Source organism: Sphingomonas sp. CARO-RG-8B-R24-01 (genome assembly GCF_022662295.1).
Classification (GTDB): domain Bacteria; phylum Pseudomonadota; class Alphaproteobacteria; order Sphingomonadales; family Sphingomonadaceae; genus Sphingomonas.
Genome location: NZ_JAKNQI010000001.1, coordinates 845610 through 901783 on the forward strand (window position 1 = coordinate 845610; position 56174 = coordinate 901783).

General features: G+C 66.6%; 56 protein-coding genes and 1 tRNA gene (2 of these 57 cut by a window edge). 23 read left to right on the forward strand and 34 right to left on the reverse strand.

Annotated features, from left to right (window positions below):
- Positions 1-150, reverse strand: the 5' end (the start) of a protein-coding gene (locus L8G49_RS04070) for a glycosyltransferase (RefSeq protein WP_242182600.1). It extends 3234 nt beyond the left edge of the window; 150 of the gene's 3384 nt are visible here — the first part of the coding sequence; it begins with the start codon at positions 148-150; its stop codon lies beyond the left edge, outside the window.
- A 185-nt stretch (positions 151-335) separates the two neighbouring features.
- Here L8G49_RS04070 and L8G49_RS04075 point away from each other — a divergent pair, with 185 nt between their 5' ends.
- On the forward strand, positions 336-1631 hold the full coding sequence (locus tag L8G49_RS04075) for an FAD-dependent oxidoreductase (protein ID WP_242182602.1): 1296 nt from the start codon (positions 336-338) through the stop codon (positions 1629-1631).
- Between the two features lie 86 nt (positions 1632-1717).
- Positions 1718-1794: transfer RNA gene (locus L8G49_RS04080), tRNA-Pro, on the forward strand.
- Between the two features lie 189 nt (positions 1795-1983).
- Here the strand turns inward: L8G49_RS04080 and L8G49_RS04085 are convergent.
- Positions 1984-2538 carry a peroxiredoxin gene (locus tag L8G49_RS04085; RefSeq protein ID WP_242182604.1) on the reverse strand — a complete coding sequence of 185 codons (555 nt, stop codon included), beginning with the start codon at positions 2536-2538 and terminating at the stop codon, positions 1984-1986.
- A 108-nt stretch (positions 2539-2646) separates the two neighbouring features.
- Between L8G49_RS04085 and lepA the strand changes: the two genes are divergently transcribed.
- Positions 2647-4470 (forward strand): translation elongation factor 4, encoded by a 1824-nt coding sequence (gene lepA, locus L8G49_RS04090; protein ID WP_242182606.1) that lies wholly within the window; start codon positions 2647-2649, stop codon positions 4468-4470.
- 365 nt (positions 4471-4835) lie between these two features.
- Here lepA and L8G49_RS04095 read toward each other — a convergent pair whose 3' ends face one another.
- Both L8G49_RS04095 and rpsU read right to left on the reverse strand, forming a co-directional pair.
- Entirely contained in the window at positions 4836-5474 is a 639-nt protein-coding gene (locus L8G49_RS04095) for an FKBP-type peptidyl-prolyl cis-trans isomerase (protein ID WP_242137734.1), read from the reverse strand.
- Between the two features lie 83 nt (positions 5475-5557).
- Positions 5558-5764: a 30S ribosomal protein S21 gene (gene rpsU / locus L8G49_RS04100; protein WP_010162663.1), complete on the reverse strand. Its 207-nt coding sequence runs from the start codon at positions 5762-5764 to the stop codon at positions 5558-5560.
- 153 nt (positions 5765-5917) lie between these two features.
- On the opposite strand from rpsU, the gene cysS reads away from it, so the two are divergent.
- From cysS to xylA, 4 genes are all read left to right on the forward strand, one after another.
- Positions 5918-7360, forward strand: a complete 1443-nt coding sequence (gene cysS, locus L8G49_RS04105; protein ID WP_242182608.1) for a cysteine--tRNA ligase — start codon at positions 5918-5920, stop codon at positions 7358-7360.
- A gap of 221 nt (positions 7361-7581) precedes the next feature.
- On the forward strand, positions 7582-8679 hold the full coding sequence (locus tag L8G49_RS04110; RefSeq protein ID WP_242182610.1) for a glycoside hydrolase family 43 protein: 1098 nt from the start codon (positions 7582-7584) through the stop codon (positions 8677-8679).
- An 8-nt stretch (positions 8680-8687) separates the two neighbouring features.
- Complete coding sequence (xylB, locus tag L8G49_RS04115) at positions 8688-10142, forward strand: xylulokinase (protein WP_242182612.1); 1455 nt, start codon at positions 8688-8690, stop codon at positions 10140-10142.
- A gap of 20 nt (positions 10143-10162) precedes the next feature.
- Positions 10163-11473 carry a xylose isomerase gene (gene xylA / locus L8G49_RS04120; RefSeq protein ID WP_242182614.1) on the forward strand — a complete coding sequence of 437 codons (1311 nt, stop codon included), beginning with the start codon at positions 10163-10165 and terminating at the stop codon, positions 11471-11473.
- Between the two features lie 97 nt (positions 11474-11570).
- On the opposite strand, the gene L8G49_RS04125 is transcribed toward xylA, so the two are convergent.
- Together L8G49_RS04125 and L8G49_RS04130 are read right to left on the reverse strand one after the other, a co-directional pair.
- Complete coding sequence (locus tag L8G49_RS04125; RefSeq protein ID WP_242182616.1) at positions 11571-12956, reverse strand: DUF2142 domain-containing protein; 1386 nt, start codon at positions 12954-12956, stop codon at positions 11571-11573.
- A 116-nt stretch (positions 12957-13072) separates the two neighbouring features.
- A complete protein-coding gene (locus L8G49_RS04130) occupies positions 13073-14776 on the reverse strand; it encodes a glycoside hydrolase family 43 protein (RefSeq protein ID WP_242182618.1) in 1704 nt (567 codons plus the stop codon).
- Between the two features lie 63 nt (positions 14777-14839).
- On the opposite strand from L8G49_RS04130, the gene L8G49_RS04135 reads away from it, so the two are divergent.
- The 3 genes from L8G49_RS04135 (at position 14840) to L8G49_RS04145 (ending at position 18184) form a co-directional block, all read left to right on the forward strand.
- The gene (locus tag L8G49_RS04135; RefSeq protein ID WP_242182620.1) at positions 14840-16435 is read left to right on the forward strand and encodes an aldehyde dehydrogenase (NADP(+)); all 1596 of its coding nucleotides are present in this window, start codon (positions 14840-14842) and stop codon (positions 16433-16435) included.
- Positions 16432-17403 (forward strand): AraD1 family protein, encoded by a 972-nt coding sequence (gene araD1 / locus L8G49_RS04140; RefSeq protein WP_242182622.1) that lies wholly within the window; start codon positions 16432-16434, stop codon positions 17401-17403. The genes L8G49_RS04135 and araD1 overlap by 4 nt, the downstream gene beginning before the upstream one ends.
- Positions 17404-17467: 64 nt before the next feature.
- Positions 17468-18184: a FadR/GntR family transcriptional regulator gene (locus L8G49_RS04145; protein WP_242182624.1), complete on the forward strand. Its 717-nt coding sequence runs from the start codon at positions 17468-17470 to the stop codon at positions 18182-18184.
- A gap of 215 nt (positions 18185-18399) precedes the next feature.
- On the opposite strand, the gene L8G49_RS04150 is transcribed toward L8G49_RS04145, so the two are convergent.
- Entirely contained in the window at positions 18400-20196 is a 1797-nt protein-coding gene (locus tag L8G49_RS04150; RefSeq protein ID WP_242182626.1) for an IlvD/Edd family dehydratase, read from the reverse strand.
- Positions 20197-20274: 78 nt separating this feature from the next.
- Here L8G49_RS04150 and L8G49_RS04155 point away from each other — a divergent pair, with 78 nt between their 5' ends.
- Positions 20275-21576: a sugar MFS transporter gene (locus L8G49_RS04155; RefSeq protein WP_242182628.1), complete on the forward strand. Its 1302-nt coding sequence runs from the start codon at positions 20275-20277 to the stop codon at positions 21574-21576.
- Positions 21577-21595: 19 nt separating this feature from the next.
- Here the strand turns inward: L8G49_RS04155 and L8G49_RS04160 are convergent, their stop codons facing one another.
- Both L8G49_RS04160 and L8G49_RS04165 read right to left on the reverse strand, forming a co-directional pair.
- Complete coding sequence (locus L8G49_RS04160) at positions 21596-22300, reverse strand: alpha/beta fold hydrolase (protein ID WP_242182630.1); 705 nt, start codon at positions 22298-22300, stop codon at positions 21596-21598.
- Complete coding sequence (locus L8G49_RS04165; RefSeq protein WP_242137746.1) at positions 22297-22959, reverse strand: TIGR02117 family protein; 663 nt, start codon at positions 22957-22959, stop codon at positions 22297-22299. The genes L8G49_RS04160 and L8G49_RS04165 overlap by 4 nt, the downstream gene beginning before the upstream one ends.
- A gap of 46 nt (positions 22960-23005) precedes the next feature.
- Between L8G49_RS04165 and phhA the strand changes: the two genes are divergently transcribed.
- From phhA to L8G49_RS04175, 3 genes are read left to right on the forward strand one after another with little or no spacing between them, the layout of a single operon-like run.
- Entirely contained in the window at positions 23006-23872 is an 867-nt protein-coding gene (phhA, locus tag L8G49_RS04170) for a phenylalanine 4-monooxygenase (protein ID WP_242182632.1), read from the forward strand.
- 22 nt (positions 23873-23894) lie between these two features.
- Entirely contained in the window at positions 23895-24020 is a 126-nt protein-coding gene (locus L8G49_RS20955; RefSeq protein ID WP_277923027.1) for a hypothetical protein, read from the forward strand.
- A gap of 3 nt (positions 24021-24023) precedes the next feature.
- Complete coding sequence (locus tag L8G49_RS04175) at positions 24024-24200, forward strand: EthD family reductase (protein WP_242182634.1); 177 nt, start codon at positions 24024-24026, stop codon at positions 24198-24200.
- 3 nt (positions 24201-24203) lie between these two features.
- On the opposite strand, the gene L8G49_RS04180 is transcribed toward L8G49_RS04175, so the two are convergent.
- The 16 genes from L8G49_RS04180 to hisG all read right to left on the reverse strand — a co-directional run bounded on the left by L8G49_RS04180 (position 24204) and on the right by hisG (position 43993).
- The gene (locus L8G49_RS04180; protein ID WP_242182637.1) at positions 24204-25136 is read right to left on the reverse strand and encodes a 50S ribosomal protein L11 methyltransferase; all 933 of its coding nucleotides are present in this window, start codon (positions 25134-25136) and stop codon (positions 24204-24206) included.
- A 174-nt stretch (positions 25137-25310) separates the two neighbouring features.
- Positions 25311-26519, reverse strand: a complete 1209-nt coding sequence (locus tag L8G49_RS04185; RefSeq protein WP_242137750.1) for an ABC transporter permease — start codon at positions 26517-26519, stop codon at positions 25311-25313.
- A 189-nt stretch (positions 26520-26708) separates the two neighbouring features.
- Positions 26709-27425, reverse strand: a complete 717-nt coding sequence (locus tag L8G49_RS04190) for an ABC transporter ATP-binding protein (protein ID WP_242137899.1) — start codon at positions 27423-27425, stop codon at positions 26709-26711.
- Positions 27426-27453: 28 nt separating this feature from the next.
- Entirely contained in the window at positions 27454-28869 is a 1416-nt protein-coding gene (locus L8G49_RS04195) for an efflux RND transporter periplasmic adaptor subunit (protein WP_242182639.1), read from the reverse strand.
- Positions 28870-30351 (reverse strand): efflux transporter outer membrane subunit, encoded by a 1482-nt coding sequence (locus tag L8G49_RS04200; RefSeq protein WP_242182641.1) that lies wholly within the window; start codon positions 30349-30351, stop codon positions 28870-28872.
- 77 nt (positions 30352-30428) lie between these two features.
- Positions 30429-32606, reverse strand: a complete 2178-nt coding sequence (locus L8G49_RS04205) for an acetyl/propionyl/methylcrotonyl-CoA carboxylase subunit alpha (protein ID WP_242182643.1) — start codon at positions 32604-32606, stop codon at positions 30429-30431.
- A 55-nt stretch (positions 32607-32661) separates the two neighbouring features.
- Complete coding sequence (locus L8G49_RS04210) at positions 32662-33024, reverse strand: lysozyme inhibitor LprI family protein (RefSeq protein ID WP_242182645.1); 363 nt, start codon at positions 33022-33024, stop codon at positions 32662-32664.
- The gene (gene bioB, locus L8G49_RS04215; protein ID WP_242182647.1) at positions 33015-34142 is read right to left on the reverse strand and encodes a biotin synthase BioB; all 1128 of its coding nucleotides are present in this window, start codon (positions 34140-34142) and stop codon (positions 33015-33017) included. Before bioB ends, L8G49_RS04210 begins: the two co-directional genes overlap by 10 nt.
- The gene (scpA, locus tag L8G49_RS04220; RefSeq protein WP_242182649.1) at positions 34139-36496 is read right to left on the reverse strand and encodes a methylmalonyl-CoA mutase; all 2358 of its coding nucleotides are present in this window, start codon (positions 36494-36496) and stop codon (positions 34139-34141) included. The genes bioB and scpA overlap by 4 nt, the downstream gene beginning before the upstream one ends.
- A complete protein-coding gene (locus tag L8G49_RS04225; protein WP_242182651.1) occupies positions 36496-37278 on the reverse strand; it encodes an enoyl-CoA hydratase-related protein in 783 nt (260 codons plus the stop codon). The genes scpA and L8G49_RS04225 overlap by 1 nt, the downstream gene beginning before the upstream one ends.
- Before the next feature lie 429 nt (positions 37279-37707).
- Complete coding sequence (locus L8G49_RS04230; protein ID WP_242182653.1) at positions 37708-39858, reverse strand: sodium-translocating pyrophosphatase; 2151 nt, start codon at positions 39856-39858, stop codon at positions 37708-37710.
- 105 nt (positions 39859-39963) lie between these two features.
- Entirely contained in the window at positions 39964-41022 is a 1059-nt protein-coding gene (locus L8G49_RS04235; protein WP_242182655.1) for a thiamine-phosphate kinase, read from the reverse strand.
- 43 nt (positions 41023-41065) lie between these two features.
- On the reverse strand, positions 41066-41242 hold the full coding sequence (locus L8G49_RS04240) for a DUF4169 family protein (protein ID WP_242182657.1): 177 nt from the start codon (positions 41240-41242) through the stop codon (positions 41066-41068).
- Between the two features lie 2 nt (positions 41243-41244).
- Positions 41245-41715 carry a transcription antitermination factor NusB gene (gene nusB / locus L8G49_RS04245; protein WP_242182659.1) on the reverse strand — a complete coding sequence of 157 codons (471 nt, stop codon included), beginning with the start codon at positions 41713-41715 and terminating at the stop codon, positions 41245-41247.
- Between the two features lie 201 nt (positions 41716-41916).
- Positions 41917-43200, reverse strand: a complete 1284-nt coding sequence (gene hisD / locus L8G49_RS04250) for a histidinol dehydrogenase (RefSeq protein WP_242182661.1) — start codon at positions 43198-43200, stop codon at positions 41917-41919.
- Between the two features lie 130 nt (positions 43201-43330).
- Positions 43331-43993 (reverse strand): ATP phosphoribosyltransferase, encoded by a 663-nt coding sequence (gene hisG, locus L8G49_RS04255; RefSeq protein WP_242182663.1) that lies wholly within the window; start codon positions 43991-43993, stop codon positions 43331-43333.
- Positions 43994-44078: 85 nt separating this feature from the next.
- Here hisG and L8G49_RS04260 point away from each other — a divergent pair, with 85 nt between their 5' ends.
- On the forward strand, positions 44079-45179 hold the full coding sequence (locus L8G49_RS04260) for a DUF2332 domain-containing protein (RefSeq protein WP_242182665.1): 1101 nt from the start codon (positions 44079-44081) through the stop codon (positions 45177-45179).
- Between the two features lie 176 nt (positions 45180-45355).
- On the opposite strand, the gene L8G49_RS04265 is transcribed toward L8G49_RS04260, so the two are convergent.
- The 5 genes from L8G49_RS04265 to L8G49_RS04285 all read right to left on the reverse strand — a co-directional run bounded on the left by L8G49_RS04265 (position 45356) and on the right by L8G49_RS04285 (position 48753).
- Positions 45356-46243, reverse strand: a complete 888-nt coding sequence (locus tag L8G49_RS04265) for an alpha/beta hydrolase (RefSeq protein ID WP_242182667.1) — start codon at positions 46241-46243, stop codon at positions 45356-45358.
- Positions 46244-46386: 143 nt separating this feature from the next.
- Positions 46387-47289: a pirin family protein gene (locus L8G49_RS04270; protein ID WP_242182668.1), complete on the reverse strand. Its 903-nt coding sequence runs from the start codon at positions 47287-47289 to the stop codon at positions 46387-46389.
- Positions 47286-47744: an NUDIX domain-containing protein gene (locus L8G49_RS04275; protein ID WP_242182671.1), complete on the reverse strand. Its 459-nt coding sequence runs from the start codon at positions 47742-47744 to the stop codon at positions 47286-47288. The genes L8G49_RS04270 and L8G49_RS04275 overlap by 4 nt, the downstream gene beginning before the upstream one ends.
- On the reverse strand, positions 47741-48457 hold the full coding sequence (locus tag L8G49_RS04280) for a glutathione S-transferase (RefSeq protein ID WP_242182673.1): 717 nt from the start codon (positions 48455-48457) through the stop codon (positions 47741-47743). The genes L8G49_RS04275 and L8G49_RS04280 overlap by 4 nt, the downstream gene beginning before the upstream one ends.
- A complete protein-coding gene (locus L8G49_RS04285) occupies positions 48454-48753 on the reverse strand; it encodes a BolA family protein (protein ID WP_242182675.1) in 300 nt (99 codons plus the stop codon). Before L8G49_RS04285 ends, L8G49_RS04280 begins: the two co-directional genes overlap by 4 nt.
- A 41-nt stretch (positions 48754-48794) precedes the next feature.
- Here L8G49_RS04285 and L8G49_RS04290 point away from each other — a divergent pair, with 41 nt between their 5' ends.
- Positions 48795-49403 (forward strand): J domain-containing protein, encoded by a 609-nt coding sequence (locus tag L8G49_RS04290; RefSeq protein ID WP_242182677.1) that lies wholly within the window; start codon positions 48795-48797, stop codon positions 49401-49403.
- A gap of 196 nt (positions 49404-49599) precedes the next feature.
- Here L8G49_RS04290 and L8G49_RS04295 read toward each other — a convergent pair whose 3' ends face one another.
- Genes L8G49_RS04295 through L8G49_RS04310 form a run of 4 tightly spaced genes read right to left on the reverse strand, consistent with a single transcriptional unit; the run spans position 49600 to position 51879 of the window.
- A complete protein-coding gene (locus L8G49_RS04295; protein WP_242182679.1) occupies positions 49600-50364 on the reverse strand; it encodes a VOC family protein in 765 nt (254 codons plus the stop codon).
- A 43-nt stretch (positions 50365-50407) separates the two neighbouring features.
- Positions 50408-50764 (reverse strand): DUF1428 domain-containing protein, encoded by a 357-nt coding sequence (locus L8G49_RS04300; RefSeq protein WP_242182680.1) that lies wholly within the window; start codon positions 50762-50764, stop codon positions 50408-50410.
- Positions 50761-51420 carry a glutathione S-transferase family protein gene (locus L8G49_RS04305; protein ID WP_242182682.1) on the reverse strand — a complete coding sequence of 220 codons (660 nt, stop codon included), beginning with the start codon at positions 51418-51420 and terminating at the stop codon, positions 50761-50763. The genes L8G49_RS04300 and L8G49_RS04305 overlap by 4 nt, the downstream gene beginning before the upstream one ends.
- A gap of 27 nt (positions 51421-51447) precedes the next feature.
- A complete protein-coding gene (locus L8G49_RS04310; protein ID WP_242182684.1) occupies positions 51448-51879 on the reverse strand; it encodes a VOC family protein in 432 nt (143 codons plus the stop codon).
- Between the two features lie 66 nt (positions 51880-51945).
- Between L8G49_RS04310 and L8G49_RS04315 the strand changes: the two genes are divergently transcribed.
- The 7 genes from L8G49_RS04315 to L8G49_RS04345 form a co-directional block, all read left to right on the forward strand.
- Positions 51946-52626: a helix-turn-helix domain-containing protein gene (locus tag L8G49_RS04315; protein WP_242182686.1), complete on the forward strand. Its 681-nt coding sequence runs from the start codon at positions 51946-51948 to the stop codon at positions 52624-52626.
- A gap of 64 nt (positions 52627-52690) precedes the next feature.
- A complete protein-coding gene (gene cobS, locus L8G49_RS04320; protein WP_131526712.1) occupies positions 52691-53701 on the forward strand; it encodes a cobaltochelatase subunit CobS in 1011 nt (336 codons plus the stop codon).
- The gene (locus L8G49_RS04325; protein ID WP_242182688.1) at positions 53702-54232 is read left to right on the forward strand and encodes a hypothetical protein; all 531 of its coding nucleotides are present in this window, start codon (positions 53702-53704) and stop codon (positions 54230-54232) included. It begins immediately after the preceding gene.
- Positions 54233-54235: 3 nt separating this feature from the next.
- Positions 54236-54658: a methylmalonyl-CoA epimerase gene (mce, locus tag L8G49_RS04330; RefSeq protein WP_242182690.1), complete on the forward strand. Its 423-nt coding sequence runs from the start codon at positions 54236-54238 to the stop codon at positions 54656-54658.
- A 321-nt stretch (positions 54659-54979) separates the two neighbouring features.
- Positions 54980-55198, forward strand: coding sequence for a translation initiation factor IF-1 (infA, locus tag L8G49_RS04335; protein ID WP_010162480.1), 219 nt, complete (start codon positions 54980-54982; stop codon positions 55196-55198).
- 60 nt (positions 55199-55258) lie between these two features.
- On the forward strand, positions 55259-55828 hold the full coding sequence (locus tag L8G49_RS04340) for a nucleoside triphosphate pyrophosphatase (RefSeq protein WP_242182692.1): 570 nt from the start codon (positions 55259-55261) through the stop codon (positions 55826-55828).
- Positions 55821-56174, forward strand: partial view of a ribonuclease gene (locus tag L8G49_RS04345; RefSeq protein WP_242182694.1) — the 5' portion only. Its footprint extends 615 nt past the window's final position; only the first 354 of its 969 coding nucleotides appear in the window; it begins with the start codon at positions 55821-55823; the stop codon falls past the right edge of the window. Before L8G49_RS04340 ends, L8G49_RS04345 begins: the two co-directional genes overlap by 8 nt.

Below are 56174 nucleotides of genomic sequence, written 5' to 3' on the forward strand. Positions count from 1 at the left end.
GGGCAGCAACGGGGGCGCCGGCACCGCACCGATCGACACCCCGAGCGCGGCGATCGACAGCAGCAGCAGCAATATGAAAGCTGCCACGGCCATGGCAAAGCGACGACGCCGGCGACCCGAGGCATCATAGAAAACGGGCGCACGGCTCATCGGCGAGACTTCCTTTGTAACAGCCTGACACAATCGCATCGGTCCCTTCGCATGGCCATAGCCCGACGCCAAGATGACATTGAATTCATTCGGCCCTTCGCGGTCGGCAGATCGCTGCGGCCGGGCTTCATCGCTTGCCCCGCTGCGGCATGCGGCTACGATCGACCGACAGGAGAACGAACGACATGCGCCACATCGCGATCATCGGTTCGGGACCGGCCGGATATTATACCGCCGAGGCGTGCCAGAAGGCGTTCGGCAGCGACTGCCGGGTCGACATCCTGGATCGGCTGCCGGTGCCTTATGGCCTGATCCGCACCGGCGTCGCCCCGGATCATCAATCGATCAAGGGCGTCGCGCGGCGCTACGAAGCGGTCGCGTTGAGCGATACCGTGCGGTTCGTCGGCAATGTATCGGTCGGCGACGATGTCGCGATCCCGGAACTGCTCGACCTTTACGATGCGGTCGTGCTTGCGACCGGCGCGCCGGCGGACAAGCCGCTCGGGGTGCCGGGGGACGACCTGCCGGGCGTGATCGGCTCGGCGGCGTTCGTCGGCTGGTACAACGGCCACCCTGATTTCGCGCAGCTCGATCCCCCCGTCCACGGACTGGACGCCGTTGTCGTCGGCGCGGGCAACGTCGCGCTCGACGTCGCGCGGATCCTCGCCAAGACCGAGGCCGAATTCGGTGGGTCGGATATCGTCGGCCATGCGCTCGACCGGCTGCGGGCGGCCGAACATGCGACCGTGACCTTGCTTGCGCGGCGCGGCCCGCACCAGATCGCGATGACACCCAAGGAACTCGGCGAGCTGGCGCATCTGACCCGGGCCGTCCCGCTGGTCGACCCTGCCGACCTTCCACCGATCGCGGCGGATGCCGAGCTCGAACCAGGGCTGCGCAAATCCGTCGCCTATTTGCGCGACTTCGCAGCCGTGCACGATGACAAGCCGGTGCGGATCGTGTTCGATTTCTTCGCCCGCCCGGTCCGGATCGAAGGCGACGCCAGCGCAGAGCGGGTCATCGTCGCCCGCACGCGAATCGATCCGACGGGTCGCGTTGTCGATACCGGCGAGGAATATGCCATCCCCGCAACGCTGGTGGTGAGCTGCATCGGTTATCGCACCCCCCCGATCGCGGGCGTGCCCTATGACGATGCGCTCGGCCGCTTCGCCAATGTCGACGGACGCATCGCGCCAGGGCTCTATGCGGTCGGCTGGGCACGGCGCGGCCCCACGGGTACGATCGGGACCAACCGCCCGGACGGCTTCGCGATCGCCGAGTTCATCGCGGCGGACATCGCAGCCGGTAGCGGCAAGCCGGGTCGTGCCGGGCTCGATGCGCTGCTCGATCAGCGCGGCGTCGATATCGTCACCTTCCGCGACTGGCAGAAGATCGAAGCCGCCGAAATCACCCGGGCGAGAACGGGCGCGCCGCGCGAGAAATTCGCGACGATCGCCGAGATGCTCGCCGCGCGTGCCTAGCGTTCGGCGCAGCGATCATCGCCAACCGCCACTTTTCGCTTGATCGCAGCCCGCCGCCCGGCTAACCGCTCGCCCCTGCAATGTGTCGGGGCGTGGCGCAGTCTGGTAGCGCACTGGTCTCGGGGTCCAGGGGTCGTAGGTTCGAATCCTATCGCCCCGACCATTGCAGCGATAGCTTCGCCCTGGCGGCTCGAGGCGTGATCCCCGAAAGTCTTTTCTTCCTTTTACACCTTCCCGGCGAAGGCCGGGGCCCAGTAGCGGGCGTTTGCCAACGGGCGCTGCGCTACCTTACCTCGACCTTCGCTACTGGGCCCCGGCCTTCGCCGGGGTGGTAGAACTTTGCTGTGAAACCTCAGCCCTTGTGCTTCGCGCGCCAGTCGCGAACCGCCTGGAGCGTCCCCTCGACATGGCCGACCGGGTTGTTCTGGGTGAGCTCGTAGATCACCTCGCCGGTCGGCGCGATGACATAGGACGTGCGGCTCGTGATCTTCGAGCCCGCCGCATAGGACACGTCATAGTTGGTGATCATCGGCGGGGTCGCGGCAGCGACCGGGAAGGCGCTGCGGCATTCTTCCTTCGAGAAGGCATCGATCTTGTCGATCCCACCCGCGGTCAGCCCGACCAGCGTCGCGCCCGCCTTCTTGAAGTCAGCCGCGGCCTCGGCGAACTTGTGCGCCTCGATCGTGCACCCCGCGGTAAAGGCCGCCGGGAAGAAGTATACCACGACCGGCCCCTTCTTGAGCGCCGACGCGAGCGAGAAGGTGAACGGCTTGCCGCCGAGCGCGCCCTGGGTGGTGAAGTCGGGGGCCTTCGCGCCGACCTTGAGCGCGGCTTGGGCGGGCATGGCGAAGGCGACGGTCGCCGTCAGGGCGAGGGCGACTGCGGCATACGGACGGGCGAGCTTCATGCGACTTCTCCTGATGAACTTTTGCGAAGCCTAGCCTGCCCCCTTTTGTTCCGCCAGCGACGAATCGCTGATGTTGCGTTGGGGCCCGTGCATGCTATCGCCACGAGCATGACCACCCCGCTCGACCGCATCCGCAACTTTTCGATCATCGCGCATATCGACCACGGCAAGTCGACGCTCGCCGACCGCCTGATCCAGCAGACCGGCGGCCTCACCGCGCGCGAAATGTCCGAGCAGGTGCTCGACAACATGGACATCGAGAAAGAGCGCGGGATCACGATCAAGGCGCAGACCGTGCGCCTCGCCTACAAGGCCAAGGACGGTCTCGATTACGTCCTCAACCTGATGGACACGCCGGGGCATGTCGACTTCGCCTATGAGGTGAGCCGCAGCCTCGCCGCGTGCGAGGGCGCGCTGCTCGTGGTCGATGCGGCGCAGGGCGTCGAGGCGCAGACGCTGGCCAACGTCTACCAGTCGATCGAGCATGACCACGAGATCGTGCCGGTCATCAACAAGATCGATCTCCCCGCCGCCGAACCTGAAAAGGTCCGCAAGGAAATCGAGGACGTGATCGGCATCGACGCGTCCGGCGCGGTGCTCGCGTCGGCGAAGTCGGGGATCGGCATCGAGGACATCCTCGAGGCGATCGTCACGAAGATTCCGCCGCCCAAGGGCGATCCCGAGGCACCGCTGAAGGCGATGCTGGTCGACAGCTGGTACGATCCGTATCTCGGCGTCGTCATCCTTGTCCGCGTGATCGACGGCGTCCTGAAGAAGGGCCAGCAGATCAAGTTCATGCAGACCGGCACGATGCATCTGGTCGACCGGGTCGGGTGTTTCCGCCCCAAGATCGAGCAGTTGACCGAACTCGGCACGGGCGAGATGGGCTTCATCACCGCGCAGATCAAAGAGGTCGCGCAGACTCGCGTCGGCGACACGATCACCGATGCGAAGCGCCCCGCGCTCGAAGCGTTGGCGGGCTTCAAGGAAGTCCAGCCGGTGGTGTTCTGCGGCCTCTTCCCGGTCGACGCCGCCGAGTTCGAGAAGCTGCGCGAGAGCATCAGCAAGCTGCGGCTGAACGATGCGAGCTTCTCGTTCGAGATGGAGACCTCGGCGGCGCTCGGCTTCGGCTTCCGCTGCGGGTTCCTGGGGCTGCTGCATCTGGAGATCATCCAGGAGCGCCTGACGCGCGAATACGACCTCGACCTGATCACGACTGCGCCGTCGGTGGTGTACGAGATCGAGCTGACTCACCCCGATCCTGCGGGCACGACGCAAATCGAGTTGCACAACCCCGCCGACATGCCCGAGCCCAACAAGATCGCGACGATCAGCGAGCCGTGGATCGAGGCGACGATCTACGTCCCCGACGAATATCTCGGCAGCGTGCTCAAGCTGTGCCAGGATCGCCGCGGCATCCAGAAGAACCTGACCTATGTCGGCGGCCGCGCGCAGGCGACCTACGAACTGCCGCTCAACGAAGTGGTGTTCGATTTCTACGACCGGCTGAAGTCGATGTCGAAGGGTTATGCCAGCTTCGATTATCATCAGATCGGCTATCGCGAAGGCGACCTCGTCAAGATGAGCATCCTCGTCAACGAGGAGCCGGTCGATGCACTGTCGATGATCGTCCACCGCGGCACCGCCGAAGTGCGCGGGCGCGGGATGGTCGAGCGGTTGAAGGACCTCATCCCGCGGCATCTGTTCAAGATTCCGATCCAGGCGGCGATCGGCGGCAAGGTGATCGCGCGCGAGACGATCAGCGCGATGCGCAAGGACGTGACCGCGAAATGCTATGGCGGCGACGCCAGCCGCAAGCGCAAGCTGCTCGACAAGCAAAAGAAGGGCAAGCTCAAGATGCGCGAATATGGCTCGGTCAGCATCCCGCAGGAGGCGTTCATCGCCGCGCTGCGGATGGGCGACGAGAACTGAACGGCCTTCCCAGACGATCGGAAGGTTAGGGGAAAGTTAGGCGGAATCGCGCGGCATCCGGGCGCTGTTCCGCTGTGCCGTCGCTATGTGTTCCAGGGCTGTCAAAGAGCCCGGGGACCCTATCAGAGAGGCGCGGTGTAGGACACCGGCGCAAGCGGGCTGCGTGCCGGTAGAGCTCTTGCAGCAAACCGGCCCCTTGCGCTCGACTGCTTCATTTTAGCTGCGTCGGCCTTTGACCCCGCTCGAAACGGACGGATAGGACGTCCCGGGCAAGGGTCATTTCGCTCCAAGGGCACCAGCCCCGAAACGCCAAGACCCCGACGCATCGCGCCGGGGTCCTGGGTATTCTTACATCTGCGAAGCGATCAGTTGCCCTGCGGCGGTGCTCCGTTCGGGCCGCCCGCAGGCGCTCCACCGGGGACGCCGCCCGGCGGCATCCCGCCCGGCGCGCCGCCGCCCTGCATCATCTGCTGCTGCATCTGCTGCTGTTGCTGGAGCTGCTGGACCGCCGCCTTCGACAGGAAATCGAGCATCTCGATATCGAAGACGAGCGTCGAGTGCGCCGGCATCCCCGGACGCGCGGTATCGCCATAAGCAAGGCTAGGCTTGATCCAAACCCGATACTTGCCGCCCTTGGGGATCAGCGACAGCGCTTCCTCGAAACCGGGAACGACCGCATGCTCGCCGAGCGGCACCGGGAACGGACGCTGGCTCTTGTCGAAGGTCGTGCCGTCGACGAACTTGCCCTCGTAATTGACGAGCGCGACGTCCTGGTCGGTCGGCGGCGTACCCGTGCCCGGTGTCAGCACCTGATATTGCAGGCCCGACGGAGTCTGCTTGACGCCCTTGTTCTGCGCATTGTGCGCAAGGAACGTCGCCGACGGATCGACCGGAGTCTGCATCGCCAGCGCCCCAGCGCCGACCGCGGCCACCGCGATGCCGGCCCACAGATACACCAAGACACGCCGCTTGACGGGCTTCAGCGGAACGGCGGTGATCGACATGGGAGCTCCCGGGTGGGCGGTCGGTTCAGGATCGGCAAGTCAGGATAGCAGCGGGCCAGACTGGCCCGCCCGGAACACGGATCTTACCGTGCGCCGTCACGCTCCATGCGCTTGCGCTCGAGCTTGCGCGCGCGGCGAACGGCAGCAGCGCGCTCGCGCGCACGCTTCTCGCTCGGCTTCTCGTAATGACGGCGCAACTTCATTTCGCGATACACGCCTTCGCGCTGCAGCTTCTTCTTGAGCGCGCGCAGCGCCTGGTCGACATTGTTGTCGCGAACGATGATTTGCATAAACCCGAACAGCTCCGAATCGATAGAAAAGCGCCGCCGCGGACATCAGGTCCGCGTCGCAAGGCGTGCGCCCTACACGGGTGGGTTGTAAGTTTCAACCCGTGGCGCAGCTTTTACGTGACTTGCCGGCCCTGCGCTCGCTAAGCGAACACCATGACCGGAACACCCCTTACGCTCTATAACAGCCTGACGCGAACGCTAGAGCCGTTCGCGCCGATCGACCCGCGCGTGGTGCGGATCTACACCTGCGGCCCGACCGTCTATAACTATCAGCACATCGGCAACATGCGCGCGTTCCTCTTCGCGGACACGCTGGGGCGGGTGATTCGGTGGAAGGGCTGGCCGACCAAGCACGTCATCAACATCACCGACGTCGGCCACCTGACCAGCGACGCGGATGCGGGCGACGACAAGATGGAAAAGGCCGCCGCCGCGCAGGCCAAGTCGATCTGGGACATCGCCGCGCATTATACGGCGGCGTTCAAGGACGATGTCGCACGGCTCAACATCGAGCCGCCGGCCGAATGGACCGTCGCGACCGACCATATCCCGCAGATGATCGACTTCGCCAGAACGATCGAGAAGGACTGCTACCTGATCGAAGGCGGCCTGTATTTCGACACCAGCAAAGTGCCGCATTATGGCGCGCTCGCGCGGGCGACGACGGATCTCGATGAAAGCCGGGGCGAAAGCCGGATCGACCCGGTGTCGGGCAAGCGCAACGCCGCCGATTTCGCGATCTGGCGGCGGTCGCCACCGGGCGAGCAGCGCCAGATGGAATGGGATTCGCCATGGGGCAAGGGCGCGCCCGGCTGGCATCTCGAATGTTCGGTGATGAGCCTCCAGCACCTCGGGCATCCGTTCGACATCCATACCGGCGGGATCGACCACCGCGAGATCCACCACCCCAATGAGATCGCGCAGAACCAGGCGTTCTGTTCGTGCGAGGATACCGGTGCGCGAATCTGGATGCACAACAACTTCCTCGTGGATCGCGGGGGCAAGATGTCGAAGTCGAGTGGCGAATTCCTCCGCTTGCAGACGTTGGTCGATGCAGGCTTCCACCCCCTCGCCTACCGGCTGATGTGCCTGCAGGCGCACTATCGCAGCGAGCTCGAGTTCACCTGGGAGAACCTCGCCGCCGCCCTCACCCGGCTGAAGCGGCTGGTGATCGCGCTCGACGCCCTGCGCGCGCGCGACGACGGAACACTCAAGGGCAACGCCGAACCCTATCTCGCGCGGCTCGAGGAAGCGGTGGCGGACGATCTCAACACGCCGCGCGCGCTGACGGTGCTCGACGAGATGATCGCGGACAAGAAGCTGTCGCCGGCGGTGCGGACTGGCGCGATCGGGGATTTCGATGCCGTGCTGGGGCTGCGGCTGGCGGACCTGACCCGGTCCGAGATGCGAGTGCGCCCGGTGGAAGCGACGATCGACGCGGCAACGATCGAAGCGCGGATCGCGGAACGCAAGCAGGCGCGGGTCGACAAGGATTTCGCGGCGTCGGATGCGATCCGCGATGCGCTTGCGGCGGCCGGCGTTGAGGTGATGGACGGCGATGCGCTGGGGTGGGACTGGAAGCTGGGGGCGGCATAAGGCGTCTGCCGCCGGCTCGCCTACCACGAACCCTCGTTCCGGGATGAACCAGCGGCTCGGCCATTCTCCGTTCCGCGGGGTGCAGGACCGTCGGCACCACACCAGCCGAACCTGCACCAACCCCGTCGGATCCCCCCACGAATGCACTTGTGGAACACGTCTGGTAGCGCTAACTTTGCCTGGAACACGCGACAACGAGCGCGGGATTCGGGAGAAGCAGGATGACGAAGGGCATGTATATCGCCGCACTATGCGGCATGGCGGGCATTGGCCTCGCCGCGACGACCGCGCTGGTCGCGCAAGACAAACCCGCGGACGCCAAGCGCTTCCTGTCGCAACCGCTGGTGAAGTCGATCTACACGGCCGACCCGTCGGCCCACGTCTTCGCCGGCAAGATCTACGTCTACCCCAGCCACGACGTCCCGACCGCAATTGCTGACGACGACCTCGGCAACGAATATGCCATGCACGACTATCGCGTCCTGAAGATGGACCGGATCGGCGCACCCGTCACGGTCGGCCCGGTCGCGCTCGACGTGAAGCAGGTTCCCTGGGCGTCGCAGCAGATGTGGGCCCCCGACGCCGCGTACAAGAACGGCACCTACTATCTGTACTTCCCGGCGCGCGACAAGACCAAGGACAAGAACGGCCTCGGCAAGTTCATGATCGGCGTGGCGACCTCGAAGAACCCGATGGGCCCGTTCAAGGCCGACCCCAAGCCGATCGCCGGCGCGTTCTCGATGGATCCGGCGGTATTCACCGACGCAGACGGCAAGAGCTACATGTATTTCGGCGGGATCTGGGGCGGGCAGCTTCAGCGCTGGAAGAACGGGACGTTCGATCCGAACGGCAGCGACACCGATCTGCTGCAGGACGGGCAGCCCGCGCTGACCGGCAAGGTCGCGCGGATGAACCCCGACATGAAAAGCCTCGCCGAGACGCCGCGCGACGCGGTGATCCTCGACGCAAACGGCAAGCCGATCCTCGGCGGCGATCATGAGAAGCGCTTCTTCGAGGCGTCGTGGATGTTCAAGCGCGGCGGGCAATATTATTACACCTACTCGACCGGCGACACGCATTTCCTCAACTATGCGACCGGGACCAACCCCTATGGCCCATTCACCTATCGCGGGCATTTCCTGCTGCCGGTGCAGGGTTGGACGACGCATCATTCGATCATCCAGACCGGCGGCAAATGGTGGCTGTTCTATGCGGACACGCAGTTGAGCAACAAGAATCACCTGCGCAACGTCAAGGTGACCGAACTCCATTTCAACAATGACGGGACGATCCAGACGATCGATCCGTTGGTCAAATAAGGCAGCCGATGTTCTTGGGAATCGATATCGGCACGTCGGGCGTCAAGGCCGTCGTCCTCGACACGCATGGCGTGGTCGTCGGCCAGGGCGTCGCCGCGCTCTCCGTCCAGCGGCCCCAGCCTTTGTGGTCCGAGCAGGACCCCGAGGACTGGTGGAAGGCGACGACCGCCGCGGTCCTCGCGATCGACCCGGAGGTTCGCCGTGCGGTGCGCGGGATCGGGCTTGCCGGGCAGATGCACGGCGCGACCCTGCTCGGCGCGGACGACAAACCCTTGCGCCCCGCGATCCTGTGGAACGACGGACGTTCCTTCGCCGAATGCGCCGCGCTGGAAGCGACGACGGGCGATTTCCGCACGGTTGGCGGCAACATTGTGATGCCGGGCTTCACCGCGCCCAAGCTCGAATGGGTCCGTCGGCACGAGCCCGAGATCTTCGCGCAGGTCGCGACCGTGCTGTTGCCCAAGGACTATGTCCGGCTCCGGATGACCGGCGAGAAGGCGTCCGACATGTCGGATTCGGCGGGCACTTTGTGGCTCGACGTCGCAGGCCGCCGCTGGAGCGAGACGTTGCTCGCGGCTTGCGGGCTGACCGAGGCGCAGATGCCGCGGCTGGTCGAGGGCACCGACGTCGCGGGAACGCTCCGCGCCGATATCGCCGAGGCATGGGGCATGGCGCAGGTTCCGGTCGCGGGTGGCGCTGGCGACAATGCCGGCGGTGCTGCAGGCGTCGGCGTCGTCACCGACGGCAAGGCGTTGCTGTCGCTCGGCACCTCGGGCGTGATCTTCGTCGCCAATGACGCATTCCGGCCCAACCCGGCGCGCGCGGTCCATGCGTTCGCGCATTGCCTGCCCGACATGTGGCATCAGATGGCGGTCCACCTCAGCGCCGCCTCGTGCATCGATTGGGTCGCCCGCCTGACCGGCGCGAGCGGCGCCTCCGAGCTGTTCCAGCGCGCCGAAGCGGCGGGGCCTGCGAACGGTCCCGAGATTTTCCTCCCCTATCTCTCGGGCGAACGCACGCCGCACAATGACGCGCAGGTCCGCGGCGCGTTCTTCGGGCTAGACAATGACACCGACCCCAACCGGCTCGCGCAGGCGGTGCTCGAAGGCGTCGCCTTCGCGCTCGCGGACGGGCTCGACGTGCTGCGCGAAGCCGGAACGCAAGTCGCCGAACTCGCGGTCATCGGTGGCGGCGCACGCTCGCGCTATTGGGGCGAGACGCTTGCCGCCGCGATGGAGGTGCCGCTGGTGTATCTCCAGGGTGGCGAAGTCGGCCCCGCCCTCGGCGCGGCCCGGCTTGCGCAGATTGCGGTCGACGGCGGGACCCCGGCTGAAGTCTGCGTCGCCCCACCCGTTTCGCACCGGATTGCGCCCGATGCGGAATTGACCGCACGGCTTGCGCCCAAGAAGGCTGCGTTCCGCGCCGCCTACACCCGCATCGCCCCCCTCACCGCATCCAACTGACTTTTCGAAGGAGCGCCCCAATGGCCAATGATTTCTTTGCCGACATCCCCCAGATCGCCTTCAAGGGCCCCGAGACCGACGACGAGCTCGCCTATCGCTATTACGACAAGGACCGGGTCGTCATGGGCAAGCGGATGGAAGACCATCTGCGCTTCGCCGCCTGCTTCTGGCACACCTTCTGCTGGCCGGGGTCGGACGTGTTCGGTGGCGGCACGTTCAACCGCCCGTGGCATGCCGGTGCCAACGATGCAGCCGCCGCCGCGCAGAAGCGCGAAGTCGCATTCGACTTCTTCACCAAGCTCGACATCCCCTTCTATGCGTTCCACGATGTCGACGTGATGGCGGATGCCGCCAACATCACCGAGCATCGCCGCAACTTCGCCGAGGCGGTCGATCATCTCGAGAAGCTGCAGGCTTCGTCGGGCCGCAAGCTGTTGTGGGGCACCGCCAACCTGTTCAGCCATCCGCGCTTCGCCGCCGGTGGTGCTACCAATCCGAACCCGGAAGTGTTCGCGTTCGGCGCGATGCAGGTCCGCGACGCGCTCGAGGCGACGCATCGCCTGGGTGGCGCGAACTACGTGCTGTGGGGCGGTCGCGAGGGCTATGAGACGCTGCTCAACACCGACATGAAGCGCGAGCTCGACAATCTCGGGCGCTTCCTGTCGCTCGTCGTCGAGCATAAGCACAAGATCGGCTTCACCGGCACGATCCTGATCGAGCCGAAGCCGTTCGAGCCGACCAAGCACCAATATGATTTCGACACCGCGACGGTGTACGGCTTCCTCAAGCGCTACGGCCTCGAGAATGAAGTGAAGGTCAACATCGAGGCGAACCACGCGACCCTCGCCAGCCACACCTTCGAGCATGAGATCGCGACCGCTGCGGCGCTCGGCATCTTCGGCTCGATCGACGCGAACCGCGGCGATCCGCAGAATGGCTGGGATACCGACCAGTTCCCCAATTCGGTCGAGGAACTGACGCTCGCCAATCTCGAAATCATCCGCGCGGGCGGCTTCACCACCGGCGGGTTCAACTTCGACGCTAAGGTCCGCCGCCAGTCGATGGACGCGGTCGACCTGTTCCACGGCCATGTCGGCGCGATCGACGTCGTCGCCAAGGGCCTGCTCAATGCAGCGGCGCTGATCGAGGACGGTCGTCTCGATGCAGTCAAGACCGAGCGGTACGCCGGTTGGGATGCCGAGTTCGGCCAGAAGGTCGGGTCGCTCGACCTGGCGGGGATCGCGGATCTCGCGGTCGAGCAGAATATCGACCCGCAGCCGCGTTCAGGCCGTCAGGAGCGGATCGAGAATCTGATCAACCGCTTCCTCTGATCGCAACGATCCCGTGATGGATACTGGGGCGCAGGCACATCGTGCCGCGCCCCTTTTTTTGCCTGCGTTTCAGATGCAGCGCGCTGCCACGCCTGTTCTAGCCCCAGGTTCGCAACGCGAGAAACACTGTGATCGCCCAAACGGACACAACACCGCAAACGGCAGTCAAAGCCCTCGCGGGCGGCTCAGCTACCATGATAGAAACCCGGTTATACGGTATGATGAGCGCAACGAAGGGAAGTATCGGCAGCAGATACCGTCCTTGATACCCTGCGACGTCAACCCCTGCGACCGGGCTGTTCTGGATGTACAGAAAGAGAAATGTCGCCGTGGCACAGCCAGTCACCACGATCCCGACGAAAGCGCGAAACAGCATCGGCAAACGATAGGCCCCAAACGACAAGACAGCACTGGCGAGCGCCACCATCGACGCCAGCAAATACCAGAAGGGGACATGCACTTTGAGGTCGGAGAGGCTGTTCCCGAGCATGGTCTTGAGCGCGTAGGGCGCGACATGGAACATCGATTTACCCATCACCGCAAGTGTTGCCAGAGGATGGTGCCGGATGAATGCGATCTGCATTTTGGGAATGACATCCGGATCCTGCGAGATCGGAAAGACATAGTCGTTTATCGTCAGGGACCAGGCAAGCGTTGCGGCGATCGCCACTGCTGCAATGGCGAGCGTCGCAACGATGAACATCGTGCTTCGGCGTGCCGCCAACGCCGACCCGACGGGAATGAAGGCCAGTGGCAGGTAAGCCAGCTTCGCCGCCGCGGCCGCTGAAACCGCGAAGACGAGCAACGGCCAAAGCCACCAGTGCCAACGCCGATCGTCAAACATCCGGACACACAGCGCTAACAACAGAAAACTGCCGCTCAGGACGGCCGCGTCGGCACTGAGCGTCGGCATCACGGAAACAACCATCGGCACGGTAGCTACGGCAAAGACCACAAGCGTCGCTCGGTTTCCGCCCAGCAGGCCCAGTGCCAACCACGTGATACCGACCGCCAACGCCCCGTTGGCGATCCGCCCGGCGTAGAGCCAGGCCATCGGCGAAAAACCAAAGGAGCGCGCGGCGGCGATGCCCAACGCCGGTGCCAGATGCGCGATCGGCAAATACACGACGGTATTGCTGAAAGACGTTAGCTGACGAGCATTGCGCATCGCCGAGCGCTTCAGCAGGTCGGACAGGCTTGGCCGGACCATGATCGGACAGCGCCAGTTCGGGAAAGCGCAGTAGGTTTTGACCAGGGCCACGGCGTCCGCGTCCACGAGCCCGCCTGCCCCTTGGCGATAGATATTATCCACCAGTACCGGTCTGATGTCCCCATGGGACAACTGGATCGATCGGTAGAAATGGGCGGCCTCATCCGGCGCCTGGAAGGGAGGCAATATGTAGGCCAGCGCGAGAATGACGGGAATGCAGCACAGCAGGTAAATCCGATCGAGCCCCCAGGCCGATTTCTCCGTTAAACGCATCTGTCCCCCGACGTCCCATCCGCAAGATGGGCGATGGGTAGCACAACCAACGCATTATAAAACTCGGTCAAAATGTTCCTGGGGGGGAGCCCGTTTGGATCCGATGCCCTCGGCTGCTACCGCGCCCCTTGCGCGAACGGGCCGATCATCGTGCCCACGAACCCGCCCGCCTTGTCGGTGCTGAGGTTGGTCGCGTCGACGTCCGGTGCCAACGTCACCCATGTTTTTCCGGTCGCATAGGCCAAGTCGTACTGTCCGCCGCGCGCCGAAATGCGGAACCGCACCGGCCCGCTGACCGCGACCGCACGCTCCGCCACGGTCATGCCGGTCCGCGGATCGCTCTTGCCCGCGCGGCGGGCGGCGCGGACGAAGGTCTTGCCGTCGTGCCGGGTCAACGCAATCGTCAGGAAATAAGCGTCGTTCTGCACTGCGGCGAGCCCCGCCATCTCGCCCTCGCCTGGCGTGAAGCGGACTTCGGTCGAAACGCGCGCGATCGCATGTTCCTGCCGCCGCGCGACGAACGCGGGCTTGCCGAAATCGCCGATCCCATCCGCCAGCGGATCGAGCAACAGATCGCCACCCCCGAGCCGATACGGCGCGCCGCGCATCGTCATCCACTCGCGATCCAGCTGTGGCCCGGTGAAGTCGGTGCGGACCGAATAGCTCCCGGTCAGCGGGGTCGACGCCCTCGGCATCGAGGGCAACGGCGCGCGCGCCACGCGCGGAACGCCTTGGCCCTTGGGCAGGATCACCGGCCACCCCGAAGACCAGTCGACCGGCAGCAGGAAGGTCTCGCGCCCGATATTGTAATAGTCCCGCGTGTATGGCCGCGTGCCGAGGAACACCGCCCACCAGTGCCCGTCGGGTAGCTGGACCAGATCGGCATGGCCCGTCGCACTGACGGGATTGGGCCGGCCGGCCGGCTGATCGCGCTGGGTCAGCACCGGGTTGATGTCCCGCGGCGCGGGGACATACGGCCCCTCGACCGACTTTGCGCGGAACACGACCTCGCTGTGGTTGACGCTGGTGCCCCCTTCCGCCGCGAGCAGATAATAAGCGCCCTCGATGCGATAGATATGCGGTCCCTCGATCCACACCGGCTTGGCCGCGAGATCGACCCCGCCGTCGACGATCATCCTGGGATGCCCGAGCATCCTGAGCGCGACCGGATCGAACTGTTCGATCCACAGCGCGCGGTGACCGTCGTATTTGGATCCGCCGACCGGCGCGCGGTTGTTGACCAGCCACGCCTTGCCATCGGTATCGAAGTATAGCGACGGATCGATCCCCTCCACGCTCGGCAGGAACACGGGATCGGACCATGGTCCCGCCGGGTTGGTCGCGGTAATCACGAAGTTGCCGCCGCATTTGACGCAGGTATTGACGATGAAGAAGCGCCCGGCGTGGTAATTGATCGCGGGGGCAAACACCCCCTCCGACATCGCACGCCCGGTGAAGTCGAGCTGACCGGGCCGGTCGATCGCATTGCCGATCTGGCGCCAGTGGACGAGATCGCGGCTGTGGAAAACCGGGATGCCGGGGAACCAGGAGAAGGTCGAATTGACGAGGTAATAATCGGCACCCACCCGGACGATGCTCGGGTCGGGATGATAGCCTGCGAGAATCGGATTGCGATAGCTTCCAGCAGGAACCGTCGCGCCATCGCTGCCGCTGTAGGACACCCAGGCGAACCGTGCCGGGCCCGCCGCCTGCGCCGCGCCCGTGACCAGCGCCAGTGCGCCGACTGCCATGGCGCTGTAACGACCTGCCGCTAGCATCATCCGGACGATGCGGGCCGTCGTCGAAATCGGTCGGGACATGGCGCGCATCCTCAGTCTCGCCTTGCAGTTGGCGTCCGTAAACCCTATTATGTCTGAGTTATTATGGAAGGGCTTTTCGTGATCGATGGAGCAATTTTGATCGGTGCTGACGTTCGTCAGGCCGATACGCGGTTCACCGCAATCAACCCCGCGACCGGCGAAACGCTCGAGCCGAACTTCTCGGCCGCCGGGCCCGAAGCCGTCGCCGAAGCGGCCGCGCTCGCCGAAGCAGCGTTCCCGGTCTATTCGACGACCGACCTCACCACGCGCGCCGCATTCCTCGAGGCGATCGCCGAGGCGATCCTCGCGATCGGCGACGACCTGATCGTTCGCGCGATGAGCGAGAGCGGTCTCCCCCGCCCGCGTCTCGAAGGCGAGCGCGGTCGTACCGTCGGCCAGCTTCGCATGTTTGCGCAGATGGTCCGCCAGGGCGATTTCCTGGACGCGACGATCGACCCGGCGCTCCCCGACCGTGCACCCCTGCCGCGCCCGGACCTGCGCCGCATCAACGTAGCCGTCGGCCCCGTCGCGGTGTTCGGCGCGTCCAACTTCCCGCTCGCTTTCTCGGTCGCTGGCGGTGACACCGCATCGGCGCTGGCTGCTGGCTGCCCGGTGATCGTCAAGGGTCATCCGGCGCATCCCGGCACCGGCGAACTCGTCGCACGCGCGATCGCGTCGGCGGTCCAGTCGAGCGGACTGCCAGCGGGCGTCTTCTCCTATCTGCCGGGTGACACGAACGCCTTGGGTGGCGCGCTCGTCGCTGATCCGCGCGTCAAGGCGGTCGGCTTCACCGGTTCGCGCGGCGGTGGCCTCGCGCTGATGAAGATCGCGGCCGAGCGCGACGAGCCGATCCCGGTCTATGCCGAGATGTCGAGCATCAACCCGGTCATCCTGTTCCCCGCCGCTCTTGCCGCGCGCGCAAAGGAGCTGGGTGCCGCTTACGTCCAGTCGCTGACGATGGGCGCAGGGCAGTTCTGCACCAACCCGGGCCTGGTGATCGCAGTCGAGGGGCCGGATCTCGACACGTTCGTCGCGGCTGCGGGCGAGGCCCTGACGGGCAGCGCGGCGCTGACGATGCTGACGCCGGGGATCCATGAAGCCTATCAGAAGGGCGTCGATGCGCTCGGCGGGCATTCGGCGGTCCGGACCGTTGCCCGCGGCGTCGCCGACACCGGCCCGAACCAGGCGATCGGCGCGCTGTTCGAAACCGACGCGGCGAGCTTCCTCGCGGACCGCGCGCTTGGACATGAAGTGTTCGGCTCGTCGTCGGTCGTCGTGCGCTGCAAGGACCTTGCCGAGGTCGGTCATGTGATCGCCTCGCTCGAAGGCCAGTTGACCGCGACGGTCCAGATCGACGCGGCCGATGCCGAAGCGGCGGCGGGGATCGTCCCGATCATTGCCGGGCGCGTCGGGCGCATTCTCGCGAACGGCTGGCCGACGGGTGTCGAAGTCAGTCACGCGATGGTACACGGCGGCCCCTTCCCGGCGACCAGCGACGGGCGCACGACCTCGGTCGGCACGCTCGCCATCTATCGCTTCCTGCGCCCGGTCTCGTTCCAGAACCTGCCGCAGGCGATGCTTCCGGCGGCGTTGCGCGATGGCAACCCGTGGGACATCGCGCGCCGGATCGACGGGGTGCGCGAGGCTTCCGCACGATGATCATCTCGCTCGTCCAGTTCGACGATGGCGCGCGCGGCGTTGCCGCGCTGACCCCCGATGGCGCACGCCGCGTCATCGGGGTGTCGACCGTGTTCGCGCTCGCCGATCTCGCGGTCCAGTCCGAAATGGGGCTGGCCGCGCTTGCGGAGACGCGACTCGGGGACGTCGTGGATCTGGCGGGCGTACGCGTGTTGTCGCCGATCGATCACGCCGACGACGCGCATCTGCTCGTCAGCGGGACCGGGCTGACGCATCTCGGCTCGGCCGAGGGCCGCGACCAGATGCATCGCAAGGCAGCGGAAAATCCCGACCCGACCGATTCGATGAAGATGTTCCTGATGGGCGTCGATGGCGGCAAGCCTGCGGTGGGCGAAACGGGCGTCCAGCCCGAATGGTTCTACAAGGGCGACGGCGCGATCCTCGCTGCCCCCGGCGAACCGCTGACGATGCCGGGCTTCGCGCTCGACGGTGGCGAGGAACCCGAGATCGCGGGGATCTACCTGATCGCGTCGGACGGAACGCCGGTGCGGCTGGGCTTCGCGCTCGGCAACGAATTCTCGGATCACGTGACCGAGCGCGGCAATTACCTATGGCTCGCCCATTCGAAATTGCGCCCTGCCGCGCTCGGCCCCGAACTGCTGCTCGGCGACCTCCCCGCCGACGTCCGCGGTACCAGCCGGATCGTGCGGGATGGCGCGACCGTTTGGGAAAAGCCGTTCCTGTCGGGCGAGGCGAACATGTCGCACAGCATCGCCAACCTCGAGCATCATCATTTCAAATATGCCGGCTTTCGCCGCCCCGGCGACGTTCACGTGCACTTCTTCGGGACTGCGACACTGTCGTTCAGCGAAGGCTTCCAGACACGGCCGGGGGACGTATTCGAAATTGCGGCGGCGCCATTCACGCTTCCCGTCAGCAACCCGCTGGCTGTGGGGGAGACGGTCGTTCCGCAGGTCCGCGCGCTATAATCGCGTGCAGCTTCCGGAGCGCTACGCGATCGGCTAGCATCGGTGCCACACGCAAGGGAGCGGCATGACCGGAGACGACGACCGCAGCTTTGCCCCGCGCATTCACGGGATCATCGCGCACGACATTGGCGTCGAGATCGTCAGCGGGGTACGCCAGCCCGGCACCGTGTTCGGCGGCGAGATCGAGGCGAGCGAGGCGCTCGGCATCTCGCGCACCGCCTACCGCGAGGCGATCCGTATCCTGGCCGCCAAGGGACTGGTCGAGAGCCGACCCAAGGCCGGCACGCGCGTCACCCCCCGCAGCCGCTGGAACCTGCTCGACGTCGACGTGCTGGCATGGACGTTCGAGGGCGAGCCCGACACCGATTTCATCATCGACCTGTTCGAATTGCGCGGTGTGATCGAGCCAGCGGCGGCGGCGTTCGCGGCGCGTCGGCGGCGGGATGTCGACCTTGCCGAGATGCACGACGCGCTGGAAGCGATGCGGCGCTACGGCCTCAAGGACGCGCGCGGGCAGACCGCCGACCAGCGCTTCCACCGCGCGATCCTCGCCGCAGCGCGCAACGAACCGCTGGCGGCGCTGGCGAACAGCGTCGGCGCGGCGGTGCGCTGGACGACGACGTTCAAGCACCGCAAGCACGCTTTGCCCCGCGATCCATTGCCGGATCATGAGCGCGTGCACGTGGCGATCGTCGCGGGGGACGCAGTAGCCGCGCAGCGTGCGATGGTCGAGCTTCTGCGGCTGGCGCTCGGCGACATGGGGCTGGCGGAGCGCGAGTAGGCAGGCCGATCGACGGGGCGGTCGCGCGGGGAGAATGACCCCGATCGTACCTAAAGGTGCTTCCCCGGCGCAGGCCGGGGCCCAGTAGCGGTGGCCGTGGTGGATCGAGCGCACCTGCCCGTTACCACGACCTTCTCGACTGGGCCCCGGCCTTCGCCGGGGAAGTCGCCAGCTGAGAAACGGGGACTTCCCAATCATGAAGTCCCCAGCTCCGATCAGTGATTATCCCGCGGCAGCCCACGCGTCTGCGCGATGCGCTGATACGCCTCCGAGCCTTCGAGGATCGCGCCCGTCCCCAACTGCCCGACGACCGAACGCTGGATCTCCTGCCACGGCGTCTGCGACGCGGGATACTGATACCCCCCCGCCGCCGCCAGCGCCGCGCGGCGTGCCGCGATCTCGGCATCGTCGATCAGCACGTCGGCGGTGCCGCGGTTGAGGTCGATCCGCACCCGGTCCCCCGTGCGCAGTAGCGCAAGCGTGCCGCCGGCCGCCGCTTCGGGCGAAGCGTTGAGGATCGACGGACTGCCGCTGGTCCCCGACTGGCGACCATCGCCGATGCACGGCAGCGCGTGGACGCCGTCGAGGATCAGATGCGCGGGCGGGCGCATGTTGACGACTTCGGCAGCCCCCGGATAGCCGATCGGCCCCGCGCCACGCATCACCAGCAGCGTTTCGGGCGTGATCCCGGTCGCGGGATCGTCGATCAGCCGGTGATATTCCTCCGGCCCGTCGAACACCACGACCGGCCCCTCGAACGCGTCGAGGTCGCCCGGCGTGGAGAGATAGCGCTCGCGGAATTCGGGCGAGATCACGCTCGTCTTCATGACCGCATTGTCGAACAGATTGCCCGACAGCACGACGAAGCCCGCCGCTTCCATCAGCGGGGTCGCGAACGGACGGATCACCTTCTCGTCCTCGATTCCGACGCCGCGGCAATTCTCGCCCATCGTCTTGCCGTTGACGGTCATCGCGCCCTCGGCGATTAGCCCCTGGTCGATCAGCTGCGACACGACCGCCGGGACACCGCCCGCACGGTAAAAATCCTCACCGAGATATTCGCCCGCGGGCTGCAAATTGACGAGCAAAGGAATGTCGAGCCCGTGCGACTGCCACGTCTCGACCGGCACATCGACGCCGATGTGGCGCGAGATGGCCGTCAGATGGATCGGCGCGTTGGTCGACCCGCCGATCGCGGAATTGACCCGAATCGCGTTGAGGAAGGCGTCGCGCGTCATGATGTCCGAGGGCTTGAGGTCCTCGGCGACCATGTCGACGATGCGCTTGCCGGTGAGATAGGCGACTTCCTGGCGGTCACGATACGGCGCGGGGATGGCGGCCGAACCTGGCAACGACATGCCGAGCGCCTCGCACAGCGAGTTCATCGTCGTCGCGGTGCCCATCGTGTTGCAATAACCGGTCGATGGCGCGGACGACGCCACCAGGCGGATGAACTCTGCGTGATCGATCTCGCCCGCCGCGAGCAGCTCGCGCGCCTTCCACACGATCGTGCCGGAGCCGGTGCGCTCGCCCTTGTGCCAGCCGTTGAGCATCGGGCCGACCGACAAAGCGATCGCCGGAATGTTCACGGTCGCCGCCGCCATCAGACAGGCGGGCGTCGTCTTGTCGCAGCCGATCGTCAGCACGACGCCGTCGAGCGGATAGCCGTACAGCGTCTCGACCAGCCCGAGATACGCAAGGTTGCGGTCGAGCCCGGCGGTCGGGCGCTTGCCGGTCTCCTGGATCGGATGGACCGGGAATTCGAGCGCGATCCCGCCCGCTTCGCGAATGCCTTCGCGCAGCCGCTCGGCAAGCACGAGGTGGTGGCGGTTGCACGGCGACAGGTCGGAACCCGTCTGCGCAATGCCGATGATCGGCTTGCCCGATTGCAGCTCGGCAAGGCTCAGGCCGAAGTTGAGATACCGCTCGAGATACAGCGCGGTCATGTCGATGTTGTCGGGATTATCGAACCACGCACGGCTGCGGAGCTTGGGAGGGGTGGACTCGGACATTTTCGGGAACTCCGCGTTTGACGCTATCGGTACGGGGATATACTCAGACAATTATAAGATCAATGAGGATGCGAGCCAATGGCGATTACTCCGACCCGGCAATCTGCCCCTGAAACGGCGGCGACGGAGGACGGGATACGCCCGTCCTATGTGAGCGCGCTCGTGCTGCTCGGTACCCTGTTCTTCATGTGGGGTTTCATCACGGTCATCAACAACACGTTGCTGCCGCACCTGCGCAGCGTGTTCGACCTGAGCTACACCCAGACGACGCTGATCGAGAGCGTCTGGTTCATTGCCTATTTCTTCGCGTCGATCCCCTCGGCCAAGCTGATCGAGCGGATCGGCTACAAGCGCTCGCTCGTCACCGGGTTGCTGATCATGGCGGCGGGCGCGGTCGGGATGACGCTTGCCGCGAGCATTCCGTCCTACGGCGTCACGCTCGTCATGCTGTTCGTGATCGCCAGCGGGATCACGCTGCTGCAGGTCGCCGCCAACCCCTATGTCGCCGTGATCGGTGCCCCCGAGACCGCCTCGGCGCGGCTCAACCTGGTCCAGGCGCTCAACTCGGCCGGGACGATGCTCGCGCCCTTGTTCGGCGCCTATCTGATCCTTGGGCGCTCGACCAGCGGCACCGCCAAGTCGGGGGCTGTCTTCACCCAGGCCGAGCGGCTCGCCGATGCGCAGTCGGTGGTGTTGCCCTATGTGCTGGTGGCGATCGTACTGGTCGTCCTCGCGGTCGTGATCGCACGCTTTCCACTGCCCGCGATGGGGGGCACGACCAGCCGCATGGCGAAGGAAGAGCGCAAGAACCATTCGCTCTGGCGCCACCGCAACCTGGTGTTCGGCATTCCCGCAATCTTCATCTATCTGATTGCCGAGATCGGCGTCGCCAACCTGTTCGTCAATTTTGTCAGCCAGCCGCAGATCGCCGACCTGACGCACGAACAGGCCGGGCGTTATCTCACCTTCCTGTGGGGCGGGATGATGATCGGGCGGTTCGTGGGTTCGTTCATCATGCAGAAGATTCCGGCTGAAACGGTGCTAGCGGCCTTCTCGATCGGCGCGTTCGTGGTGATGCTCGTGACCGTGTTCACGACCGGGCCGGTCGCGATGTGGGCGCTGATCCTCGTCGGGCTGTTTCACTCGATCATGTTCCCGACGATCTTCACGCTCGGGATCAAGGGCCTTGGGCCGCTCACCGAGGAAGGTTCGGGGCTGCTGATCATGGCGATCGCCGGCGGGGCACTGGTCGTGGTGCAGGGCAAGCTCGCCGACATGTACGGGTTGCAGGCGTCGTTCCTGCTGACGGCCGCGTGCGAGCTGTACGTACTGTTCTACGCGCTGTGGGGCTGCCGTACCCCGGCAACGGCGCCGGATTGATCGCACCCCTGCGCGGTGGTCAGCCCATCGGGTCGCGCGCGCTTTCCCCCAGCACGCGCGCCACCGCCAGCAACACCTCCGGACGAACCTGGACCAGCACGTGGCTGCTGCGTACCTCGATCGTCCGGCCGTTCGTGTCGTGACAGATCATGCCGTTGACGAAACCGTCGCTCCGGCTCCAGATTGCGGTGGACGGTACCGGCAGCGGTTCCGCCACCAGCTTGCGCTGCGCCAGCACGTTCGGCGCGTCGATCTGCTCCCCGGTCAGCACCTGGAACGATCGCCATACGTTCGTGGCGCGCGGCGACCCCGCGAACGGCGAGCTGATCGTGACGACCTCGCGCACCATGTCGGGCAGGCGGTGTGCCGCATACCGTGCCATGATCCCGCCAAGACTGACCCCGATCAGCGTGACGCGTTCCCCGGTTTCGGCATGCAGCGCACGAACCCGGTCGAGCAGAAGCGCGCCTTCGTTGCCGATCGCACGAACCCCGAAATTGCGGCCCAGACCCCACCCCTCGGCACGATAGCCGAGCTGGTTCAGATAGCGTCGCAGCACGACGAGCGAGCGATCGCTGTTGATCAGCCCGGGCAGCAACAGGATCGGCCGCCCGTCGCCGCGCGGTGCCTTGGCGAGCTTTCGCTGCGCGCCCAGCAACGACGCGAGGCCAAAGGCGGCACGCGGCAGTTCCGCCGCCCACAACAGGCGCGACGGGGGCCTCATGCCGCGAACCAGCCCAGCACGGTCACCGGAAACGGGGTCCACGCGCCGATCCTGACGCCCGCCGCGCGCAGGGCATCCCCGGTCCAGCTGTTGCAGGTACGCAGCGCATCATAGCGACCGGTCGCCGCGTAAAACGCGTCATCCATGCCATAACCGGTGCGGTGCCAGCCACGTGGGCCGAAACTGCCCCGGACGAAGGCGGCGAGCCGCCGGTATTCCGCGGGACGCAGCGTCACCACGCGCGCCTGATCACCCGGCGATGGCAGCGCGATATGCTCGACGTGCAGCACGGTCTGCCCACTCCCGAGCGCCGCTGCCGCCACGGTGGCCGGCCGGACGTCGCGCCATGTGGGTGTTTCCACGTAGAACCGGCGGTCTCCCCATCCGATCGCGACGTGGTCATAACCGGCATAGCGCGGGTCAGCGAGATCTTCCGCCCGCGCAAGCGCGCGCCAGTCGACTCCGGCCGCCACTTTCGGCAGCACCAGTCCGGTATGGACGCCATTGCTCTCGACCAGAATCCGCACGCCGTCCACTGGCGCGGTCCACCCGGTATTGGCCGGGACCGCGCCGCCGACCATCCCTGCCGCACCATAGCCCGCCAAGGCGAGCATGACGACGAAAAGTCCCGTGCCGATTGAATGGATTACTTGTGGCATTCGCTTCCTGTTTCATCCCCGGCGGGCGCTATGATAGGGACGTTCCATGACCGAAGATACGCATGTTCTCGACGCCCCTCCCGAAGGCGCCAACGCCGACTGGACGATCCCGCAAAACTGGGCGCATTTCACGGCGGAAGAACATCGCGTCTGGGACACGCTGTTCGAACGGCAAGCGAAACTGCTCCCCGGCCGGGCATCGGACGCCTATCTACGGGGTCTTGATGTACTGAAGCTGTCCAAACCCGGGATTCCCGATTTCGAGGATTTGTCCGAACGCCTGATGAAGCTGACCGGCTGGCAAGTGGTGGCCGTCCCCGGTCTGGTACCCGACGACGTCTTTTTCGACCATATGGCGAATCGCCGCTTCGTGGCCGGCAATTTCATCCGGCGCGCGGACCAGCTCGATTACCTGCAGGAGCCCGACGTCTTCCACGACGTGTTCGGCCATGTGCCGATGCTCGCCGATCCGGTCTTCGCCGATTATCTGGCCGCCTATGGCCGTGGCGGGCAGCGCGCACAGGGGCTGGACGCGCTGAAATATCTCGGCCGGCTCTATTGGTATACGGTGGAGTTTGGCCTGATCGCCGAGCCGGAGGGCCTGCGCATCTACGGGGCCGGCATCGTGTCGAGCTTCGCCGAGAGCCGCTTCGCGCTCGACGATGCCAGTCCCAACCGCATCGCCTTCGATCTGAAGCGCGTGATGCGGACCGAATATCGCATCGACGATTTCCAGCAGAACTATTTCGTGATCCCCAGCCTGGAGGAGTTGCTCCGCGTCACGGTGGAAACCGATTTCGGCCCGCTATACCAGGAGCTGGCAAGCGTTCCCGACGTGCCGGTGGCCGATGTCTTGCCGCAGGACAGGATGATCACGAACGGAACCCAGGCCTATGCGTTGGGCAAGCGGTAGACGTTCTCGAAAGGAATCCATCGTGATCATCGTCAGCATCCTGTACGAAAAGCCCGATCGCTTCGACCAAGACTATTATCTTACCCAGCACATGCCGATGGTGCGCGACCGGTGGTCGCAGGAACTGACCGGTACGCGCGTGCTCTAGGGTGTGCCGGGACCGGATGGCGGCGCACCTGCTTTCGCGATCATCGCGGAACTGTCGTTCGCGTCGATGGCGGCGGTGCAGCAGGCGATGAGCGGCCCGCATGCGCAGGAGATCTTCGCCGACGTGGCGAACTTCACCGACGCCGCACCCAGGCAACTGATCAGCGAAGTGCTGGGCTGAAGGTCACAGGTCCAGCGCCCAGCCGTCGCGCCCCTTGGGGTCGATCGGCTGGGTCGGGACATAGCGCTGTGCTGCCGCGGTCAACCGCAGAATCGTCCAGTCGCCGCGACGATCGATCTCGGTGAGCACGCAACCACACCGTTCAAAGGCCGCGACGACATCGGCGCGCTGCGTATCGAGCAGTCCGGCCAGCACGATCGTCGCCCGTGGGGCCGCGATCGCGGCGATTTCGGGTGCCATCGAGACCAGCGGCCCCGCCAGGATATTGGCAATCACCAAATCATAGGGCGCGCGCGCGGTGATCGCATCGTCCAGCGTCCCGTCCGCGACGATGAGATCGACCGCAGCGACGCCGTTCACGTCGGCATTCTCGCGGGTGACGACGATCGCGCGCGGATCGATGTCGGTCGCGAGGATCTCGGCGTCGGGCCAAAGATGCCGCGCCGCAAAGGCGAGCAGGCCAGTCCCCGTGCCGATGTCGATCGCACGGGTGAACCGTGCATCCGCCATGCGGTCGAGCATCGCGAGACACCCCGAAGTGGTCGCATGGTGCCCCGTCCCGAATGCCTGCCCGGCCTCGATCAGAAAGGCGCGACCACCGGCTGGCACGTCGACGGGATGCGCACTGGTGTGCACGAGGAACCGCCCTTCGGCGATCGGCTCCAGCCCCTGCTGGCTGAGCGTGACCCAATCCTCGTCCGCAAGCATCTCCACCTGGGGCGACACGCTGGTCGCGCTCGGCACCAGCGCGTGGATCAGCGCGATCGTCTCCGGGGCGGGCTCCGCCTCGAGATAGGCGTCGAGGCGCCAATGCTCCCGGTCGTCCTCATAAAGCTCGGTCGTCATCAGCACGACGCCTTCGGCAATATCCTCGGCGGCGTCGATCGCCTCGGCCTCGGCGCGTGTGCAGGGAAGGCTCAATTTCCAGCTGGTCATGGTCCCGCTCCTGCCCGCCTACGCACCGACGCGCAAGCGTCCTACAAACCCCTTCTTCTCTTCGTGGCTTTGTGGCTTCGTGCGAGTCCATTCTGCCTTCTTCAGAAGAAGATGGACTCGCACAAAGGCACAAAGCCACGAAGGTAGAAGTAGATGTTTTTGCGCTGCGCGCGGCTATTCGTGGCGCAGCGCGTCGATCGGGTTGAGCGCGGCGGCGCGACGGGCCGGGAAATAGCCGAAGACGACGCCGATCACCGCCGAGATCGCAAAGGCGATCATGTTGATCTGCGGATCGAACAGATAGTCGACCTTCATCACCCCCGCGAGCGACAACACCGCCATCTGCGCGACCACCAGCCCGATCAGCCCGCCCAGCATCGACAAGGCGATGGCCTCGACGAGAAACTGGAGCAACACCTCCCGCGCGACCGCGCCGATCGCCAGGCGAATGCCGATCTCGCGTGTCCGCTCGGTCACAGAGACGAGCATGATGTTCATGATCCCGATCCCCCCGACGATCAGGCTGATCGCCGCCACCGCGGTGACGATTCCCGTCAGCAGCGTGGTCGACTGGGTCAGCGTTGCCGAAATCTGGGCGGTGTCGAAGATGTTGAAGTCATCGTCCTTGCCGCCGTTGATGTTGCGGCGTTCGCGTAGCAGGTCCTCGATCGAGGATTGCACCGCTGCGCTCGAATAGGCCTGATCGACGCCCACCAGCATCAGCTTGAGGTCGGTCGAACCGGTGAAGCGACGTTGCACGGCTTTCAACGGCATGATCACGACATCGTCCTGATCGCCGCCAAAGCCGGCCTGTCCGCGTGCCGACAGTCGCCCGATCACGTCGCACGAGATTCCGCCGATCCGCATCCGCGTGCCGAGCGGGGATCCGCCGCGATACAGGTTCGTGTTGACCGTATTGCCGATGATGCAGACCGATTTGCCCGCGCCTTCTTCGGCGGGCGTGAAATAGCGGCCCTCGGTCAGCGGCCACGGCTGAACCTGGAAATAGGCGTTGGTCGTGCCGTTGAGCGTGGTCGACCAGTTCGCGCCCTCGTAGATCGCGGTCGCGGTGGTGCCCGCCTGCGCGGCGACGGCGGTGACGCCCGCGATCTGATCGCGGATCGCGATCGCGTCCTGCGGCTTGAAGTCGGGCGGCCGTGGGCCCCCGCCGCCGCGCCCGAAACCCTGCCCGGGGCGGACCTGGAGGATGTTGGTGCCGAGCGAGGAGATCGACTTCTGCACCGCAGCGGTGGTCGCCTTGCCGAGCGTGACCATCGTCACGACGGCGGCAACGCCGATGATGATCCCGAGCGTGGTGAGAAACGAGCGCAGCTTGTGCCGCGCGATCGAGCGCAGCGCGAGGAGGAGGGTCGTGCCGAGCATTATCCTAGCCCCTCCCCTTCAGGAGTGTCGGGTCGGCCATGCCCCCGGCATGGCCTGAAGGATGCGGGGCATCCTTCACCCGACACTGGGTTGGGGTGGGGGCGTGCAGATAACGCCGCATCGGAATGCTGCACGGCCCCACCCCCCCAACCCCTCCCCTGAAGGGGAGGGGCTTTTTGGTTTCGCGCGTCACGACGCCACCTCGCCCTGGTGATGCTGCGTGTCGATCCGCTCGACCAGCCCGTCCTTGAAGTGCACGATCGTCCGCGCGAACGCCGCCATGTCGGGTTCGTGCGTCACCATGATCACCGTGATCCCGCTGTCGCGATTGAGCCCCGACAGCAATTCCATGATCTCGACCGAGCGTTCCGAATCCAGATTTCCCGTCGGCTCGTCCGCAAGCAGCACTGCCGGGCTGGTGACGATCGCCCGCGCGATCGCGACGCGCTGCTGCTGCCCGCCCGACAGTTCGGCGGGCGTATGGTCCCACCAGTTCGCCAGCCCCACCTTGTCGAGCGCCGCCATCGCCGCCGCCCGCCGCGCGCCCTTTGCATCGCCGCGATACAGCAACGGCAGCTCGACATTCTCGAGTGCTGTCGTGCGCGCGAGCAGGTTGAACCCCTGGAACACGAAGCCGAGATACTTGCGCCGCAACAGCGCGCGCTGGTCACGATCGAGCGATTCGACATGGACGCCCTTGAACGCGAACGTGCCGCCGGTCGGCACGTCGAGACAGCCGAGAATGTTCATCGTGGTCGACTTGCCCGATCCGCTCGCGCCCATCACCGCGACGAAATCGCCCTGCGTGATGTCGAGGTCGATCCCCTTGAGCGCGAGGAACGCGGTCGCGCCTTCGCCATAGCTCTTGGTGACGCTGCGCAGCGAGATGATCGGGAGCCCCGGCACCGCCCCGTGAAGCGGCAGGGGCGCGGGGTTACTGGCCACCGCCCTGCCCGCCCGATCGCCGCCGTTGCCCCCCGCCGCTGCCGGAGCCTGCTGCCGCACCGGACGAATCCTTCGCGAGTTGCCCGGTGATGACCTTGTCGCCAGGCTTGAGCGCACCGCCGATCACTTCGGTCATCGTCCCGTTGCTTTCGCCGGTGGTGATCGCGACGGGTTGCGCGGTCCCGTCCGCTCCGAGCGTGTAGACGGTCTGCGATCCCCCGCGCTTGACCGTCTCGCCCTTGCCGCTGCCCGCGCCACCCCGCCGCGGCCGCCCGGGAACGAGCGCCCCCGCGATCCCCTTGTTCGCGGTCGCGGTCGTATCCACCGGCTTGAAGCGCAGCGCTGCGTTGGGGACGAGCAGGACGTTGGGCTTTGCCGTGGTGACAATGTCGGCGGTCGCGGTCATGCCCGGGCGCAGCTGCAGCCCGGAGTTGGCGACCGAAAGCGTGGCGCTGTAGGACACGACCTGCCCCGCGGTAGTGGTCGTCGTCGCGCTGGTTGACGCCGTGGTCGACGCGCTGAGGTTCGACCCCAGATCGACCCGCGTGATCGCGGCGGGGAATGTCTTGCCCGGGAACGCGTCGACCGTGAAGGTCGCGCTCTGCCCTTCCTTCACCGAGCCGACGTCGGCCTCGTCGATCGCGACCGCGAGCTTCATCCGGCTGAGGTCCTCCGCGATCACGAACAGGGTCGGCGTGCTGAACGACGCCGCGACGGTCTGACCCGGCTCGATCTGACGCGCGAGGACGACACCGTTGACCGGGGAACGGACCACGGTCTTCACCAGCTGCGTCGCATTCGACGACAACGTTGCGCGCGCCGAAACCACGTTGGCCTGCGCCGCGCGCACATTCGCAATGCCGCGGTCCCGGTCGGCGCGTGCCTGGTCGAGCTCGGTCTTGGCGGGAACACGACCGCCCGACAGGCGGCTTACCTCTTGGTAGCGCGCGAGTGTCGCATTGGCCTGCGCGAGCGTCGCCTGATTCTGCGCCACCGTCGCGACTGCCGCATCGAGCGCCGCCTGGCTCTGGTTGACCGCGTCCTGAAAGCGCGACGGATCGACCAGCGCAAGCGGCTGGTTCTTGGTCACGCGATCGTTGACGTCGACCACGACCTTGGTGACGAGGCCGGACAGTTCCGAGCCGACCTGGACCTGGTTGGTCGGCTGCAGCTTGCCGGTCGCCGAAACGCTGACCGAAAGCGCGCCGCGCTCTACCGCCGCCGTTGCATAGTCCGGCTTGTCTGACCCGGCGAAACAGCTCTTCAACAGAAGGAGCAACAACAGCACGCCGACTGCGACTAGCACCCACTTCGCCCAGCGCCGCCATGCCGGGACGGGCTTGGCGCCCAGAAAGGCGTCCAGATCGGTATTGGTGGGAACAGAGGTCGGGGGCGTGCTGGCCATTTAGCGTTCCTGGCGGACGATGGGGTTTGACGCGGGCGCGGCGATCACGGCGGTCGGATCGGCAGTGCTGTCCCACCCGCCGCCGAGCGCGAGGAACAATTGCACCAACGCGGTCGCCCGGTCCGACTGCGCCTGGCTCAGACCGTTGCGTGCATTGAGCAGGCTGGTTTCGGTGGTGTTCAACGTGACGAAGTCGGTCAGCCCCGCGCGATACTGGGTGCGCGAGAGGATCGCGCTGTTGTTTGCCGCATCGAGCGCGATCGCGAATTGCTCGGCACGCCGCTTGGCGGAATCGAGCGCCACGACCGCATTCTCGACATCCTCCAGTCCCTGCAGGACGGTCGACTTGTAGGCCGCGAATGCACCATCGGCGGCGGCTTCGTTGCTGCGCACCTGCGCCCGCAATCGACCGCCGTTGAAGATCGCCTGCGTCAAACCGGCAAACACCTGCCCCGCGATGGTCTGGAACAGGCTGCCGAGCTTGGACGCATCGGTCGACAGGCTGCCGCTGATCGCGAGCGCTGGATAGAGTTGCGCCTTGGCCACACCGATCTGCGCGGTCGCCGCGGCGAGCTGGCGCTCGGCGGCCCGGACATCGGGGCGCTGGCGCAGCGTATCGAGCGGCACGCCGATCGCGACGCTGTCGGGCCCGGCGGGGATCGGTCGCGTTGCCGCAAGCTCCCCTTTCAGTGCTCCGGGAGCCTGCCCGGTCAGCACGCCGATCCGCGAGACCGCGGCGTTGTAATTCTGTTCGATCGTCGGGATCGTCGCTGCGGTGCTGGCCCGCTGCGAGCGCGCCTGTTCGACATCGAGCGAGGAGACCAGCCCGGCCTGCACACGGAATCCCGCGATCTCGAGATTGTCGTCCTGCACCCGCAACGACGCGCGCGCATTGGCAAGCTGCGCCTGGTAGAGCCGCGCGAGCATGTAGTTGCGTGCCGCCTCCGCCTCGGTCGAAAGGAGCACCGTCGCCAGGTCGTAGCCCGACGTCTCATATTGCGCGCGCGACGATTCGATCGTGCGGCGGATCTCGCCGAACAGCCCGACCTGATATTGCACGTCGAGCCCGAGCGATAGCGTATCCCCCGATCCGCGCCCGGTCACGATCGTCGCACCGCCCGGCAGCGTCGTCGTCCCGCCAACGATGCTTTGCGAGCGGGTATAGCCGGCCGAGCCGCTGAGCGTCGGCAGCAACTGCGCGCGCGACTGGACCAGGGCCTCGCGCGCCTGCCGCAACCGCGCGAGCGCTTGCGCGATATCGAGGTTGTTGGCGCGCGCACGCTCGACCACGCTGGTCAGCAGCGGGTCGTCGAACCGCGTCCACCAGGCCGTGAGATCGCCGCGCGCCTGCGCCGGGAGCGGCACCGAATAGGCATCCGGCACGCCAAGCGCGGCTGGCGTAGCGGGATGGTAATTCGGTCCAACGGTGCAGGCGACCAGCGGGAACGTCAGGGCGAACGACAGGATCGGGCGGTGACGCATCGCCTCTATGTGGCTAACACACCGCGCGCGGTCCACCGATTTCTTGTTACAAGCTTTTGCGAACGTGCAATCGCGGGTTATTCCATTTCAAGAATGATTGCATCGACCGCGAGACTATCCCCGGTCCTGGCGTTGACCGCCTTGACCGTGCCGGCCTTTTCGGCGCGCAGGATGTTCTCCATCTTCATCGCCTCGACCACCGCGAGCGGCTGCCCCGCCTCGACCTTGTCGCCGACGCCGACGTCGAGCCGCATCAGCAGGCCCGGCATCGGGCACAGCAGGAACTTCGAGAGATCGGGCGGGACCTTGTCGATCAGATGCTGCGCGTAAGGCGCGACATGCGCGGGGAGCACGCGCGCGTCATGGCTCGCGCCGCGCGTGGTCAGGCGGAACCCACCGCGGGTGCGGACGATCTTCACGCTGAGGTCGGCGTCGTCGATCTCGGCGTGGACCATCCGGTCGCCGGGGGTATATTCCAGCCCGATGTCGAGGTCCTCGCCGTCCACGGTTACGCCATCGGTCGAGATATGGACGACATGCGTCGCCTCGCCGATCCTGACCGACCATTGCGCGGGCGGACGCAACCGCTTGCCGAGCTGGCCATCGATCCGGCGCGCGCGATCCGCCTCGGCGGTCGCGGCGAAGGCGGCGATCGCGGACAGGTCGCGGATCAGCTCGGGCGATGCGGGAGCACCGTGGAAGCCGTCGGGATATTCCTCCGCGATGAAGCCGGTCGTGATGTTGCCCGAGCGGAAGCGCGGGTGCTGCATCAGCGCGGAGAGGAAGTCGATGTTGTTGCCCGGGCCAGTGATCTCGAACGCGTCGAGCGCGGCGATCTGCTCATCGATCGCCTCCTCGCGCGTGGGGGCCCAGGTGATGAGCTTGGCGATCATCGGATCGTAGAAGATGCTGACCTCGCCCCCCTCGCGAACGCCATCGTCGACACGGACGTAAGCTTCTCCTTCTCCTTCTTGCCCCTCCCCTTCAGGGGAGGAAAGGAAGGCCCCTTCTTCTTCTTGCCCCTCCCCTTCAGGGGAGGGGTAGGGGGTGGGGGCGGTCTCACCGAGCGCAACATCGGTTGAGTCCGCTGCACGGCCCCACCCCAACCCCTCCCCTGAAGGGGAGGGGCTAAGAGAAGTGTACGGCGTCCCCACACTCTCCGGCGGCTGATACCGCACCAACCGCCCCGTGCTCGGCAAGAACCCGCGATACGGATCCTCCGCATAAACCCGGTTCTCGATCGCCCACCCCTTGAGCGTCACGTCATCCTGCGAAAACGGCAACGCTTCACCGTAAGCAACCCGAATCATCAGCTCCACCAGATCCAGCCCGGTCACCGCCTCGGTCACCGGATGCTCGACCTGGAGCCGGGTGTTCATCTCGAGGAAGTAAAACCCCTCCCCCGTCGTGTCCGCGCCCGAGACGATCAGCTCGACCGTCCCCGCCGAAAAATACCCGACCGCGCGCGCCAAGGCGACCGCCTGCTCCCCCATCGCTTTCCGCATCTTGGGCGTCACGAACGGCGACGGCGCTTCCTCGACCACCTTCTGGTGCCGCCGCTGGATCGAGCATTCGCGCTCGCCGAGATAAACGATGGTGCCGTGCTGATCCCCCATCACCTGGATCTCGATATGGCGCGGGCTTTCAATGAACTTCTCGATGAACACGCGGTCGTCGCCGAACGACGCCAGCCCCTCGCGCTTGGTCGCCTCGAACCCCTCGCGCACGTCCTGCTCGGAGTAAGCGAGCCGCATCCCCTTGCCGCCGCCGCCCGCCGATGCCTTCATCATCACCGGATAGCCGATGTCGGTCGCGATCTTCACCGCTTCGTCGGTATCCGCGATCTCGCCGAGGAACCCGGGGACGACGTTGACGCCCGCGGCCTTGGCGAGCTTCTTGGACTCGATCTTGTCCCCCATCGCGGCGATCGCTTTCGGGGGCGGCCCGACGAACGCGATCCCCGCGTCGGCGCAGGCGCGCGCGAAGCTCTCGCGCTCGGACAGGAAGCCGTAGCCGGGATGGATACAGTCCGCGCCCGTCTCCTTGGCCGCGAGCAGGATCAGGTCGGCGAGCAGATAGCTCTCCCCTGCAGGCGGCGGCCCGAGCCGGACGCTTTCGTCCGCCATCAGCACATGCGGCGCGCGCGCGTCCGCGTCGGAATAGACCGCGACCGTCGCGATCCCCATCTTCTTCGCGGTCCGCATCACGCGGCAGGCAATTTCGCCGCGGTTCGCGACCAGGATTTTCTTGAACATCGCTCGCCCTAGAGTGTGCCGTCTCCCCGACCGGATGCCGGGTGCGGACTGATCGTTATTGGTACCAGATCATCGACTTGAGTTGCGCCGTCCGCGCCCGCGTCAGGCTCGTCCGGCAAGACGCCGTCGTCATGCCCTGCGCCGACCCGCCGGCATATTGCCCACCCTCGATCACGCACTGCGTGTCGCGGAACTTGAGCCACGCGCGCTGGCTCTCGAGCAGCGCCGCCGCATAGCCGAACCCGCCGCCGCGCGACGTGTCCTGCGCGTCACGCCCCTTCATGTACGCGTAGGTCCGCTTCCACTGCGCGGTCATCGCGGCATCGGCGGCCGTGTAGCTCGACCCGGCAGTGCGGTTCATATCCGCCTGAGTCTGGACCGGGGCCGCGGCAGCGATCAGCAGCGCGATCAGCAGCATGTCTTTTCCTTCCGCATCGGTTCCTCGCCGACCATCGGGACGAGCCCGAGCTTGGCCAGCAATGCGGCGTCCTTGTCGTCCCCGGCATTGCCCGTGGTCAGCAACTTGTCGCCGGTGAAGATCGAATTCGCGCCCGCCATGAAGCACAAGGCCTGCGTCGCCTCGGACATGCTCTCGCGCCCCGCCGACAGCCGCACCATGCTCAGCGGCATCGTAACGCGCGCGACCGCGACGGTGCGGACGAACTCGATGTCGTCGATCTTGGCGAGTGGCGTATCCGCGAGCATGTTGCCGAGCACCGTGCCCTTGACTGGCACCAGCGCATTGACCGGCACGCTCTCGGGGTGACGCGGCAAGGTGGCGAGCGCATGGATGAAGCCGACGCGATCCCCGCGCGTCTCGCCCATCCCGACGATCCCGCCGCAGCACACGTTGATCCCCGCCTCGCGCACGTGCTCGAGCGTGTCGAGCCGGTCCTGGAAGGTGCGCGTGGTGATGACCTCGGCGTATTTCTCGGGCGAGGTATCGATGTTATGGTTGTAATAATCGAGGCCCGCATCGGCGAGCTGCTTTGCCTGGTGCGGCTCCAGCATCCCGAGCGTCATGCAGGTTTCCATCCCCATCTGGCGGACGCCCTGCACCATCTCGATGATCGCGGGCATGTCCTTGTCCTTGGGATTGCGCCACGCCGCGCCCATGCAGAAGCGCTGGCTACCGGCATCGCGCGCCTGGGCGGCGGATTGCAGGACGGCGCGCACGTCCATCAGCTTGGAGGCCTTGAGCTCGGTGTCGGCGCTCGCGGACTGGTTGCAATAGCCGCAATCCTCCGGGCAGCCGCCGGTCTTGATCGACAGGAGCGTGCACAGCTGCACCTGCCCCGCGGCGTGATGCGCGCGGTGCGTGGTCTGCGCACGGAACATCAGTTCGTCAAACGGAAGGTCGAACAAGGCGGCGATTTCCGCGCGCGTCCAGTCGTTCCGGGTCCGCCCCTCCCCTTCAGGGGAGGGGATGGGGGTGGGGGACGTCTCACCGAGCCCGACGTCGGTTGAGTCCGCTGCACGGCCCCACCCCAACCCCTCCCCTGAAGGGGAGGGGCTATGCGTTGTGATCACGTTCATTCCACACCATCCTCAACCGGGGGCATATTATGCCCCAGCAATCGCAACACTTCGCCCGCCGCCTCGACCAGATTGGTCCCGGGCCCGAAAATCCCCTGCACGCCCGCGTCGCGCAGCACCTGATAATCCTGCGCGGGGATCACCCCGCCCGCGATCACCTTGATGTCGCCGCGCCCCGCCTCGCGCAAATGCCCGATCAGCTCGGGGATCAACGTCTTGTGCCCCGCCGCGAGCGACGACGCACCCACCACGTCGACATCGCGCGCGATCGCGAGTTCGGCGGCTTCGGCAGGCGTTTGGAACAGCGGCCCCGGCACGACCTCGAACCCGAGATCGCCGAACGCGGACGACACGAGGTTCGCGCCACGGTCATGCCCGTCCTGCCCCATCTTGGCGACGAGCATCCGGGGCTTGCGCCCGTTGCGCGTTTCCAGAGAAACGACGCCTTCCTTCAGCCCCTGCCACGCCGCGTCGAACTCATGCGCGCCGCCGTAGATGCCCGACACCGGCGTCGGCACGGTGTCATACCGCCCGAACACATCCTCCATCGCGGAGGAAATCTCGCCAAGCGTCGCGCGCTGCCGCGCACACTCGACCGCGAGCGCGAGGAGATTCGTTTCCATTCCTCCCCCAACGGGGGAGGGGGACCGCCCGGCTTCTTCAGCCGGGTGGTGGAGGGGTTCTGCCGCAGGCGCTGCGCCCGGATCGCCCCCTCCACCGTTCGCTGAATGCCCACGGTCCCCCTCCTCCGCCATGGCGGGGGAGGATTTGCGCGCACCCTCGCGCAACGCGTCCAACGCCGTCTGGCACTTCGCCTCGTCCCGCCCGGCCTTCGACCGCGCAATCCTCGCAATCTGCGCCTCGCGCACCGCGACGTTGTCGACGTCGAGAATGTCGATCGGGTCCTGCTCGGCGAGCTTGTACTTGTTGACGCCGACGATGACGTCCTCGCCCTTGTCGACCCGCGCGGCACGGCCCGCAGAGGCTTCCTCGATCATCGCCTTGGGCCAGCCCGCCGCGACCGCCTGTGCCATTCCGCCCTCGGCCTCGACGCGCTGGATGATCTCCCACGCCTTGTCGACCAGCTCCTCGGTCAGGCTCTCGATATAGTATGAGCCGCCGAGCGGATCGACGACCTTGGTCATCCCCGTCTCTTCCTGCAGCACGATCTGCGTGTTGCGCGCGATCCGGGCGGAGAAGTCGGTCGGCAGCGCGATCGCCTCGTCGAGCGCGTTGGTGTGGAGGCTTTGCGTGCCGCCCAACATCGCCGCCATCGCCTCGACCGTGGTGCGGATCACGTTGTTATACGGGTCCTGCTCGGTCAGCGACACACCGCTCGTCTGGCAATGCGTCCGCAGCATCTTGGACCGCTCGTCCTTCGCGCCAAGATCGGTCATCACGCGGTGCCACAGCTTCCGCGCCGCGCGCAGCTTCGCAATTTCCATGAAGAAGTTCATGCCGATCGCGAAGAAGAAGCTCAGCCGCCCGGCGAACGCATCAAGATCGAGCCCGGAGGCCATCGCCGCCTTGGCATATTCGCGCCCGTCCGCGATCGTGAACGCCAGCTCCTGAAGCTGCGTCGCCCCCGCTTCCTGCATGTGATAGCCGGAGATCGAGATCGAGTTGAACTTCGGCATGTGCGCCGACGTATACCCGATGATGTCCGAGATGATCCGCATCGAAGGCGCCGGCGGGTAGATATAGGTGTTGCGGACCATGAACTCCTTGAGGATGTCGTTCTGGATGGTCCCGTCGAGCAGATGCTGCGGCACCCCCTGCTCCTCGCCCGCGACGATGAAGAAGGCGAGGATCGGGATCACCGCGCCGTTCATCGTCATGCTGACCGACATCTTGTCGAGCGGGATCCCGTCGAACAGGATCTTCATGTCGTCGATCGTGTCGATCGCGACCCCCGCCTTGCCGACATCGCCGGTCACGCGTGGATGGTCGCTGTCATAGCCGCGGTGCGTCGCCAGATCGAACGCGACCGACAGGCCCTTCTGCCCCGCCGCAAGATTGCGCCGGTAGAAGGCGTTGGACGCTTCCGCAGTCGAGAACCCCGCGTACTGCCGGATCGTCCACGGCCGCCCCGCATACATCGACGCGCGCACGCCGCGCGTGAACGGCGCGAAACCGGGGAGGCCGGGGTCGATGTCCGCCACGTCCGCCGCGGTGTAGAGCGGCTTGACGTCGATCCCTTCGGGGGTGTGCCAGGTCAGGTCCTTGCCCTTGACCTCCTTGGCGGCGGCGGCGGCCCAGGCATCCAGCGTCGGACGCGTGCTCGGCTCGGGAAGGTCGCGTGGGGCCGGCGTGCTCCCGGCGTCCTCACCCGTATTGGTTTCAATCTCTACCATCAGGTTCCTGTGAACCGTGGCTTTCGTTTCTGCAAGAAGGCCATGCCGCCTTCCATCGAATCGGCGGTGCCGCGAACGTGCCGCTGGTTCTCCGCCTCCTGCAGCATCGCGGCGGCGTAATCCGCCTCATAGGCATGGCGGATCTGGCGGCGGATCAGCCCCATCGCGACGGTCGGCCCGGCGGAGAGCCGTTCCGCCAATGCGATCGCTTCCGCATCGAGCGAGTCGTCGGCGACGACCTTGTGTATCATCCCCCAGTCGAGCGCCTTGGCGGCGGGAACACGCTCGCCGAGCAGCATCATCTCGGTCGCGCGCGCCCGGCCAATGAGCCGCGGGAGCATCCACGATGCGCCGCCATCGGGAACGAGACCGATGTTGACGAACGCCTGGAGGAAATAGGCGGTCTCGCTCGCGACGCAGAAGTCGGCGGCGAGCGCGAGGCTGCACCCGATCCCCGCGGCAGGCCCACGCACCGCGCTGACGACGGGAACGGACAGGTCCGCGATCGCCGCGATCGTCGGGTTATACGCCTCGGTCAGCGCCTTGAAGGTGCTGTTGCCCGGGTTGTCGCTGCCGAGCGCCCCGCCGCCGACGTCCGCCCCCGAGCAGAACCCCCGCCCCGCTGCCGCGATCAGCACCGCACGCGCGCCGTCGAGCGTGGCGAGCGCGTCGCGCAGGTCGTCGAACATCTGCGGCGGCGCGGCGTTGAGCCGGTCGGGGCGATTGAGCGTGACGATCAGCACGTCGCCGCGCCGCTCGGTCTGGATCATGGGGTCGGGCATCACTTGGTCCTTGGAAACTGCTTCGGAACGATGGGCGTCTTTTCGAACGGTGCCACCCTGGCGAGGGCATAGCCTCTGCGAAACATACTTGTTCTCCCGCGAAGGCGGGAGTCCAGGAGTCGCGAGAACCGCAAGCCGTTGTTCTGCTTGGCCCTGGGTTCCCGCCTTCGCGGGAAAACAGCCAACGTGGGGTGCGTGAATCGGCTTTCGCTGAGGTCTGGCGAAAGGCGGGCGCTCGATACCGCACCGAACGATTGCTGGCGACTGCGCTCTCTTGCCACGACCATTGCTATTGAACGGAGCCACCCCGGCGAAGGCCGGGGCCCAATAGCGCACCGTGAAGTTGCTGGCGACTGCGCTTGCTTGCCGCAACCATCGCTATTGGGCCCCGGCCTTCGCCCGGGTGGCGGGGTGTGATGATGGGGCCCCTCACCCCGCCGCCGCAAGCGCCGCCAGCAACAGCAACGCGACGATATTCGTGATCTTGATCATCGGGTTCACCGCAGGCCCCGCGGTATCCTTATACGGATCCCCCACCGTATCCCCCGTCACCGCCGCCTTGTGCGCCTCGGACCCCTTGCCACCATAATTCCCATCCTCGATGAACTTCTTGGCATTGTCCCACGCGCCCCCGCCCGAGGTCATCGAGATCGCAACGAACAACCCCGACACGATCACCCCGAGCAACATCGCGCCCAAGGCAGCAAACCCCTCGGCCTGCCCCGCGACGAAGGTGATCACGAAATACACCAGGATCGGTGACAGCACCGGGAGCAGCGACGGCACGATCATCTCGCGAATCGCCGCGCGCGTCACGAGATCGACCGTCCGCGCATAATCGGGCCGGCTGGTGCCGAGCATGATCCCCGGATTGTCGCGGAACTGCGCGCGGACTTCCTCGACGACAGCGCCCGCCGCACGCCCGACCGCGGTCATCCCCATCGCGCCGAACAGATACGGCAGCAACGCGCCGAGCAGCAGTCCGACGATGACGTACGGGTTGGACAAAGCGAAATTGACCGTGAGCGTCGGGAAATCGCGCGCCAGATCGGACGTATAGGCATTGAACAACACCAGCGCAGCCAAAGCCGCCGACCCGATCGCATAGCCCTTGGTCACCGCCTTGGTGGTATTGCCGACCGCGTCCAGCGCGTCGGTGCGATGCCGCACGTCGTCGGGCAGCCCCGCCATCTCGGCGATGCCCCCCGCATTGTCGGTCACCGGCCCATAAGCGTCGAGCGCGACGACCATCCCCGCCTGCGCGAGCATCGCAGTCGCGGCAAACGCAATCCCGATCACCCCCGCCAATTGATACGCCGCGATCACCGCGACGACGATGACGAGCGTCGGCAGCGCGGTCGATTCGAGGCTGATCGCGAGCCCCTGGATCACGTTGGTGCCATGCCCCGTCTCGGATGCCTTGGCGATCGAGCGGACCGGGCGGAAGTTGGTGCCGGTGTAATATTCGGTGATCCACACCAGCAGACCGGTCACCGCAAGCCCGATCATCATGCACCAGAACAATTGCATCCCGGTAAAGCTCGTCGCCGCCATTCCCGCGATCGCCTCGGGCGTCGCGCCATCGAGGAAGGCATTCCCCCCGATCCGCGCGCCCATGTCGCCGAGCGTATAGCTGGTCACGAAGTAGATCGCCGGGATCGACAGGCCGACGCTCAGCCAGAAGCCCTTGTACAGCGCCCCCATGATCGTGCCGTTCCCCAGCCGCACCGCATAGGTGCCGAGGATCGAGGTCAGGATGCACACCCCGCCGACGATCAGCGGCAGCGTCATCACGCTCAGCAAATGGTCCGCATTCTTGAGCGCGAGCGCGACCGAGATCATCGTCACGCCGATCGTGACGACATAGGTCTCGAACAGATCCGCCGCCATCCCCGCGCAATCGCCGACATTGTCGCCGACGTTGTCCGCGATGGTGGCGGGGTTGCGCGGGTCGTCCTCGGGGATCCCCGCCTCCACCTTGCCGACCAGATCCGCGCCGACGTCCGCCGCCTTGGTGAAGATGCCGCCGCCGAGCCGCGCGAAGATCGAGATGAGCGATGCGCCGAACGCCAGCGCGGTCAGCGCCTTGACCACCACCGGCGCGCCCGCGTCGGCACCGTTCGGCCCTGCAAGATACAGGAACGTCCCCGAGATCGACAGCAACCCCAGCCCCGCGACGAGCAACCCCGTCACCGCACCCGAGCGGAACGCCATCGTCAGCCCGCCCTGGAGCGACGTCCGCGCGGCCTCGGCGGTCCGCACGTTGGCGCGGACCGAGATGTTCATGCCGACATACCCCGCCACGCCCGACAGCACCGCGCCCAGCGCGAAGCTCAGCGCCGACACCGGCGTGCGCATTCCATCGAGGAAAACCCACACCAGCAGCAGGACGATGACGCCGACAATTGCGATCGTGCGATATTGCCGCCCGAGATAGGCCTTCGCCCCCTCCTGGATCGCGGCGGCGATATCCTGCATCTTGTCGTTGCCCGCGGGCGCGCGGAGCACCTGCTGGCTGGTGATCGCGCCGTAGGCGACGGCGATCAGGCCACAGATGATGGCGGCATAGACGATCGTCATGCTGTTCCTTTCCTGAGTCCGGCAAGGATCGCGACACGCGGTCTCGTCCCCGCTCTTGGTCGTCATCCTACAGGTGGAGGATGGGTTGGCAAGCGGGGGCGGCGCCTACCGGTTGTGCTGGAAGCCGAGATTGCCGGGAAGCGGAACCGCCTCGCCCGCGTCGATCAGCGTCAGCCCCGCGCCCGCCGCAAACCGGCCGACGCGCGTCGCGGCACACGGCAGCATGACGTCGGGCGCGGCGGCGAACAGGAGTTGGTAATCGTCCCCCGCGGTCGCCGCCGCGATCCGCGCCGCGCGATCCTCCCCCGCGAAGCCGCGATAGGCGTCGGACAGCGGAATATCGGCGAGGTCGAGCGTGACCGACAGCCCGCTGGCCGCCGCCATTCGCTGCGCATCGATCAGCAAGCCGTCGGACACGTCCATCATCGCGCTCACGACGCTCGCCAGTGCGCGTCCTTCGGCGAGGCGAGGCTGCGGGCGGCGGTACGCGGCGAGCAGGTCGGCGGGGCCCGCCTCCCCCTGCGCGATCGTCAGCCCCGCGCCCGCATCGCCGATCGTCCCGGTGACATAGAGCGCATCCCCCGCGCGCGCACCCGTGCGGATCGGCGCGGTTGTGGTCGAGCCGATCGCGGTGAGGGTGATGACACGCGGCGCGTGCGCCGGGAGCGATACGGTATCGCCGCCGAGCAGCGGGGCGCTGAAGGTGGTAAGCGCGTGGCCGAAGCCTTGGAGAAAAGCAGCGTCCCAGCTTTCCCCAATCCCCCCTTCCCGCTTCCCCCCTTCTTCCTTCCCCGGCGAAGGCCGGGGCCCAGTCGAGATGGCCGATGTAACGTCTGGCTGGCCTTCGCCATCATCGTCCCGCGACTGGGCCCCGGCCTTCGCCGGGGAAGCGAAGGAAGAAGGGGAAGAAGACGCCCGCAGCGGATAGTTGAGCATCACCCCCAACGGCACCGCCCCCTTTGCCGCCAGATCCGACAGGTTCGTCGCCACCAGCTTCCACGCCACATCCCCCGCCGGATCGTCGGAAAGATAATGCACCCCCTCCACCAGCGTATCGGTGGTGAGCACCAGATCCCCCAACCGCGCCGCATCGTCGCGCAGGTCGAGCGCGCCGGGATGGAGCGGGAGGCGGCGCAGGCAGGCGAGGAATTCGGCTTCGGTCATCGCCGCGACGGTAGGCAAGTTGGCGCAGGAGTAAACGCCGCGCTCACTCCTCGCGCTTCGCTCCGTCGAGCAGCCGCGCCTGGCGTTCGGCATCTGCCGCGGCGGAGTCGCGCTCGGCCCTGGTCCGTCCGAACGCCACGCGGTTGGCGGCAGCACCTGCGGCGGCGGCATCGCGCGCGCGGGCCTTGCGGGCGCGGCGGAGGTTGATGACCTCCGCCATGCTCAGCCGCGCACGTCCTTGGCGATCGCGTCGAGCAGCCCGTTGACGAACCCCGACTCGCGCTTGTCGAAGAAGGCGTGCGCGACATCGACATATTCGGTGATGACCGCGCCGGTCGGTACGTCCGCGCGCGCGAGCAGTTCATAGGTCCCCGCGCGCAGGATCGCGCGCATCGCCTTGTCGAGCCGCGCGAGGTTCCACCCGCTTGCGAGCTTGCCCGCGATCGCGGTGTCGATCTCGGACAGCCGCGCGCTGGTGCCCTTCACCACGTCGTCGAAGAAATCGACCTCGGGCTCGGCATATTCGGCATCCTCGATCGTCGCGCCGAGGCGGTGGTTGTGGAATTCGTGGAGCAGCACCGGGATCGCGGTCGCTTCCATGTCGTGCTGGTACAGCGCCTGGACGGCGGCAAGGCGAGCGGCGGCGCGCGCCTTGGAGCGCGGGGCGGTGCGGGGGGTAAGGTGGGAAGACATTGCGCGGCCCTTAGGGGAAAATGCGGCGCACGGGAAGCTGGGGCGATCCTTCTTAGCCCCTCCCCCTCGGGGGAGGGGTTGGGGTGGGGAAGTCCAGCAGGACTTCGCTCTCTGCGAGGCACTGCCCCACCCCAAACCCCTCCCCTGAAGGGGAGGGGCTTTAGAATAGGACGCCCTCCCCTGAAGGGGAGGGCTAAGAGACTAAAGCCGCAACGCCACCGACCTAGCATGCGCCGGCAACCCCTCGGCCTCCGCCAGCGCCACCGCCGCCGGCCCGATCGCCGCCAACCCTTGCGCCCCAAGCTCCAGGAAGCTCGTCCGCTTCATGAAATCGAGCACCGACAACCCACTCGAGAACCGCGCCCGCCGCCCGGTCGGAAGCACATGGTTCGGCCCAGCAACATAATCCCCGATCGCCTCGGGCGTATGCCGCCCCATGAACACCGACCCGGCATGACGCACCCGGTCGAACAACGCCTGCGGGTCATCGCACGCCAGCTCCAGATGCTCGGGCGCAAGCCGGTCCACCAGCGGCAACGCCTCCTCGAGGCTCGCGGTCACGATGATCGCGCCATTCGCATCCCACGCCGCGCGCGCGACCTTGGACGTCGCAAGCGTCCCGATCTGCAGATCCACCTCCTCCGCCACCGCACGCGCGAAGGCGGCATCGTCGGTGAACAGGATCGACTGGCTCGTCGGGTCATGCTCGCTTTGCGACAGAAGGTCGGCCGCGATCCAGTCCGCCCGGTTCTTCCCGTCCGCAACGACGACGATTTCTGACGGCCCCGCGACCATGTCGATCCCGACCACGCCGTACAATTGCCGCTTGGCCTCCGCGACCCAGGCGTTCCCCGGCCCCGTCACGACATCGACCGCGCCGATCCGCCCGGTGCCATAAGCGAGCGCCGCCACCGCCTGCGCGCCGCCGATCCGCCACATCTCGTCGACGCCAGCGACATGCGCGGCGGCGAGCACCAGCGGGTTGACCTCGCCCTTGGGGGTCGGCGTGACCATCACCAGCCGGTCGACGCCCGCGACCTTGGCGGGAATCGCGTTCATCAGCACCGAAGACGGATAGGCCGCGCGCCCGCCGGGCACATACAGCCCCGCCGCCGCCACCGCATTCCACCGCGCGCCGAGCCGCACACCCGCCTCATCGGTCGTGTCGCTGTCGGCGGGCTTCTGCTTCTCGTGATAGGTCCGGATCCGCGCCGCCGCGAGATCGAGCGCATCGCGTAATTCGGGGGTCAGCGCCTCATAGGCAGCGAGCCACTCGGCACGTTCGATCCGCCAGCCGGTTTCGTTGAGATCATGCTGGTCGAACTTGCGCGTGAACGCGTGGAGCGCGGCATCGCCTTCGTCGCGGACGCTGGAGACGATCGTGCGGACATCGCGCGCGACATCGGCGTCGGCTTCGCGGCGGGCGTTGACGAGGGTCTCGAACGCCCGGTCGAAGCCGGGCTCGGAGGTGGAGAGACGGATCATGCCAGACTCCCCTCCCCTTCAGGGGAAGGGCTGGGGGTGGGGCAGTGCAGAATTCCGATGCTGTGTTGGCTGGACGGCCCCACCCCAACCCCTCCCCTGAAGGGGAGGGGCTTAAGAAGAGAAATCGTCTTCACGCCGCCATCTCCTGCGAAACCGCCCGCCGAAACGCCTCGACAAGCGGCACGATCTGCCCCCGCGTCTTGAACGCCGCGCGATTGACGATCAGCCGACTGGTAACCTCGCAGATCACCGCCACCTCGACCAACCCGTTCTCTTTGAGCGTCCGCCCCGAAGACACCAGATCGACGATCCGCGGCGCGAGCCCCAGCAAGGGTGCCAGCTCCATCGCCCCGTTCAACTTGACGCACTCCGCCGACACGCCGCGCGCCGCAAAATGCGCCTCGGTAACATGCGGATATTTGGTCGCGATACGCACATGGCTCCACCCGCGCGGGTCGTCATGCGCCGCCAGATCCGCAGGTTCCGCGACCGACAAACGGCAATGCCCGATCCCGAGATCGACTGGCGCGTACAGCTCCGAATAATCGAACTCCGCCAGCACGTCCGACCCGACGATCCCCAATTGCGCCGCGCCATGCGCGACGAAGGTCGCGACATCGAACGCGCGCACCCGGATCAGGTCGATCCCGGGGTTGTTGGTGGTGAAGCGCAACGCGCGCGACTCCGGGTCGCTGAACGCGGCTTCGGGAACGATTCCGGCGCGTTCCAGCAACGGAACCGCTTCGGACAGGATCCGCCCCTTGGGGACGGCGATGATGATCGGATCGGCCATATGGGTCGGGGCTTTACTTGGGCGGGGGGGTGGGCGCAACAACACCCGGAGCTGCGCCAAACGCCGCGTCAAAAGGATTGGTTCAATGGCCGACGAACAGACCAACCGCGGCGCCTTCCTGATCCAGCAGCAGTATTGCGACCGCAACGCCGCGCCGATCTATGCCCGGATGTGCGCGGCGGTGGCGGCGGGCGTGACGCGGGACAGCGCGATCGGCGCGCGCGTGCTCGACTGGCCGAGCGAACCGACCCGCGACGCGCTGCCGTTGCGGCTGTTCGGCGGCCTTCATGCGCTGGTGCTGGCAGGGGCGGATGCAGGGCTCGCGGAGGTGTACGCGGGGCGCGTCACCGATCCGGGCGCGATCAGCGCGACCCTTGAGCGCGTGTTCGCCGACCATGCGGCGGCGCTGCTCCCGTGGCTCGATGGGCCGCCCCAGACCAACGAGCCGGGGCGCTCGGGCGCACTGATGCTCGGGCTGATCGCGCTCGCGCAACGGCACGGGCCGCGGATCGAGCTGCTCGAGATCGGGTCGAGCGCCGGGCTCAACCTGCTGATCGACCGCTACCGCTTCGATCTCGGCGGGACCGCTTATGGCCCGGCGGACTCGCCCGTGACGATCCGGCCCGCGTGGCAGGGCGCCCCTGCCCCGTCGGTCCCGCTCGACATCGTGTCGGTGCGCGGCTGCGACATCAACCCGATGGACGCGACAGATCCGGCGGTCGCTGCGCGGCTTGCGGCCTTTGTCTGGCCGGAGACGCCCGAACGACTCGCGCGGGTGCGCACCGCGATCGCGATGCTCGGGGAACGCGGAGTCGATCTGGTCCGCGCGGATGCCGCCGACTGGGTCGAGGCGCAGCTCGCCGAACCGCAGGCGGCAGGGGTGACGCGCGTGCTGATGCATTCGGTCGTGTGGCAATATCTGCCCGAGGCTGTCGCGGCGCGCATCCGCGCGGCGATGGCGGCGGCGGGGGCGCGGGCGACGGCGGAACGCCCGCTCGGCTGGGTGATGATGGAGCCGGACCGTTCGCTCGGGCACCAACTGATTCGCGCGCGCAGCTGGCCGGGGGATGGCGCTTGGGAGACGGTCGCAACCGCGCACGCGCATGGGAGCTGGGTGGATAGCGGCGGGGGAATTGGGGATGCGCCGCTGGTGGCGTTGCCGGAGGGTGCCAGGGTCGCGGTGTAAATTTCTGCCCCCCTTCCCCTTCCGCTTTCTTCCCCTTTCTTCTTCCCCGGCGAAGGCCGGGGCCCAGTAGCGGAACGATATTTGGGGATCGCTACGCGCGGTAACAAAAACCTTCGCTACTGGGCCCCGGCCTTCGCCGGGGAAGCGTGTTATTGGGGAAGCACGCGCCGCCGAATTCAGCTATCCCCCAACCACCCCCGGATCGCGTCAACCACCGCAGGCGCATTCTCCCACGGCACGAAATGCCCCGCATCCACGTGCCGCACCGTCAGATCCGGCACGAGCACGTCCAGCCCCTCCAACTGGCTCGGCAGCAACGCCGCGTCCTTCATGCCCCAGATCACCAGCGTCGGTTGCCGCACCGGCGGGAACGCCGCGTCGAGGAACGCCGGGCGCTCGGGCGTCTCGTCCATCGCGGGCACGATGATCGCACTCGCGCGATACCAGTTGAGCATCGCGGTCAGTGCGCCGGGCTGGCTCCACTGGTCGAGATAGACCGGTTTCTCGTCCGCAATCTTGTCGAAATCGGTGTGCTTCAGGAAGCTGCCGTCGAAGAACGCCGACAGGCCGATGCTGTCGATATGCTGTTCGAGATCGGGATTGCGGAAGGCGCGGATATACTGGCTCGCCTCGCGCTGCGCCATGTCGTCGAAAAGCGTCTTCTGGAAGACGAAGGGGTGCGGTGCGTTGATGATGACGAGGCGCGTGATCCGGCCGGGGTTCTGCAACGCCGCCATCCACGCGATCGCGCCGCCCCAGTCGTGCCCGACGAGCGTGAACTGGGCGATCCCGAAATGGTCGGCGAGCGCGAGCAGGTCGGCGACGATCTTGTCGGGCGTATAATCGCTGACCGCCGCCGGCTTGGACGACCGCGCGAACCCGCGCTGGTCGGGTGCGATCACGAAATGGTCGCGCGCCAGCTCGGGCATGACCTCACGCCAGGTGCGATGCGATTCGGGGAAGCCGTGGAGCAGGATGACCGGCGGGTTGGCTGGGTCGCCCGCGGTGGCGACGTCGAGCGTCACGCCGGTGGGCAGGTCGATCCGGTGCAGGTCATCAGCCATTGTCTCTCTCCCTTTTATTTTTTTCTAAGCCCCTCCCCTTCAGGGGAGGGGTTGGGGGTGGGGAAGTCCAGCAGAACTTAGCTCTCTGCGAGGCACTGCCCCACCCCAAACCCCTCCCCTGAAGGGGAGGGGCTTAAGCAGACTTACGGATAACTCACCGTCTTCGGCACCGCCGGGATCGGGATCCACTCCTTCTCGTCCCCGGGCACCCGCGCGAATTCGCCCGCGGTCCAGGCGCGCTTGGCCTCGTCGATCCGGTCGCGGCGCGACGAGACGAAATTCCACCACACATGCCGCGGCGTCGTGAACGCCTCACCCCCGCACAGCGTGACGCGCCCGCCATCTGCCGAACGAAGCGTCGCCGCGATGCCGGGGCGCAGCACATAGAGCATCATCGGCTCGAGCCGCATCCCGTCGAGGCTCGCCTCCCCCATCGCGACGTAGAGCGCGCGTTCGTCGGCGGCGGCATCGATCGGGACCGACCCGCCCGGCGCGAGCAGGATGTCCGCATAGATCGTGCTGGCATAGGTCGTGGTCGGGGCGGTCGCGCCCCACAGGTTCCCCATCACCACCCGCGCCTGTGCCCCCGGCGTCTCCACGGTCGGCAACCGATCGCGCGCGACATGCTCGAACGCCGGGTCCATCTCCTCGTCCTTTTCGGGAAGCGCGATCCATGTCTGGATCCCGGAAAGCTCCGGCCCATGCGCGCGCTCGGCCGTGGGAGAACGCTCGCTGTGGACGATCCCGTGCCCGGCGGTCATCAGATTGACCGCGCCGGGCTCGATCGTCGCGAGGCTCCCGATCGAATCGCGATGGTCGATCGCGCCCGCGAACAGGTACGTCACTGTAGCGAGGTTGATATGCGGATGCGGGCGGACGTCGATTCCCTCGCCCACGCTCAGCACCGCGGGGCCCATCTGGTCGAAGAAGATGAACGGCCCGACCATCGTGCGTGGCCGCGACGGCAGCGTGCGATGCACCTTGAATCCCCCGAGGTCGTGCGTCACCGGGGTGATCGTCTGGAGGATCAGATCGTCATTGGTCACAGGTCAGGCTCCAGAGCCGCGAGGATCTCGCCGAGATCGCCAGGAAAATAGGGTTCGTCGAGCGCCGAGAGCTCGGCGGGCGTGAACCAGCGCCAGCGCGTCATCACGCGCTGTTCGAGCGCGGTGTGGCCGGCGGTGTCGATCGCATCCGCGTCGGTCCGCACATGGAAATAGCGTTCGTCCGCGCTCACCGGCACGCCCTCGATCGTGATGAACTCGACGTCGCGTTGCAACACTTCGGGGCCGGGGTCGGCATGGATCCCGGTTTCCTCGATCAGCTCGCGCCGCGCCGCGGTCGCATAATCTTCGCCTGGGTCGAGCGCGCCGCCGGGGGTGCACCAGAAGGGCGGGCGGTCGTCGGGGTCGAAGCGGAACAGCAGCACGCGGTCGGCCGCGTCGCGCAACAGGATCCGCGCCGCCGGGCGCAGCGCGCGCGCAATGCCCTCGCCGCTCATTCGCCGTCCAGCTCGGGATAATGGCGGAAGATGCCCTCGGTCGAGAACGGCAGGCGGCGCTCGCTCTTGAGATAGGCGCGGATCCCCGGCAATTCGGCGACCTGATCGTGGATCGCGATCACGCGCGGATAATCGCCCTCGATCGTCGCCATCCGCTTGGGGAACATGTAGCGCAGCCCCTCGACCAGCTGGAACAGCGACGTGTCGGCGTAGGTCCAGCGATGGTCGACCAGCCAGTCCCCCTTGTGCGACGCAGCGGCCTGTTCGAAGTGCCGGAAGAATTTCGGCATCCGCTCGTCGCGAAACGCATCGGCCGCGCCCAGGGCGGCGGTCTTCTGGTCTTCGTAATAGGCCATCATGTCGACCGGATGGTGGACGTCGTGGACCTCGGCGATCATGTCGGACATCGTCAGCTGCAGCTGGTTGAGCCACAACCGGTCCGCCATGTTCGACGGCGCAATCTGATGCCGCTCGCCGAGATACAGCAGGATGTTGGCGACCTGCCCGATCACCATCCCGTCGAGCTCGAGATAGGGCGGCGCGAACGACCCGCGCTTCGCGGCGTGCTTTTCGAGATTGGCGACCAGCGCCTCGACCCCCTGGTCTCGCGCGCAATCGACATAGTCGATCCCGGCGGCTTCCATCGGCAACCGGATGAATTCACCGCGTCCCTGGATACTCGGCCAATACCACAGCCCGTAGCGCAACGTCATTCTCCCGGCGCCGTTGCGCGGATCGCAAGGGCGTGGATGCGATCCCGCAGCAGATCCGCCAGCGCCTGGTTGACCAGCCGCTGCCGCTGCACCCGGGAGACGCCGGTAAAGGCGGGCGCCTCGATCGTCACCGAGAAGTGCGATTCGCCCGTACCGTCGTCCCCCATGTGCCCGGCATGCTGCGCGCTGTCGTTGCTGACGTCGAGACGCGTCGGGGAAAGCGCTGAATTCAGGCGGTTCTCGATCTCGAAGACGAGCGGAATGGCGGGGGCGGCTGTGCTGGAAGGTTCGATCATCGCGCCTATATAGGGCGCTTTTGCATCCTCAGGGAGCCTGCGTGGCGCGCGAATCCGAAAAGAAAGACCGACCCAATGCTCGTTTCCACGGTCGGGTGGAGGGGACCGGACGCCCGTGCTCGCACCCCGGCTGCCCCGAACCGGGCGAATTCCGGGCGCCGCCCGAGGAAGGCCCGGCGAACGGGTTCGAGGGGCCACGCCCGTATCGCTGGTTCTGCCTCGAGCATGTCCGTGCGTTCAACGCGCGCTACAACTTCTTTTCCGGCATGAGCCCGGACGAAATCCAGCAACAGCAACGCCCCTTCTCCGGATGGGAACGCGAGACTCGCGCGTTCGCGCATTCGGGCGCGGACGTGCCGCCGAAATGGTCCGACTTCCATGATCCGCTCGACGCGATCGGTGCGCGCTTCCGCCGCGCGGCGGAGGCGCAGCGCAAGGACGGCCGTCCGTTGTCGGAGGCGGACCGGCGCTCGCTCAAGGTGCTGGGTCTCGCGACCGACGTCGACCGGCGCGCGCTGCGCGAACGCTATGCCGAGCTCGTGCGGCGCTATCATCCGGATCGTAACGGGGGGGATCGGAGCTTCGAGGCGAAGCTGCAGGAAGTGATCGGTGCCTATACGCAGTTGAAGGGCGCACCGGCGTTCGCGTGATTGCGCAGCGTTCGCCCGTCCGCCGTCATCCGGGACCTGTCCTGGGGTGCACCGCGGCGCCCAAAGGCTTCCGTGGATCACGTAGCTCGGTCGATCCCGGCACAGCGGCAGGATGACAGGCGGGCGATGGAAGGCGCTGCCGGGCAGCAGACCCCGAGCGCAACGTTACGTGTCGGGCCGTCGGGATGCTTGCCGCCTACGCAACCGCCCCCGGTGCGACGACCCCGAAGGTAACCCCGTGGGGATCGGTCGCCAGGATGATCCGGTCGCCGCCGGGGACATCCTGCGGCCCCATCAGCACCGTCCCGCCGCCATCCCGGACCGCTGCCGCCGCTGCGTCGATATCAGGGGCGCGGAAATAGAAATTCCAGCCCGGCGCCGGCTCGCCGTTCCGGCAGGGCATGGTCGCGCCGATCTGGCCACCGCCGGCTTCAACGAAGACATAGTCGCCGCGCCCCTCGGGCATCGTCATCTTGTCGGGATAGGTCCAGCCGAACAGCTGTGCGTAAAAGGCGTTGGCCGATGCCTGGTCCGGCGTGACGAGTTCGTTCCAGCTGCATTTGCCCATGCCGGTCCGATCGAACACACCACTCTCGCCGACCGGCTCGGGCTGCATGATGTACAGCGGAATGCCCTGGGGATCGTTCGCGAGCGCGATTCGGCCAATGTCGGGGATGGTCCACGGTTCCATCAGGATCGTACCACCGGCGGCGGTCACTTCCGCCGCCTTCGCATCGACGTCCGCGACATTGAGGTAGAACAGCCAGCGCGGCTTCGCCCCTGCCGCGGCCATCTCGTCGGTCAGGCGCATCACGCCGCCCACAGTATCGGTGCCACTCGTAATCATGCGGTAATCCATCGCGCCCGTTGGTTCCGGCTCGATGCTCCAGCCGATCACCGCATCGTAGAAGACCCGCGACGCGGATGGATCGGGGCTGACCAGTTCGTACCAGATTGGCATGCCATGACCGTTCGCCATCATTCCCTCCTGCTGTCCGGCGCGATCAGACGTCGAGTACCGCCTGAAAGCCCCCGAAGATCATCCGCGCGCCGTCGATCGGCATGGCGGCGCCGGCGGGCACCATGCGCGGGTCCTCACGGACCAGCACCATTCCGGCGTCGCGCGTCGCCTTGTCGGGCCATTCGATCCATGAGAACACCACGGTCTCGTCGTCGGCGGCCTGGACCGCCCGGCGAAAGTCGGTGACTTTGCCATCGGGCACGTCATCGGCCCAGCCCTCGACGATCCGGGTTGCGCCATGGTCCTTGAAGATCGGCGCAATCGCCTCGGCGAAACGGGCGTAGCCCGCGCTGTCGGTTCCTGCCTTCACCGGGATGACCAGGCCATCGATATAGATCATGCCGTCACCTCCGCCCGCTTGTCCGCCGGCGCATACAGCGCGAGCTGATCCGCAAGCGCCTTGCGAAAGGCCGGACGCGCGGTGCAGCGGTCGAGATAGGCCAGCAGCGTGGGATAGGCGGCGAGGATCTCGTTACGCGGCACGCTCCGCAGCACGCATGCCATGATGAGGTCCCCGGCGCTGAACGCATCGTCCAGAAACGTCTTGTCGCCCAGCGCAGCGGCAAGATCGCCGAGCCGGGCGCGCAACGCCTCAACCACCGCGGGGCGCCGCGTTGAAGACCAGGGCTTGTCCGCCTGGAACAGGTCGACCGTGACCAGATCGGTGACGAACGGTTCGACCGAATTGAGCGCGGCGATCACCCATTGCTCGGCGCGCGCCCGCCCGGGCGGATCGGCCGGCAGCAACCCCGGGGCCTGTCGCGCGATATGGAGCACGATCGCCCCCGATTCGAACAGCTCGACCGTGTCGTCGCGATAGGTGGGAACCTGCCCGAACGGCTGGAACGCACGATGTTCGGGGGTCTTGGCGCTTTCCACCAGATCGACGTGATAGGCGACTCCGGTTTCCTCGAACGCCCAGCGCGCGCGGATGTCGCGGACATGGCCGCGCGCGAACGGTGGTACCCATCGGAACGTCGTGATGCTGGGGGTCATGCCGCCATCTCCCGATCCCATCGTGCTTCAGGCCACCGCCTCGCCTTCGGCCATGGCAGCGACAGCCGCCGTTTCGTCCATCCACATCGGCCCGAAGCCATGCCCGTCGGGATCCTCGACCCCGCGCGAATACATGAAGCCTAGGTCTTCCGCGCCATGCACCTCGCGACCGCCGGCGGCGACGGCCGCGGCGGCGAAGGCATCGACCGCCGCACGGCTTTCGCACGCCAGCGCAAAAAGGGCGGCGCTCGTCGCTCCGACATCGGCGACCGGTTTGGGCGTCAGCGTCCGATAGAAACGGTGGCTCGCCAGCATGAAGGTGATCGTATCCGACCAGGCCATCGCCGCCGCCTGATCCCCCGACATGCGCGGGTCGCGGGTGCAGCCGATCGCTTCGTAGAACGCCGTCGAAACCGCTACGTCGGCCACCGGCAGGCTGATAAAGATCGTCTTGGCCACGGCGCACTCTCCCCTTTGCGACTCGTCGTTTGCAAAGACTGCTCCGACTGGTTAGCAAAAACAACCATGAAGTTAGAAAAGATAACCACGGAACGCTGGTATGACGACGCCTGCGGGACCGCGCTGGCGCTCGAGTTTCTCGGCGAGCGCTGGGCGCTGCTGATCGTGCGCGAGCTCCTGCTGGGCCCGCGCCGCTTCGGCGAGATCCGGAGCGGCCTGCCGGGCGTGAGCGCCAACGTCCTGACACAGCGGCTGCAAACGCTGGAGGCCGCCGGGGTGCTGACGCGGGAAACCACGCCGCCCCCCGCGCATGTCCAGGCCTATGCGCTGACGCCGTGGGGCCGGGAGGCAGAACCGATCGTCATGGCGCTCGGACGCTGGGCGCTTCGCTCCCCCGCGCATGATCCTTCGCTGCCGTTTTCGCCCGTCTCGTTGATGCTGGCACTGCGCATGATGCTCCTGCCCGAGCGTACGCGCGGCTTCGACGCGACGATCGGCTTTCGCATGGGCAAGGACGCCTATTGCGCGCGGGTCGTGAACGGCATGGTGCTGATCGAACGTGGCGCGCTCGACCGCGCCGGTGCCGTCCTTTCGGGTGAGCCCAACGCGTTCCTGCCCGCGCTGTTCGGCACCACGCCGTTGCCGGACGTCATTGCGAAAGGCAGGCTAGACGTCACCGGCGACGTCGCGCTGGCCACGCGTTTCTGCACGTTTTTCGAACTTCCGCCAAAGATCGGATGCAACTGACGGCTCGACTTGGCGCGCCGCAAACGTCTAGGGAGGGATGACCTTCTGTAAGAGCGCCCTCCTCATGACCGATCTCCCCAACACCCAGCCCGACAGCCGCGAGACGACGATCCTCGACGCGCCCGATCGCATGGTGAAAGTCCGCGACCTGTTCGGGATCGATTCGGACATGGAAGTGCCCGCGTTCAGCGAAGCCGACGAGCGCGTTCCCGATCTCGACCCGGCCTATGTGTTCGATGCGCCGACCACGCTCGCGATCTGCGCGGGCTTCGCGCACAATCGCCGCGTGATGGTCCAGGGCTATCACGGCACCGGCAAGTCGACGCACATCGAGCAGGTCGCGGCGCGCCTCAAATGGCCGTGCATCCGCATCAACCTCGACGCGCACATCAGCCGCATCGATCTGGTCGGCCGCGACGCGATCGTGCTGCGCGATGGCCAGCAGGTCACCGAATTTCGCGAAGGCCTGCTCCCCTGGGCGCTGCAGACCCCGACCGCGCTCGTCTTCGACGAATATGACGCGGGCCGCCCCGACGTGATGTTCGTGATCCAGCGCGTGCTCGAGACCGAGGGCAAGCTGACGCTGCTCGACCAGAACCGCGTGATCCGCCCGAACCCGTATTTCCGCCTGTTCGCGACCGCCAACACGGTCGGCCTTGGCGACACGTCGGGCCTGTATCATGGCACGCAGCAGATCAACCAGGGCCAGATGGACCGCTGGAACATCGTCGTCACGCTCAACTATCTGCCGGCGGCAGTCGAGGCGCGGATCGTGCTCGCCAAGTCGGGCGAATATGACAAGCCGACCGGCAAGGCCGAGGTCGAGAATATGGTCCGCGTCGCGGATCTCACCCGCCGCGGCTTCATGAACGGCGACATCTCGACCGTGATGAGCCCGCGCACCGTCATCACCTGGGCGCAGAACACGCTGATCTTCGGCGATGTCGGCTTCGCCTTCCGATTGTCGTTCCTCAACAAGTGCGACGAGACCGAGCGGTCGCTGGTCGCGGAATATTATCAGCGCGTGTTCGGCAAGGACCTGCCCGAGAGCGTCGTCGGCGCTGGCGTCAAGTAAATGCTGCTGCTCGCCCTGCTCCTTCAGGCCGCCACATCGACTCCGGTGCCGTGGGCGGTGACGACCAAGGTCAACGGGGCGAGCACGGCAACCTCGGCGTCCGTCTGGTCGCAGGACGGCGCGGCGCGGCTGGTGGTGCGGTGCGACGCCGCGAACGAGAAGATCGTCTCGATCCAGTTCATCCCGCGCGGCGGTTTCCCTGCCGCGCAGCCGCGCCCGGTGTCGATGAACATCGACGACAATGGCTGGCTCGGGTCGAACTGGCAGTTTCCCGGAAGTGGCGCGTTCACCAGCCAGGATGCGATCGTCACCACGCTCGCGGCGCAGATCGCGCACGGCAAGGCGATCAAGGTGCGGGTGATCAACCCGGACAATACGCCGGTCGACGCCGTCTTCACCGGCCCCGCGACCGACGCGCCGGTCACGCGCGTGCTGACCGCGTGCGGCTATCAGCTCGGGGTCGTCCCGGCGCGGTCGGCCGTTCCCGTCGCCGCGCCTGCCGCCAGGGCGACGCCCGCAGACGAGGAATAGACGATGCAGCTCGGCCGCCTAAACCATGTCGGCGTCGCGACGCCGTCGATCGAAAAGTCGATTGCGATCTACCGCGACCTGCTGGGCGCGACGCGGATCGGCGCGCCGTTCGATCTTCCCGCGCAGGGGGTGAAGGTCTGCTTCATCGATACGCCCAACACGCAGATCGAGCTGATCGAGCCGTATGACGACAGCTCGCCGATCGCGGGGTTCCTGCGCAAGAACCCGGCAGGCGGGCAGCATCACATGTGCTTCGAAGTCCCCGACATCCACGCCGCGGTCGCCGACCTCACGGCGAAGGGCGCGACGATCCTGGGCGAACCGCGCATTGGTGCACACGGCACGCCGATCGTTTTTATCCACCCGCGCGACATGGGCGGGGTGCTGGTCGAGCTGATGGAAACGCCCACGGGCGACCACGACTGAGGCGGGCAATTCGCCCTCTCTTGATCTGTCATTCCTGCGAGGGCGAAACCTCTCCAAAGCCATAGGTGTTCTCCCGCGAAGGCGGGAGCCCAGGAGTCCCGAGAGCTGTGAACCGTTGTTCTGCTTGTCTCTGGATTCCCGCCTGCGCGGGAAAACAGCAAATGACGCGTCGTGACCCAACTCTGGCAGAGGTCTCTCCCCCGCGGAGATGACGAACCGAAAGCATCCTCCCCGCCCCCCATTCCGCCCGCGCTTTCCTTTTGGCGCACCTTCGGCTAAGGGCCGCGTTCCCATATTTCCGTAACATCGCTAGAGGTTTGTTTGGCCAAGGAAGAACTGCTCGAAATGCGTGGACAGGTGGTGGAGCTTCTCCCCAACGCCATGTTCCGCGTAAAGCTCGAAAACGACCATGAAATTCTCGGTCATACCGCTGGCAAGATGCGCAAGAACCGCATCCGCGTCCTGGTGGGCGACGAAGTGCTGGTCGAATTGACCCCCTATGATCTCACCAAGGGTCGGATCACCTATCGCTTCAAGTGATGGGTCGCTTCAACTGACGGCGTCGCTTCCGCAGGCGGAACCGTTCGGGAAGACATTGTAATGACGCTCGTCCTCGCCTCCGCCTCGCCGCGCCGCCGCGACCTGCTCGCGCGGCTCGGGGTGACGCCTGGCCGCATCGCCGCGCCCGACATCGACGAAAGCCCACGCAAGGCCGAACCGCCCCGTGTCTACGTGACGCGGATCGCCGAGGCCAAGGCGCGCGCGGTGGAGCGTGCCGCGGGCGAGGTGATTCTCGCGGGCGACACGACGATCGCGCTCGGCCGCCGGATCCTCGGCAAGGCCGAGGACGCGGCCACCGTCCGTACGATGCTCGCCGCACTGTCCGGCCGCCGCCACCACTGTCTTACCGCGGTCAGCGTGGTGGACGCTACCGGCAAGCTCCGCACCCGGCTGTCCGACACCATCGTCGCGTTCAAGCCGCTCTCCCCCGCCGAGATCCAGGCCTATGGCGATTGCGGCGAAGGGCTGGGCAAGGCGGGCGGTTATGCGATCCAGGGACGTGCCGAGGCGTTCGTGCGGTTCCTGTCGGGGTCGCATTCGGGCGTGATCGGGCTGCCGCTGTTCGAGACTCGCGCCTTGCTGCTCGCGGCGGGCGTACCGCTTGACTGAGTGGCTCCACGAGGCCGGGATCGGCGAAACCCGCGCCGCACTGGTCGTCGACGGCGCGATCGTCGAGGCGCGGATCGAACTGCATCGCCCCGGCCCCCACCCTACCCCCCGGCTCGGCGCGGTGTTCCCCGCCAGGCTGGTCGAGATCACCGTCAAGGGCCGCGAGGGCCGGGTCAGCTTCGACGGCGGCGAGGCGGTGCTCACGCCGTTGCCCCAGGGCATCACGCAAGGCGCGACGCTGACGGTCGAACTCGTCCGTGAGGCGATTCCCGAGGCAGGCCGCACCAAACTCCCGCGCGTCGCCCCCGCCGACGGCCCGCCGCGCGACGGGCCGGACCTGCTCGCG

Coding starts and splice junctions, on each gene's coding strand:
- L8G49_RS04075 (WP_242182602.1), top strand. CDS start 336: ATGCGCCACATCGCGATCATCGGTTCGGGACCGGCCGGATATTATACC.
- L8G49_RS04085 (WP_242182604.1), bottom strand. CDS start 2,538: ATGAAGCTCGCCCGTCCGTATGCCGCAGTCGCCCTCGCCCTGACGGCG.
- lepA (WP_242182606.1), top strand. CDS start 2,647: ATGACCACCCCGCTCGACCGCATCCGCAACTTTTCGATCATCGCGCAT.
- L8G49_RS04095 (WP_242137734.1), bottom strand. CDS start 5,474: ATGTCGATCACCGCCGTTCCGCTGAAGCCCGTCAAGCGGCGTGTCTTG.
- rpsU (WP_010162663.1), bottom strand. CDS start 5,764: ATGCAAATCATCGTTCGCGACAACAATGTCGACCAGGCGCTGCGCGCG.
- cysS (WP_242182608.1), top strand. CDS start 5,918: ATGACCGGAACACCCCTTACGCTCTATAACAGCCTGACGCGAACGCTA.
- L8G49_RS04110 (WP_242182610.1), top strand. CDS start 7,582: ATGACGAAGGGCATGTATATCGCCGCACTATGCGGCATGGCGGGCATT.
- xylB (WP_242182612.1), top strand. CDS start 8,688: ATGTTCTTGGGAATCGATATCGGCACGTCGGGCGTCAAGGCCGTCGTC.
- xylA (WP_242182614.1), top strand. CDS start 10,163: ATGGCCAATGATTTCTTTGCCGACATCCCCCAGATCGCCTTCAAGGGC.
- L8G49_RS04125 (WP_242182616.1), bottom strand. CDS start 12,956: ATGCGTTTAACGGAGAAATCGGCCTGGGGGCTCGATCGGATTTACCTG.
- L8G49_RS04130 (WP_242182618.1), bottom strand. CDS start 14,776: ATGTCCCGACCGATTTCGACGACGGCCCGCATCGTCCGGATGATGCTA.
- L8G49_RS04135 (WP_242182620.1), top strand. CDS start 14,840: ATGGAAGGGCTTTTCGTGATCGATGGAGCAATTTTGATCGGTGCTGAC.
- araD1 (WP_242182622.1), top strand. CDS start 16,432: ATGATCATCTCGCTCGTCCAGTTCGACGATGGCGCGCGCGGCGTTGCC.
- L8G49_RS04145 (WP_242182624.1), top strand. CDS start 17,468: ATGACCGGAGACGACGACCGCAGCTTTGCCCCGCGCATTCACGGGATC.
- L8G49_RS04150 (WP_242182626.1), bottom strand. CDS start 20,196: ATGTCCGAGTCCACCCCTCCCAAGCTCCGCAGCCGTGCGTGGTTCGAT.
- L8G49_RS04155 (WP_242182628.1), top strand. CDS start 20,275: ATGGCGATTACTCCGACCCGGCAATCTGCCCCTGAAACGGCGGCGACG.
- L8G49_RS04160 (WP_242182630.1), bottom strand. CDS start 22,300: ATGAGGCCCCCGTCGCGCCTGTTGTGGGCGGCGGAACTGCCGCGTGCC.
- L8G49_RS04165 (WP_242137746.1), bottom strand. CDS start 22,959: ATGCCACAAGTAATCCATTCAATCGGCACGGGACTTTTCGTCGTCATG.
- phhA (WP_242182632.1), top strand. CDS start 23,006: ATGACCGAAGATACGCATGTTCTCGACGCCCCTCCCGAAGGCGCCAAC.
- L8G49_RS04180 (WP_242182637.1), bottom strand. CDS start 25,136: ATGACCAGCTGGAAATTGAGCCTTCCCTGCACACGCGCCGAGGCCGAG.
- L8G49_RS04185 (WP_242137750.1), bottom strand. CDS start 26,519: ATGCTCGGCACGACCCTCCTCCTCGCGCTGCGCTCGATCGCGCGGCAC.
- L8G49_RS04195 (WP_242182639.1), bottom strand. CDS start 28,869: ATGGCCAGCACGCCCCCGACCTCTGTTCCCACCAATACCGATCTGGAC.
- L8G49_RS04200 (WP_242182641.1), bottom strand. CDS start 30,351: ATGCGTCACCGCCCGATCCTGTCGTTCGCCCTGACGTTCCCGCTGGTC.
- L8G49_RS04205 (WP_242182643.1), bottom strand. CDS start 32,606: ATGTTCAAGAAAATCCTGGTCGCGAACCGCGGCGAAATTGCCTGCCGC.
- L8G49_RS04210 (WP_242182645.1), bottom strand. CDS start 33,024: ATGCTGCTGATCGCGCTGCTGATCGCTGCCGCGGCCCCGGTCCAGACT.
- bioB (WP_242182647.1), bottom strand. CDS start 34,142: ATGAACGTGATCACAACGCATAGCCCCTCCCCTTCAGGGGAGGGGTTG.
- scpA (WP_242182649.1), bottom strand. CDS start 36,496: ATGGTAGAGATTGAAACCAATACGGGTGAGGACGCCGGGAGCACGCCG.
- L8G49_RS04225 (WP_242182651.1), bottom strand. CDS start 37,278: ATGCCCGACCCCATGATCCAGACCGAGCGGCGCGGCGACGTGCTGATC.
- L8G49_RS04230 (WP_242182653.1), bottom strand. CDS start 39,858: ATGACGATCGTCTATGCCGCCATCATCTGTGGCCTGATCGCCGTCGCC.
- L8G49_RS04235 (WP_242182655.1), bottom strand. CDS start 41,022: ATGACCGAAGCCGAATTCCTCGCCTGCCTGCGCCGCCTCCCGCTCCAT.
- L8G49_RS04240 (WP_242182657.1), bottom strand. CDS start 41,242: ATGGCGGAGGTCATCAACCTCCGCCGCGCCCGCAAGGCCCGCGCGCGC.
- nusB (WP_242182659.1), bottom strand. CDS start 41,715: ATGTCTTCCCACCTTACCCCCCGCACCGCCCCGCGCTCCAAGGCGCGC.
- hisD (WP_242182661.1), bottom strand. CDS start 43,200: ATGATCCGTCTCTCCACCTCCGAGCCCGGCTTCGACCGGGCGTTCGAG.
- hisG (WP_242182663.1), bottom strand. CDS start 43,993: ATGGCCGATCCGATCATCATCGCCGTCCCCAAGGGGCGGATCCTGTCC.
- L8G49_RS04260 (WP_242182665.1), top strand. CDS start 44,079: ATGGCCGACGAACAGACCAACCGCGGCGCCTTCCTGATCCAGCAGCAG.
- L8G49_RS04265 (WP_242182667.1), bottom strand. CDS start 46,243: ATGGCTGATGACCTGCACCGGATCGACCTGCCCACCGGCGTGACGCTC.
- L8G49_RS04275 (WP_242182671.1), bottom strand. CDS start 47,744: ATGAGCGGCGAGGGCATTGCGCGCGCGCTGCGCCCGGCGGCGCGGATC.
- L8G49_RS04280 (WP_242182673.1), bottom strand. CDS start 48,457: ATGACGTTGCGCTACGGGCTGTGGTATTGGCCGAGTATCCAGGGACGC.
- L8G49_RS04285 (WP_242182675.1), bottom strand. CDS start 48,753: ATGATCGAACCTTCCAGCACAGCCGCCCCCGCCATTCCGCTCGTCTTC.
- L8G49_RS04295 (WP_242182679.1), bottom strand. CDS start 50,364: ATGCCAATCTGGTACGAACTGGTCAGCCCCGATCCATCCGCGTCGCGG.
- L8G49_RS04300 (WP_242182680.1), bottom strand. CDS start 50,764: ATGATCTATATCGATGGCCTGGTCATCCCGGTGAAGGCAGGAACCGAC.
- L8G49_RS04305 (WP_242182682.1), bottom strand. CDS start 51,420: ATGACCCCCAGCATCACGACGTTCCGATGGGTACCACCGTTCGCGCGC.
- L8G49_RS04315 (WP_242182686.1), top strand. CDS start 51,946: ATGAAGTTAGAAAAGATAACCACGGAACGCTGGTATGACGACGCCTGC.
- cobS (WP_131526712.1), top strand. CDS start 52,691: ATGACCGATCTCCCCAACACCCAGCCCGACAGCCGCGAGACGACGATC.
- L8G49_RS04325 (WP_242182688.1), top strand. CDS start 53,702: ATGCTGCTGCTCGCCCTGCTCCTTCAGGCCGCCACATCGACTCCGGTG.
- mce (WP_242182690.1), top strand. CDS start 54,236: ATGCAGCTCGGCCGCCTAAACCATGTCGGCGTCGCGACGCCGTCGATC.
- L8G49_RS04340 (WP_242182692.1), top strand. CDS start 55,259: ATGACGCTCGTCCTCGCCTCCGCCTCGCCGCGCCGCCGCGACCTGCTC.